Annotated in this window: 39 protein-coding genes and 4 tRNA genes; 9 read left to right on the top strand and 34 right to left on the bottom strand. The window is 47.2% G+C overall.

What is annotated here, in order from left to right; all coding sequences use genetic code 11:
* Both NK662_RS22240 and NK662_RS22235 read left to right on the top strand, forming a co-directional pair.
* Positions 1-223 (top strand): hypothetical protein (locus tag NK662_RS22240; protein WP_254761171.1); only part of this gene is annotated, 223 nt, incomplete at its 5' end.
* On the top strand, positions 220-2,196 hold the full coding sequence (locus NK662_RS22235) for a RecQ family ATP-dependent DNA helicase (RefSeq protein ID WP_254761170.1): 1,977 nt from the start codon (positions 220-222) through the stop codon (positions 2,194-2,196). The genes NK662_RS22240 and NK662_RS22235, both read left to right, overlap by 4 nt.
* Before the next feature lie 564 nt (positions 2,197-2,760).
* Here NK662_RS22235 and NK662_RS22230 read toward each other — a convergent pair.
* The 24 genes from NK662_RS22230 to NK662_RS22115 form a co-directional block, all read right to left on the bottom strand.
* Positions 2,761-3,243, bottom strand: coding sequence for a DinB family protein (locus NK662_RS22230; RefSeq protein ID WP_254761169.1), 483 nt, complete (start codon positions 3,241-3,243; stop codon positions 2,761-2,763).
* Positions 3,244-3,268: 25 nt separating this feature from the next.
* Positions 3,269-3,748 carry a 23S rRNA (pseudouridine(1915)-N(3))-methyltransferase RlmH gene (gene rlmH, locus NK662_RS22225; protein ID WP_254761168.1) on the bottom strand — a complete coding sequence of 160 codons (480 nt, stop codon included), beginning with the start codon at positions 3,746-3,748 and terminating at the stop codon, positions 3,269-3,271.
* A gap of 80 nt (positions 3,749-3,828) precedes the next feature.
* On the bottom strand, positions 3,829-3,993 hold the full coding sequence (locus tag NK662_RS22220) for a CxxH/CxxC protein (protein ID WP_254761167.1): 165 nt from the start codon (positions 3,991-3,993) through the stop codon (positions 3,829-3,831).
* 64 nt (positions 3,994-4,057) lie between these two features.
* Positions 4,058-5,251 (bottom strand): S1C family serine protease, encoded by a 1,194-nt coding sequence (locus tag NK662_RS22215; protein ID WP_254761166.1) that lies wholly within the window; start codon positions 5,249-5,251, stop codon positions 4,058-4,060.
* Positions 5,252-5,315: 64 nt separating this feature from the next.
* Positions 5,316-6,110, bottom strand: a complete 795-nt coding sequence (yycJ, locus tag NK662_RS22210) for an exodeoxyribonuclease YycJ (protein ID WP_254761165.1) — start codon at positions 6,108-6,110, stop codon at positions 5,316-5,318.
* Between the two features lie 14 nt (positions 6,111-6,124).
* Complete coding sequence (locus tag NK662_RS22205) at positions 6,125-6,922, bottom strand: two-component system regulatory protein YycI (RefSeq protein WP_254761164.1); 798 nt, start codon at positions 6,920-6,922, stop codon at positions 6,125-6,127.
* Entirely contained in the window at positions 6,903-8,243 is a 1,341-nt protein-coding gene (locus NK662_RS22200) for a YycH family regulatory protein (RefSeq protein ID WP_254761163.1), read from the bottom strand. Before NK662_RS22200 ends, NK662_RS22205 begins: the two co-directional genes overlap by 20 nt.
* Positions 8,240-10,072, bottom strand: a complete 1,833-nt coding sequence (walK, locus tag NK662_RS22195) for a cell wall metabolism sensor histidine kinase WalK (protein WP_254761162.1) — start codon at positions 10,070-10,072, stop codon at positions 8,240-8,242. Before walK ends, NK662_RS22200 begins: the two co-directional genes overlap by 4 nt.
* 3 nt (positions 10,073-10,075) lie before the next feature.
* On the bottom strand, positions 10,076-10,783 hold the full coding sequence (yycF, locus tag NK662_RS22190; RefSeq protein WP_254761161.1) for a response regulator YycF: 708 nt from the start codon (positions 10,781-10,783) through the stop codon (positions 10,076-10,078).
* Positions 10,784-10,977: 194 nt separating this feature from the next.
* Positions 10,978-11,050, bottom strand: a tRNA-Phe gene (locus tag NK662_RS22185).
* Between the two features lie 44 nt (positions 11,051-11,094).
* A tRNA-Asp gene (locus NK662_RS22180) sits at positions 11,095-11,170 on the bottom strand.
* Between the two features lie 22 nt (positions 11,171-11,192).
* Positions 11,193-11,264: transfer RNA gene (locus NK662_RS22175), tRNA-Glu, on the bottom strand.
* A gap of 13 nt (positions 11,265-11,277) precedes the next feature.
* A tRNA-Lys gene (locus NK662_RS22170) sits at positions 11,278-11,353 on the bottom strand.
* A 448-nt stretch (positions 11,354-11,801) separates the two neighbouring features.
* Positions 11,802-13,091 (bottom strand): adenylosuccinate synthase, encoded by a 1,290-nt coding sequence (locus tag NK662_RS22165; RefSeq protein ID WP_254761160.1) that lies wholly within the window; start codon positions 13,089-13,091, stop codon positions 11,802-11,804.
* Between the two features lie 202 nt (positions 13,092-13,293).
* On the bottom strand, positions 13,294-14,643 hold the full coding sequence (gene dnaB / locus NK662_RS22160; protein WP_254761159.1) for a replicative DNA helicase: 1,350 nt from the start codon (positions 14,641-14,643) through the stop codon (positions 13,294-13,296).
* A 29-nt stretch (positions 14,644-14,672) separates the two neighbouring features.
* The gene (rplI, locus tag NK662_RS22155; protein ID WP_254761158.1) at positions 14,673-15,116 is read right to left on the bottom strand and encodes a 50S ribosomal protein L9; all 444 of its coding nucleotides are present in this window, start codon (positions 15,114-15,116) and stop codon (positions 14,673-14,675) included.
* Positions 15,113-17,086: a DHH family phosphoesterase gene (locus tag NK662_RS22150; RefSeq protein WP_254761157.1), complete on the bottom strand. Its 1,974-nt coding sequence runs from the start codon at positions 17,084-17,086 to the stop codon at positions 15,113-15,115. The genes rplI and NK662_RS22150 overlap by 4 nt, the downstream gene beginning before the upstream one ends.
* Before the next feature lie 70 nt (positions 17,087-17,156).
* Positions 17,157-18,092: a YybS family protein gene (locus NK662_RS22145; protein WP_254761156.1), complete on the bottom strand. Its 936-nt coding sequence runs from the start codon at positions 18,090-18,092 to the stop codon at positions 17,157-17,159.
* Between the two features lie 126 nt (positions 18,093-18,218).
* Positions 18,219-18,455, bottom strand: a complete 237-nt coding sequence (gene rpsR, locus NK662_RS22140; RefSeq protein ID WP_254761155.1) for a 30S ribosomal protein S18 — start codon at positions 18,453-18,455, stop codon at positions 18,219-18,221.
* Positions 18,456-18,499: 44 nt separating this feature from the next.
* A complete protein-coding gene (ssb, locus tag NK662_RS22135) occupies positions 18,500-19,033 on the bottom strand; it encodes a single-stranded DNA-binding protein (RefSeq protein WP_254761154.1) in 534 nt (177 codons plus the stop codon).
* Between the two features lie 24 nt (positions 19,034-19,057).
* The gene (rpsF, locus tag NK662_RS22130) at positions 19,058-19,345 is read right to left on the bottom strand and encodes a 30S ribosomal protein S6 (protein ID WP_254761153.1); all 288 of its coding nucleotides are present in this window, start codon (positions 19,343-19,345) and stop codon (positions 19,058-19,060) included.
* A 637-nt stretch (positions 19,346-19,982) separates the two neighbouring features.
* A complete protein-coding gene (gene ychF, locus NK662_RS22125) occupies positions 19,983-21,083 on the bottom strand; it encodes a redox-regulated ATPase YchF (RefSeq protein ID WP_254761152.1) in 1,101 nt (366 codons plus the stop codon).
* A gap of 152 nt (positions 21,084-21,235) precedes the next feature.
* Entirely contained in the window at positions 21,236-21,442 is a 207-nt protein-coding gene (locus NK662_RS22120) for a DUF951 domain-containing protein (RefSeq protein WP_254761151.1), read from the bottom strand.
* A 14-nt stretch (positions 21,443-21,456) separates the two neighbouring features.
* Entirely contained in the window at positions 21,457-22,338 is an 882-nt protein-coding gene (locus NK662_RS22115; RefSeq protein WP_254761150.1) for a mechanosensitive ion channel family protein, read from the bottom strand.
* 169 nt (positions 22,339-22,507) lie between these two features.
* Here NK662_RS22115 and yyaC point away from each other — a divergent pair, with 169 nt between their 5' ends.
* Positions 22,508-23,110, top strand: a complete 603-nt coding sequence (gene yyaC / locus NK662_RS22110; protein WP_254761149.1) for a spore protease YyaC — start codon at positions 22,508-22,510, stop codon at positions 23,108-23,110.
* 14 nt (positions 23,111-23,124) lie between these two features.
* Here yyaC and NK662_RS22105 read toward each other — a convergent pair whose 3' ends face one another.
* The 10 genes from NK662_RS22105 to rpmH form a co-directional block, all read right to left on the bottom strand.
* Positions 23,125-23,973, bottom strand: coding sequence for a ParB/RepB/Spo0J family partition protein (locus NK662_RS22105; RefSeq protein WP_254761148.1), 849 nt, complete (start codon positions 23,971-23,973; stop codon positions 23,125-23,127).
* The gene (locus NK662_RS22100; RefSeq protein WP_254761147.1) at positions 23,966-24,727 is read right to left on the bottom strand and encodes a ParA family protein; all 762 of its coding nucleotides are present in this window, start codon (positions 24,725-24,727) and stop codon (positions 23,966-23,968) included. The genes NK662_RS22105 and NK662_RS22100 overlap by 8 nt, the downstream gene beginning before the upstream one ends.
* Before the next feature lie 202 nt (positions 24,728-24,929).
* Entirely contained in the window at positions 24,930-25,793 is an 864-nt protein-coding gene (noc, locus tag NK662_RS22095; protein ID WP_254761146.1) for a nucleoid occlusion protein, read from the bottom strand.
* Positions 25,794-25,857: 64 nt separating this feature from the next.
* Positions 25,858-26,580: a 16S rRNA (guanine(527)-N(7))-methyltransferase RsmG gene (gene rsmG / locus NK662_RS22090; RefSeq protein WP_254761145.1), complete on the bottom strand. Its 723-nt coding sequence runs from the start codon at positions 26,578-26,580 to the stop codon at positions 25,858-25,860.
* Positions 26,581-26,598: 18 nt separating this feature from the next.
* On the bottom strand, positions 26,599-28,488 hold the full coding sequence (gene mnmG, locus NK662_RS22085) for a tRNA uridine-5-carboxymethylaminomethyl(34) synthesis enzyme MnmG (RefSeq protein ID WP_254761144.1): 1,890 nt from the start codon (positions 28,486-28,488) through the stop codon (positions 26,599-26,601).
* Between the two features lie 15 nt (positions 28,489-28,503).
* A complete protein-coding gene (gene mnmE / locus NK662_RS22080; RefSeq protein ID WP_254761143.1) occupies positions 28,504-29,880 on the bottom strand; it encodes a tRNA uridine-5-carboxymethylaminomethyl(34) synthesis GTPase MnmE in 1,377 nt (458 codons plus the stop codon).
* A 264-nt stretch (positions 29,881-30,144) separates the two neighbouring features.
* Complete coding sequence (gene jag, locus NK662_RS22075) at positions 30,145-30,861, bottom strand: RNA-binding cell elongation regulator Jag/EloR (protein WP_254761142.1); 717 nt, start codon at positions 30,859-30,861, stop codon at positions 30,145-30,147.
* Positions 30,858-31,634 carry a YidC family membrane integrase SpoIIIJ gene (gene spoIIIJ, locus NK662_RS22070; RefSeq protein ID WP_254761141.1) on the bottom strand — a complete coding sequence of 259 codons (777 nt, stop codon included), beginning with the start codon at positions 31,632-31,634 and terminating at the stop codon, positions 30,858-30,860. Before spoIIIJ ends, jag begins: the two co-directional genes overlap by 4 nt.
* Before the next feature lie 39 nt (positions 31,635-31,673).
* Positions 31,674-32,027, bottom strand: a complete 354-nt coding sequence (rnpA, locus tag NK662_RS22065; RefSeq protein WP_254761140.1) for a ribonuclease P protein component — start codon at positions 32,025-32,027, stop codon at positions 31,674-31,676.
* A gap of 76 nt (positions 32,028-32,103) precedes the next feature.
* Positions 32,104-32,238, bottom strand: a complete 135-nt coding sequence (gene rpmH / locus NK662_RS22060; protein WP_254761139.1) for a 50S ribosomal protein L34 — start codon at positions 32,236-32,238, stop codon at positions 32,104-32,106.
* A 644-nt stretch (positions 32,239-32,882) separates the two neighbouring features.
* Between rpmH and dnaA the strand changes: the two genes are divergently transcribed.
* The 6 genes from dnaA (at position 32,883) to gyrA (ending at position 41,511) form a co-directional block, all read left to right on the top strand.
* Positions 32,883-34,229 (top strand): chromosomal replication initiator protein DnaA, encoded by a 1,347-nt coding sequence (dnaA, locus tag NK662_RS22055; RefSeq protein ID WP_254761138.1) that lies wholly within the window; start codon positions 32,883-32,885, stop codon positions 34,227-34,229.
* A gap of 175 nt (positions 34,230-34,404) precedes the next feature.
* Positions 34,405-35,550 (top strand): DNA polymerase III subunit beta, encoded by a 1,146-nt coding sequence (gene dnaN / locus NK662_RS22050; RefSeq protein ID WP_254761137.1) that lies wholly within the window; start codon positions 34,405-34,407, stop codon positions 35,548-35,550.
* A 112-nt stretch (positions 35,551-35,662) separates the two neighbouring features.
* The gene (yaaA, locus tag NK662_RS22045) at positions 35,663-35,878 is read left to right on the top strand and encodes a S4 domain-containing protein YaaA (protein ID WP_254761136.1); all 216 of its coding nucleotides are present in this window, start codon (positions 35,663-35,665) and stop codon (positions 35,876-35,878) included.
* 12 nt (positions 35,879-35,890) lie between these two features.
* On the top strand, positions 35,891-37,000 hold the full coding sequence (gene recF, locus NK662_RS22040) for a DNA replication/repair protein RecF (protein WP_254761135.1): 1,110 nt from the start codon (positions 35,891-35,893) through the stop codon (positions 36,998-37,000).
* A gap of 48 nt (positions 37,001-37,048) precedes the next feature.
* Positions 37,049-38,971, top strand: a complete 1,923-nt coding sequence (gene gyrB, locus NK662_RS22035) for a DNA topoisomerase (ATP-hydrolyzing) subunit B (RefSeq protein ID WP_254761172.1) — start codon at positions 37,049-37,051, stop codon at positions 38,969-38,971.
* A 77-nt stretch (positions 38,972-39,048) separates the two neighbouring features.
* Entirely contained in the window at positions 39,049-41,511 is a 2,463-nt protein-coding gene (gene gyrA, locus NK662_RS22030; protein ID WP_254761134.1) for a DNA gyrase subunit A, read from the top strand.
* Positions 41,512-41,757: the final 246 nt, after the last annotated feature.

Below are 41,757 nucleotides of genomic sequence, written 5' to 3'. Positions count from 1 at the left end.
ATTTTTAATAAAAAACGGAGCGGCAAGCCTCTGCACTTTTCGCTGCAATTCTCTGCACTTTCTGCTTGCAAAAAACAAGAAAGAGGCGGATAAGGTGGGCATTCAGATTTCAGAAAATTACCGTTATGTTTTAGTTGACAGCTTCCTGAGCTTTATTGCAAAATTCCATGCTGAAGATATCCAATCCATTTCTAGTAAATCGGAGGTAAAAGGCCAATTATGAGTGCTAATCCATTATTCAAACAACTCTTTCCCCAATTACATTTTAACCTAAAGGAATTTCAAGACTCTGTTATTCAGAAAGTCTTGGGTGGAGTCAACACCTTATGTATAATGCCTACGGGGGGCGGAAAATCGTTGATTTATTGGGTTGGAGGGCTTGGCCTCAAAGGTGTAACCATTGTCATTTCGCCACTAACCGCTCTGATTGATGAACAGGCATTGAGACTTGAGGAACACGGCTATACCGTCATGAGGCTGCATACCGGTGTAGATTCAAAGGAACAGATTACACAGCTAAAGCAATTTTATCATAAGGAATTCAATCCAGATTTTATCTTTGCCAGTCCGGAGAGAATTTCCACAGATGGCCTATTTGAGCACTGCATTAAACAGCGTAAGGATGACATTAAACTCATTGCTATCGACGAAATTCACTGTATTTCACAGTGGGGACATAGCTTCCGTCCCTTTTACCAGCATATCCCTACGTTCTTGAATCGGGTTTATGGCAAGGCATGGCCAACCGTTCTCGGCTTATCAGCTACATTAGACCAAGAAGAGATTACCGATATCTGCAACGCCTTTCATATTGAAAATAAATCGGTAATAAAGAGTGAATCACTAATTCGCTCTGAAATAGAATTAAAGAAGTTAAAATTCTCGAAGGAGAATGAGAAGGTAGAGAAACTTTGGCAACTACTCAGAATTCATAAGGAGGAGAAAGTACTGGTTTATGTTTACCGTGTTAATGGAAAAAACAGTACGGAAGAATTGGCTGTTGAAGCATGCCAAAGGGGCTATAGGGCAACCTATTTTCATAGTGGATTGTCATCAGAAGAAAAACAGGAAGTTATTAATCGCTTTAAAAATAATGAATTAAGTGTTGTGTTTGCAACTAATGCATTTGGCATGGGGATTGACATCCCGGATATTCGGGTGGTCATTCACTTTCTCATTCCTGAGTCGATTGCCCAATATTATCAAGAAGTAGGACGGGCTTCTCGTGATCAGTTAGCATCTAATGCTTATCTTTTGTACTCTGATAAAAATATTGACGTCAAAAGAAAGCATTTTATTGACAAGTCATTCCCATCAACAGAGGAATTGCAAAGGGCATTTGTCAAGATGACTAATCATAAAAAGGGATATCACACACTTCCCTACTTTGATGACAAGGAAATTCAAAAATGTCTTCCGTATTTTGTTAATACCGGTATGATTGACATTATCGCTAAAAGTATTATGCGGTTGGATGTTTTTTCAGAAATCTACAATGCTGAAATATCCTGGCTTCATGGGTTGACCACAACCAAAAACATTATTACCACAATGAAGAAAAGCGGAAAGCCAGTGGAAGAAATCAGCCATACCATTTTCGAAGCCATCGTCCATGACGAGGTGAGGCTCGAAAAATCCTTAGGAAAATGCTTAATCATTTACAGCCATATTGATAATTTGGATAAAGTAGCTCTTGATAGGCTGAAACAATGCTGTGAGATAAAACGGCAATATAAGCATGACCAACTAGACCATTTCTTACGTACAATTGAGTCCTGCGAGAGTTCGAAGGAACTGCATCAGGAAATTGGACGGCATCTCGGTGTGCCTAAATTTCTGTTGGACCGGATTTATATAACATGTAAAGGTGACCTGGTCCGATCCAAGTCAGAGGTGATTATTGCTAATCTACTGTACCAACATGATATTGAGTATGAATATGAGAAGAAATTGTATTATGGCCACCATCAGTGCCTGATACCGGACTTCACCCTGTACGTGAACGGGCAAGAATTTTATTGGGAGCACCTTGGCATGATTGGATTTAATGAATATGATGCCCGTTGGCTAGAAAAAAAATCCATTTATGAATTATATTTTCCGAATCAGCTCCTGATAACCTATGAGAATGCTACCTTGACAACATTGGTGAAGGACAGAATTAACTCACTATTTTCCCAAGCGCAGACTGATTGATTGAAGCTCCGCAAACTATTTACCATTCGTCTCACTATATATGTTTTTCCATTAGAGATAAGGCAACAACAAATAGTAATTATCATGAGAAAGAGAAAAGAATCTGATATTTTCTTTAATAGTTAAAAGGTGTCAGGCATCCATCAACATAGGGGTATCTCTCATTGCCTGACACCTTTAGTTCGATATTTTATATTCTCTGAAAATTATTGAATATGGGTATATGAGATGGTTACAATCGTTCATCACACAAGTCCCTACTGGAATTTTGAAGATAATTTCTCATTATTACCTCAACCCGGATATAGAGCATTAGATTTTCCACTTCCTTTAGAGAAGAGAAAAGAAATTTGGGGTTTTATGCTGTTAGATAACATCAATTAAACAATATGAACTCTTTTATTTGGAATTTATTAAAACAAAAAGAGCTTCACCTCACAAAAATGAGCTTTGAAATCTGTCAACAAAATACTTAATTCACTTATGATACGGTTCACCGCACCTATTTCACCCGCAGTTTTTCTACTAGGGAATAATATCTTGCCATACCCAGCACTGCCTCCCTCAATTGTCAGAGCCTTCAATCGCCCGTTGAATCGCAGAAATCACTCCCACATGCATACCTTCATGGTGTAAACTAAAAGTAAGAATTTCTCCGATTGTTTCCATCTTAAAACCAAGCCGAATAAAGGGCTTGATTGCTTTTTCCTGAAGGCAGTTGCCGAGAGCTTCCTTGATGTAAGCTGTTTGCCTTTTTAATTCATGGGATAGAGTTTGCAATGTTGGAGGTTCTATTTGCCATTCGCTTGGCTTCGTACGATTGCCAAATAAGGCAACAAACTCTGGAGAAAGCTGTTGCGGCAATCCTGCAAAGTTTGAAGCAAGCTGGTCTTGAACAATTAAAATATGGCCGATATTCCAACGGATCGTATTATTAAATCCCTTAGGCATGATATCAGCCTCATCTTCTCTAATAGATTCCACCTTTTGAAGAGTAATGGCCCGAACCACTTCCACTTGTCTAAGCACCATATCGTTCATCATCATACTTCTCCTCCTGTAACAGCTGCCTTTATTTGTGATAAGGCTCATTCCGGTTAATCCGAAACGCCCGATACACCTGCTCCAGCAGAATCAGCCGCATGAGCTGATGCGGGAAGGTCATCTTGGAGAAGGATAGTGTATCATTGGACCGCTTCATCACCGCATCACTCAAACCGAGCGAGCCGCCAATGACAAATGCCACCTTGCTTTTTCCATAGGTGGCCAGCCGGTCCATTTCCTTTGCCAGCTCCTCTGAAGAGCGCAGTTTCCCCTGGATGGCCAAGGCAATGACATGTGTATCATCACTGATCTTCTCCAGAATGCGCTTTCCTTCCTTCTCCTTCACCATTTCCATCTCTGCCTCGCTCAAATTTTCAGGAGCCTTCTCATCCGGCAGTTCCACAATCTCCATCTTGGCATACAAGGACAGCCGCTTCAGGTATTCGTCAATTCCTTGCTTTAAATATTTCTCTTTCAGCTTGCCAATTGAAATGATTGAGATATTCACATGTACTCTCCTCTTCATCCGATATTATCCACTAAGTTATCAACATATCCACAACCTTATCCACAACTGTGGAAAGTCTGTTATTGGTCTGAAACTACATAATTTGCGTTATTTTTGCAGAATTCACAGGTTTGTATCTGATCTGTTTGTTCATCCACACTGTGGATAACTGGCGCTGTTTGAAATTCGTCCACAATAATGTCCAATGCCAATTCCACGTGCTCTTGGCAGCAGCTGATATTCATGCTCGTTTCTCTCCTTATCTGCAGCAAAACAGAGGAAAACAGGAGAGAACCTCCCCTGTTTTCCTTAATAGTTCCCTGCACTCAATTTTACTGTTGCGGTTTTCTTATCGTTACTGCGGTAGAAGGTAAGCTTCATTTCTTCTCCGACCTTCTTGCTGTACAGCAGCGTCCGGAATTCAATAATGTCACGAACCGGCTTTCCATCAGCCTCAACAATTACATCATACTCCCGCAGTCCGGCACTCATTGCCGGTGACGGGCTCTTCACATCCAGGATACAAACGCCGTCGACAACATCCTGTGGGATTTCCAAGGTGCGGTCCAGATAATACCCTGGAATTTCATTCAAAGAGCGCAATTCCACTCCCAAGTATGGGCGCTGTACCTTGCCTGTCTTCTCCAGTTCATCAATCACTGGGAGGGCTCTTGAGATGGGAATGGCCAATCCAATGCCCTCCACCTCTTGGGCTGCGATTTTCATGGAGTTAATGCCAATCAGCTGTCCGGCAACATTGACAAGGGCTCCCCCGCTGTTTCCCGGATTGATGGCCGCATCTGTCTGCAGTACTTCAACCTGCCAATCATAATGGCCATCCTTATCCAAGTCAACTGGCACGATGCGCTCATTTGCGGAGATGATGCCCTGCGTGACTGTTCCGGAAAACTCCAGGCCGAGCGGGTTTCCGATGGCAATGGCCGGCTCTCCGCGGCGCACCTTTGTGGAGTCGCCGATTTCAATAACCTTCTTAACATCCTTGCTGCTGATCTGCAGCACAGCCAGATCTGTCACTACATCCCGTCCCAACAGCTTGGCTTCAGTCTTGCGGCCGTTGCTGAAGCTGACCTCCAAACGGGTTGCTCCTTCGACCACATGATTGTTTGTCACAATATAGGCCTTGTCTCCTGCCACCTTATAGATGACGCCGGAGCCTGTGCCGGCTTCCGCATCTGCCTCGGAGAAGCTGTCCTTTTGAATGTTGATTACACCCACTACTGCTTCTGACGCCTTATCCACAGCATCAACAAAGCCTGTCCGGACGTCCACATTCATGACCTGTGACGGCCCCTGTGAAACAGGCATCATCTGTGTTCCTCTTGCCTCAGATTGTCCTTCTCCACCCTGCGACCCCATTTTAGAGACAGTCGGCACGGCAAAAGCGAACAGGGCTGCACCTACGACAACACCGGCAATCCCTGTGTACGCAGCTGTCCTGTTTCGCTTTTTTTCCTTTGGATGCTGCTCGTCAGAGAACATCATAATCTGTCACCATTCCTTCCGAAAAACATACGTATACGCTTTTATTGTTTGCCAAAAAAGCAGATTATACGTATTGAATTTTCGTCGGATGCTTTGGGTCTGTGTCATGAACCTGGAAGGCCTGTCCCACAGCATGCCCCTTTTCCTCAAGCACCTGGGAGACGGCCAATCTGGCAAGCTCCTTCATATTGTTGTCCTGGCTCAAGTGGGCAAGGTAAATATGCTTTGTCTGGTCCGTGATGACATCATGCATGGCGAGTGCGGCATCCTCATTTGATACGTGGCCGACATCGCTGAGGATACGGCGCTTTACGCTCCAAGGATACCGCCCCATGCGCAGCATTTCCACATCATGATTGCTTTCGAAGATAAAGGCATCTGCTCCCTTGATGATGCCCTTCATCCGGTCGCTGACGTAGCCGGTGTCCGTAATCAGAGCCACCTTCTTATCGCCCTGGTGAAACACATAAAACATCGGCTCAGCTGCGTCGTGGGATACCCCGAAGGACTCTACCTCCAGGTCTCCAAATGTCTTTACCGTGCCTGTGGAGAATACGAACTTCTGATCAGTGGGAATTTCCCCGATCAACGGCTCCATCGCCCGCCATGTTTTTTCATTTGCATAAATAGGGAGTGCATACTTTCTGGCAAGCACTCCAAGTCCTTTAATATGGTCGCTGTGCTCATGGGTAACCAGGATGCCGCCCAGCTCCCGCGGATCCAACTGCACCTGCTGGAACAAGGCGTCTGTCGCCTTCCCGCTCAAGCCGGCATCCACCAGCAGCCTTTGCTTGTCTGTTCCGATGTAGAAGAGGTTGCCCGAGCTTCCACTGGAAAGAACACTGAAATGCAAGCTCATGTCTTCTCGCCCCTTCATGAATTATCCTTATCCATCTTAATAATCTGTCCTTCCACCGCATTGATAAAGTAGTCGTCTTTTCCATTCACGACAAAATGCCACGTTGGCGCGATCACCTGTATGCCGGCCGAATATGGCACCACCGTATAATAGCCCAGCTCCACCTTTGTCACGCGGTCTCCGGACTTCAGATTATTCTTCAAATACAGAGCTTCCAGGGCTTTGATGGCCGTAATGATATTTTGTGCCTTATCCTTGCCGCCAAGCTCTGTAATATCCGTCAGCATAGTCTGTGTGTAGGAGACAATCTCATCATGGTCATTCAGATTCATCTGGATTTGGGCATATTCGTTATGGAAAATGTTCTTCCCCTTATACTGCTGGAAGAAGTAAATTTTCCCTTCCTTTTGCTCAATCCGCCAATACTTATACTTAGGCCCATCAAGCACATAAGTCCGCAGGAATTCTTCAAAGAAATAGCCGCGGTCGCTCTTAGGGACGGAAATAGGCTCCTTCAGCTTTGCATACAGCATGGTGTTTGTGTTGGATAAGGAAGCTGTCTGGTCCCGCAGGCCCTTGAGATCCGCTTCCTTAAACACTCTGCTCTTGCCGCTTATATACGTCTCTTTGATTTGTTCCTTCGGCAAATCTACATAGGTGATCTTATCTGCTTCCAGTTGCTCCTCCACCGATGTCTCTGTCATCAGTTCCACCTGAGAATCATTGCGCTTTTGCAGAAACTGCACGAGCAGAAAGATATCAAGGATCAGAAATGTAATAATGAAGATGGTTTTAATTTTGTTCCAATCCACTGATCTCTCCTCCTGCATCACTTACAGTTACCTTTACATATCTGTCATTATACTTAATGTACCAAATGGGATTCAGCTTGACTGCCACCAGGTGTTCATTCTCCAGCCCAAGCTGCGGCTCCAGCTCATAGCCGACATTAATATCCTCAATGCCCTGCATATTCACCTTGTTGCTCTTTTCAATAAAAGCCTGGATGGCTTGTCCGGATGGCAGACTGACCTGATCCTCTTCCTTCTTTTCAAGGAAAAGCCGGAACAGCGGGCGTTCATATGCTTTTAATTCATTTGTCCCCCACGTCAGCTTCAAGGCTGCCATGCCATTTGCATTAAATACAGGGAGATCTCCTTCATACACCCGGAAAATGGCTTTTCCGCGCTTTGCCTGAATTTCATCCAGGCGGTACGTATCCGACCAGCCGCCATGGCTATTCACGAAATCAACGCTCTGCTGCACCAATGAGCTGCCGATTAAATACTGGCTGCCGGAAACAGTGGGGTTTTCATACCGGAGCATACGGTTTTCCTTAAAAATGCGCAAGAGCCGGGTGCCGTCTGTGTAGACATCCGATGATCCTGCATCATCCTTTTTCACATATCTCGGGTCCGTAAACAGCACATTTTTAAATTGCTCTTCTAAAAGGTTGCTCGTTACATACAGCTTGCGCGGCAGGGAAGTGCTTGCTTCCGGCAGAAAGACAGCCTTTGTTTCATTGAGCTTGTATAAAAAGTAGCTGGGCGCCTTTTCCTTGATAGCCGCTTGCTCCCGCTCCAAATCCTTAAGCGCGACACCCTTCATCACTGCCTCATATACTTTCCTTGCTTCATAGGAAACAAAATACACGTCCACGTTGTTATCCCGGCTCTCTGCTGTATCAATAACAATCCGGTCAAAGCTGTAATCTTCTATGTCCTTATCCTTGAAGTTCAGCACCTTCCGGATTGTATGGAGAGATATTTCTGCAGGAAAAACAAACTCCATTTTCCCTTTTCCATGCATGAAAGAAAGAAATTCATCCTTGGCAACAGAAGCGGAGCGGTCATGCAGATTTTGAAACTCCCCTTTTTCCAGCAACCGGTACAGAGAGGCATTCAGACTGTTGGAGTAGCTGACTTTATGGCTGTTTTCTGTATGGATGGCCACGCGTGAAGGATATACCACCTCATTCATTTCCTTCTTCGCCACAGCCGGGACATCCTGGATATATTTCGTGTTGGATTGGGCGTCAGAGTTCGGCTGATAGGTCCAAAGGCTGTAGGTAAGTGCCAGGCTCATCCCGACAAGGACCGTCAGAATTGCTGTTTTGAAGGTCTCTATATTCATTCCCATTCATCCTCTTGCTCTTTTTCCATGGGAAGAGTGAAGTAAATTGTCGTACCTTTTCCTTCTTCACTTTTCGCCCAAATCGCTCCGCCGTGCGCCTGCACCATTTCCTTCGCGATTGCCAGACCAAGCCCTGTGCCGCCCAACTGGCGGGAACGGGCCTTGTCCACCCGGTAGAAGCGGTCAAAAATCTTATCCACATTCTCCTTCGGGATTCCCACGCCCTGATCGCTGATGCTGATTTCCAATACATCATCACGGTCCCGCAAGCGGTACGTGATGGTGCCGCCTTCCGGGGAATACTTCATGGCATTGGAAATAATGTTATAGAGCACCTGCGTAATTTTATCCTCATCAATTTCCAGGAAGCGCACCTTTTTAGAGAAGGCCCGCTTGAAGGTGACATTCTGTTCCTTGGACATTTCAAAGCGGTCAATAATCCGGTTGAAGAACTCTGTGAAATCCACCCATTCCTTCATGAGGCGGTATTCTGTGCTGTCCATCTTGGAAAGCTTCAACAGGTCATTCACAAGCCGGATCATGCGCTCTGTTTCATCCTGCGCCACGGACAAGAAACGCGGCGCCAGCTCCTGGTCCTGCCAAGCGCCTTCGCCCAACGCTTCAATGTAGCTTCTCATCGTTGTCAGCGGCGTCCGCAGCTCGTGGGATACGTTCGCCACAAACTCCCGCCGTTCCCGGTCAATCCGTTCCTGCTCCGTTACATCATAGAGGACTGCGATTAAACCATTTGCCTTTCCTGTTTCCTTCTGAATAACAGAGAAGCTGGCACGTAAAATATATGGCTCCTCCCGTGTGCTGAAATCCAGCAGAACAGAATCCGGCTCCTCAAACAGGTTATCCAGCGTATATTCCTCCTGAATGCCGAGGACTTCAAGAATCGGCTGGTCCAGCGCTGTTTCACGTGAAACATTCAGCATCTTTTCCGCCGGGTCATTCAAAAGGATAATACGGCCCTTGCGATCAGTGGCAATCACGCCATCCGTCATATGGGACAGAACTGAAGTCAGCTTTCTCCGCTCGCTCTCTGTCGAAGCCCGTGCCTGCTGAAGCTTCTTGGACAGGTTATTAAAGGCCAATGCCAGCTGGCCGATTTCATCATAGCCATATACCTTTACCTTGCGGGAATAGTTTCCCTTTGCCATCTCAACAGCCTGCCGCCTCATATCAGAAATAGGGCGGGTGATTGTCTGGGCCAGCAAAATCCCCAATACAGCCGTGACGAGCAAGGCGATGACGGTTCCGGTTGCAAAGATTTGATTAATGACCTTCATTTGGTCATAGACATCCTTCATTGAGGCAACCGTATAGATAACACCGCTTACCCGGCCATCTGTCTGAATGGGGGAGGCCGTAATCTGCATCCGATCCCCTGAATTCTGCTGCAGCTCTGTGCTCCGTTCCTCCTTGCCGCTCAGAAGGGCACGCTTGACAATCAGCTCCGTCGTTTTCTTGCCGACAATGCTCTGATTGGCATCAGAGGTTGCAATAACCCGGCTGCTCGTTGCGTCAATAATCCGGACCTCCTGAATATCCCCCTTTAAATTTTGGGTGAAATCCTGCAGAAGCCCCCGTATATCTACCTCTGTTTTTGCATTCTTATCTTCTTCAGCCTTTTTCATCTCCTGCTTCAGGTTGTACTCCAGCAGCTTTGTCCGCTGCGTTAAGGACTGCTGGAAGTTATCGACAAGCTTGGACTCCAGCTCCTGCACGAAATACACCCCGATGATCTGCATGGCAAGCAGGATCAACAGCATATAGATAAGAACAAACTTCAGATGAATGGACTGAAAGAATCCAACTTTTTTCATTGTCTACTCCTGTTCTGGATCACGCAAATAATAGCCGACTCCCCGTCTTGTAACAATCAGAGTAGGGTGGCTTGGATTGTCTTCAATCTTCTCGCGCAGGCGGCGTACTGTCACATCCACTGTGCGTACATCGCCAAAGTAGTCATAGCCCCACACAGTCTGCAGCAGGTGTTCACGTGTCATAACCTGTCCCAGATGCTTGGCCAAATAATGCAGCAGTTCAAATTCTCTATGTGTAAGCTCAATGCTCTCATCACGCTTCGTCACACTATACGCATTCGGATTAATCAGAATAGGTCCAATTACAAGCTCTGTATTTTCTTCTTTATCCGCACTTCCTGTATTCTGATGGCGGCGCAGGTTTGCTTTTACACGCGCCAATAATTCTCTCGTGCTGAACGGCTTCGTGACATAATCGTCCGCCCCGAGCTCCAGCCCCAATACTTTGTCAATTTCAGAGTCTTTTGCTGTCAGCATAATAATGGGCATTTCAAAGCTCTTGCGCACTTCCCTGCACACCTCAAGGCCGTCCTTGCCCGGCAGCATGATGTCCAATAGAATCATATCGGGCACTTCAGCCTGCACCTTTTCAATGGCTTCTTCCCCGTCGTGGGCCAGTACAATTTCAAAGCCTTCCTTCTCCAAATTGAACTTCAGAATGTCTGCAATTGGTTTTTCATCATCTACAATGAGGATTTTCTTTCCCATCATCACAACACACTTCCCTTCACAATATATAGCAGCAGTTCTTTCCCTGCCTATGTATCTGTTACAGAAAAACCTCTAGCGTGCGGCTAGAGGCTTTTATCCACTTCTATTGTAAAAGAATTGTCTGCATTTGTAAAACCGCTTCCGGTTCGGCAAAATAAAAAAGATATTAAGATTCCTCTTAATATCTTGGGAAGTGGCTCGGGACGGAATCGAACCGCCGACACGAGGATTTTCAGTCCTCTGCTCTACCGACTGAGCTACCGAGCCAAAAAGGTATCTATGTAAAACCGCTTCTTTGCGGTGAAACAAAGTGGCGGTCCCGACCGGGATCGAACCGGCGATCTCCTGCGTGACAGGCAGGCATGTTAACCGCTACACCACGGGACCATGGGCAAACATATATATGAAGTGACCCGTACGGGATTCGAACCCGTGTTACCGCCGTGAAAGGGCGGTGTCTTAACCGCTTGACCAACGGGCCACAGTGAAAAGAATGGTGAGCCATGAAGGACTCGAACCTTCGACCCTCTGATTAAAAGTCAGATGCTCTACCGACTGAGCTAATGGCTCTTGCACGGAGACATTTTCCGCCTCAATAAGTAGCGGGCACAAACGACGTCCTCACCTCGGTATGATTACTCGAAGATGCGGCTCGGCGAGTACGCTGCAGCAATAGCTTCGAAGCGTATTCAATCGTGCTCTACCGACTGAGCTAATGGCTCTCATATTACCAGCTTCCGACAACATGATTTGCTTGAACAAACGACGTCCTTAAGTAGCTTCCTGGATGTTGTTCGGTGAGTATGCTTTCACGCATATCTAACTTTGTGCTGTGCCTCCACAGCGGACAACTCAAACTCACATTTTGTCGTTTTCTGACGACAAGATTCATAATATCATAGGGTTCTATACTACCGCAACCCCTAATTTTAATTTTTTTCAAAAGAAAAAAACCTGTACACACAGGTTTTCCTCTTCATACTATATCGGATTGCAGACGCCTCTGCAAGCTATTTCTTTATACGCCGTATACGTTGCGGATAATGTTCGTTTGGTTGCGGTCCGGGCCAACAGAGAAGACAGAGAGTGGAATGCCTGTCAGCTGAGATACGCGCTCCAGATAATGTCTTGCATTTTCCGGCAGCTCATCCAATGTCTTCACGCCAGTGATATCCTCTGTCCAGCCTGGGAACTCTTCATATACAGGCTCGCATTGGGACAGAACCTTCAGGCTTGCCGGGAATTCATTGATGATTTCACCTTGATATTTGTACGCAACACAAATTTTCAGAGTTGGAATTCCTGTCAGAACGTCGATGGAGTTCAGGGACAGGTCTGTGATTCCGCTGACGCGGCGTGCATGGCGCACCACTACGCTGTCAAACCAGCCAACGCGGCGCGGACGTCCTGTTGTTGTACCATACTCGCGGCCAACCTCACGAATCTGGTTTCCAATTTCATCATGCAGTTCTGTTGGGAACGGGCCGTCGCCTACACGAGTTGTATAAGCCTTACATACGCCGATGACGCGGTTGATCTTGGAAGGACCAACACCGGAGCCGATTGTCACACCGCCCGCAATCGGGTTGGAGGATGTAACGAACGGATACGTTCCTTGGTCGATATCGAGCATAACGCCCTGCGCGCCTTCAAACAGCACACGGCGGCCTTCATCCAACGCGTCGTTCAGGACAACAGATGTGTCGCAGATGTACTTTTTCAGCTGTTGGCCGTACTCATAGTACTCTTCAAAGATATCTTCGATGTTGAAGCCTTCTGCATCATACATCTTTTCAAACAGACGGTTCTTCTCGTTCAGGTTGCGCTCCAGCTTTGTATAGAATTCTTCACGATCCAACAGGTCCGCCATCCGAATGCCGATGCGGGCTGCCTTATCCATATACGCCGGGCCGATTCCCTTCTTCGTTGTGCCGATCTTATTATCGCCCTTGCGCTCTTCCTCCAGCTCATCCTGCTTCAGATGGTATGGCAGGATCACATGGGCGCGGTTGCTGATGCGCAGGTTTTCTGTGCTGACATTATGGCCATGCAGATATTCCAGCTCTGCAATAAGAGCCTTTGGGTCTACTACCATGCCGTTGCCGACAACACAAACCTTCTCTTTATAAAAAATACCGGATGGAATCAGGTGAAGTTTATAGCGTTCTCCGTTGAACACAATTGTATGGCCGGCATTATTTCCGCCCTGGTAGCGTGCAACTACCTCTGCATGCTGAGAAAGGAAATCTGTAATTTTGCCTTTTCCTTCATCGCCCCATTGTGTTCCTACAACTACTACTGAAGACATTCGATGCACCTCCAAGATTTTAAACGAACTAAAATAACAACAATATTGTATCAAACAGGTGCAAAAAGTCAACCTAAAAACGAACATTTAAACAAAAATAACAAGTCTTTGTTCGCATAAATCAAGTTTAACTTCCTGCGTCAACGTTTACATTTTAGTTTTCACAAAAAAAGAAGAACAAACCATAGAGATTTGTTCTTCCTTAGGAAGCATCATCGAACCTGCGCTCCAGGTTGACGAATTTATTATATTCCTTTACAAAAGCAAGCTCCACTGTCCCAACCGGGCCGTTACGCTGCTTGGCAATGATGATTTCAATGATATTCTTACTCTCTGATTCCTTATCATAGTAATCATCGCGATACAGGAAGGCCACAATATCGGCATCCTGCTCAATACTTCCCGATTCACGGATATCCGACATCATCGGACGCTTATCCTGACGTGATTCCACACCGCGGGACAGCTGGGACAGGGCGATAACCGGCACCTTCAGCTCACGCGCCAAGGCCTTCAAGGAACGGGAAATCTCAGAGACCTCCTGCTGGCGGTTCTCGCCGCCGCGGCCGCTTCCTTGGATGAGCTGCAAATAGTCAATCAGGATCATGCCAAGGCCATGCTCCTGCTTCAGACGCCGGCATTTGGCCCGAATCTCAGAAACACGGATACCCGGTGTATCGTCAATATAGATACCGGAGCTCGCCAATGTGCCCATGGCAATGGTGAGCTTAGACCAGTCATCTGTTGTCAGAGAGCCGGTACGCAGCCGTTGTGCATCAATATTTCCCTCTGCACAAAGCATACGCATAACCAGCTGGTCGGCACCCATTTCCAGGCTGAAGATTGCCACGTTCTCATCTGCCTTTGTCGCCACGTTCTGGGCGATATTCAGGGCAAAGGCTGTCTTACCCACAGAGGGACGCGCCGCTACAATAATCAGGTCATTCCGTTGAAAGCCGGCCGTCATCCGATCCAGCTCAGTGAAGCCTGTGGGTATCCCGGTAATATCTCCCTTTCGGTGATGCAGCAGCTCAATCTTATCGTAGGTTGTGACCAGGACATCCTTGATTTCCTGAAATCCCTTTGTGTTCTTTCGCTGGGAAACCTCGAGTATTTTCTTCTCAGCTTCATTCAGCAGCCCCTCAACATCGCCTTCCCGCTCATAGCCCTCTGTCACAATCAGCGTGGCAGTGCGGATCAAGCGGCGCAGAATGGATTTCTCCTCGATGATGCGGGCATAGTACTCTACGTTTGCGGCAGTCGGCACGGCATTTACCAAATCCGCCAAGTAGGCGACGCCGCCTATTTCTTCAAGAAGACCCTGATTCACCAGCTCTGCAGAAACGGTGACAATATCTATCGGTTCACCCTTATCAGAAAGCCTTAGAATCGCATCATAAATCCGTTGGTGGGCCACCCGGTAAAAATCCTCCGGCTGCAAAATTTCGGATGTGGTTGTCAAAGCCTCCGGTTCAATCAGAATGGCCCCCAAAACGGCCTGTTCAGCTTCAATATTCTGCGGAGGAGTGCGATCTGCAAAAGCCTCTGTCATCCGTACAGCCCCCCTCTCATTCGCTCAGCTCATTGCTCCGTTACATGCACCTTCAAGGTTGCAGTCACTTTTGGATGAAGCTTCACCGGCACATTTGTATGGCCAAGCGTGCGGATGGCTTCCATATCAAACTTACGCTTATCAACTTTAATATTGTGCTTCTTTTGCAGCTCATCAGCTACCTGCTTGCTTGTAATGGAACCAAACAGGCGGCCGCCTTCCCCGGATTTCGCCTTCAATTCAACGGTCAGCTGCTCCAGCGTTTCCTTCAGCTTTTCGCAGTTTTCCAGCTCAATTTGCGCGTCCTTGTCTTCCTTGCGCTTTTGGGCATCCAGCGTTTTCACATTTGCATTGCTCGCCTCAACAGCAAGCCCCTGCTTCAATAGGAAGTTATGCGCGTAGCCGTCTGCCACGTTCTTCACTTCACCCTTTTTTCCTTTTCCCTTTACATCCTTCAGAAAGATTACCTTCATGACTTTGTTCCTCCCTCTAAATACTCCTCAATTGCGGCCTGCAGCTGTGCCTCTGCCTCTGAGAGCGAAATATTCTGCATCTGTGTGGCGGCATTCGTTAAATGGCCGCCTCCGCCCAGAGTCTCCATGATAAGCTGCACATTGACTTCGCCAAGAGAACGGCCGCTGATCCCTATCATTTTATCATGCCGGTTTGCAATGACAAAGGATGCTGTCACACCTGTCATGGTCAAAAGTGTGTCAGCCGCCTGCGCAATCAGCACCTGCTCACAGAGCTGATTCTCCTCCGCCTTTGCAATGGCAATGCCATTTTTATAGATATAGGCATGCTGCAGCGTTTTCGCAATCTGCAGATAGTGTTGCATATCCTCCTTCAGCAGCTTCTGCACCAGCACGGTATCTGCTCCGTGTGAACGCAGATAGGAGGCCGCGTCAAACGTCCGGGCGCCGGTCCGGAAGGTGAAGCTCTTCGTATCTACAATCATCCCCGCCAATAAGGCTGTTGCCTCCAGCATGTTCATCTTCAGACGCTTCGGCTGATACTCCAGAAGCTCTGTAACAAGCTCTGCAGTGGAAGAGGCATACGGCTCCATGTACACCAGCAGCGGGTCATCAATGAATTCCTCTCCGCGCCGATGGTGGTCGATGACGACTACATTCTCAATCTTATTTAACAGCCCCGGCTCAATCACCATGGAAGGCTTATGTGTATCAACGATTACAAGAAGAGATTCTTCCGTTGCAAGCTCAAATGCCTGCTCCGGGCTGATAAAGCGGCTCCACAGGTTGGGATACTGCTTAATCTCCTGCATGAGGCGCTGCACGCCTTTATCCAAGTTATTCTCGTCCAGCACGATATATCCTTCACGCTGATTTAAATCGGCTACCTTTAAAATCCCAATGGCCGCGCCGATCGCATCCATATCAGGCAGCTTATGCCCCATAATCAGGACATTGCTGCTTTCGAGCACCAAATCCTTTAATGCATGGGAAATCACACGGGCACGCACCCTTGTTCTCTTTTCTACAGGGTTGGTCTTGCCGCCATAGAACTTTGCTTTGCCGCTCATTTGCTTAATGGCCACCTGGTCTCCGCCGCGCCCAAGCGCCAAATCCAAGCCCGACTGCGCCAAGGCGCCGAGCTCTGTCAGGGACAATGCGCCCGAGCCCACCCCAATGCTTAAGGTCAACGGGATATTGCGCTTAGATGTTTCCTCACGCACTTGGTCTAAAATATCAAATTTCACTCTTTCCAGCTGGGCGAGGATGCTCTCATTCAATACAGCAAAAAAACGCTCGGAAGAAGCCCTCTTTAAGTACATGCCATACTTCAGCGCCCACTCATTCAGCACCGCTGTGACAAGGCTGTTGATATTGGTCCGGAGCTGGTCATCCAGGCCCTGGGTCACCTCATCATAATTATCCAAATAAATAACTGCCAGAACGGTACGCTGATCCTCATACATTTTTTCAATCTGCGTCTGCTCCGTTACGTCAAAGAAATACACCAATTGCTCCTCGCGCCGGACAAATACACGAAATTTCCGTTTGTTCAACGTGACTACATCTGTATCCAGCTCCTGCTTCACAATCATGGGCAGCGTTTCGGACAGCTCATACAAGTGCCAGCCGGCCAAGGAATGATATCCAAAACAGGAGGCCAAATATGGATTTGCCCAATCAATTCCATAATCACGGTTATACAGCAGAATTCCAATTGGCATTTGATTTAAGGCTTCATCACTGACCTTCTTCACCCTGGTGATCATATCAGAGGTATACTGCTCCAAGTTCTTTCTGAACAAGAGTTCCAATTTAATTAAAAAGAACAGAATGAACCCGAAGGCAAGGAAGGCTGCAATCCCAATCACCCAATGATAATAGGCCAAGATCGCAATTAAGATAAGCGTGAAGAAGATTAAGGAATAGATTGGATAGAGAAACTTCTGTTTCTTATAGAACTCAGGCATATATTCAACCCCTGTTAACAAACTTGATCTATGCCATTTGCAGCAATGTGCACCAGCCTCTCAGAGCTCTTTACGCCCGTTTGAGCAATCTCCGCAACGAAAAGCCTAGGTCAATTATACCTAAGAAGCTGTATATAGAAAATAAAATTGGAATCAGGAAGCCCAATATACCTGCCACAATCGGAACCGCCTTTGGATATCCTCTGACATGGGCAAAATACGCAAGGAAGGCCAAGCCGTGCAAGGCCGTCAGAAACTGAAAGATGATGTTTGCATTCAACAATGCCATGTAAAGGAAGGACTTCTCGGCCGGCCTTACAAAGATGGATACAAGCAGGATCACAATATACAGAAGCAGCAAATGCCGCGGCAGCTGTATATCTCTAAAGGGAGGCCATGGCGGCACAGACAGGCGCAGCTTCTTTAGAATAGGCACCGTAACAGCCTGTGTCACAAATGCAAGCATGGCTGCCCCCATCACAAACATGGCGGGCAATAAATACTGCACGGTGTCCATTACTTTTCGGAACTGGTCAATGGACTGTGTGTTGGCCGAACCTGTGAGCTTCGCAAATTTCTCTGCCTGCTGCAAGGATTCCTCCATAGTCGTCCGCAGTTGCTGGAGCATGTCGAACTCCAGGAACTTAACGCTTACCACGTACAGCACGACAAAGTTCAACAGGATGACGACCGTACTGGCCAGGAAGGTTTCCACTTGCCCCTTGCCGCGCTGATACATCCAGCCAATCACAATGCCGGTTAATCCTGATAGGATGGTATTTATGATATTCAGAGGTGAACTTAAAATAAACGTGACACCTGAAGCAGCAACAAGCAGAACTGCCGTATACCTGATGTGATGCCTCATTGTAAAGATGATAAAAGGAAGGGGGAGCACAAAGGTCGTCAGCAGACCCAGCAGCGGGATATACATGCTGCTCAGCAGCAGCACTGCATAGATTGCCAGCAGGACAGCCCCTTCCGTCAAACGTCTCGCATTTCTCAATACATTTTCCCTCTCTTCATACCTGCTTCCTCTATTGTAACCGTTTTCCATTTATAACTAAACAAATTACCCGCATAAATAAAATGCACAGTAAAGGAAAGCCTTTACTGTGCATCAGTCACATGCTTATTCTGCAACATATGGCAGAAGTGCCATTTGACGAGCGCGCTTGATCGCGATAGTCAGCTTGCGCTGATAACGAGCGCTAGTTCCAGTCACACGACGTGGAAGAATCTTACCGCGTTCAGAAACGAAACGCTTCAAAAGATCTACGTCCTTGTAATCGATTTTAGAGATGCCGTTTGCAGTGAAGAAGCAAACTTTACGACGCTTCGCGCGTCCACCTTTACGTCCCATAGCCATTGAAATTCCCTCCATTCATTGGAAAAGTTTGTCCGTGCTGTATATTAAAACGGTAAATCGTCGTCCGAAATGTCAATCGGTTGACCTACGTTGGCAAACGGATCATCATTATTTCTCGTAAAGCCAGGATTGCCCTGGTTTTGACGAGCTGGCGCTCCGCCGCCGTAAGGATTTTGCGCCGGACCTTGATCATAGCCGCCAAAGCCCTGCGCCTGTGGCTGCTGATTGTAAGAGCCGCGCTGCTCTCCGCCGCCGCTGTTACGAGGCTCCAGGAACTGCACGCTCTCTGCGACAACCTCTGTCACATAGACACGCTTACCGTCTTGTCCCTCGTAATTACGAGTCTGCAGACGGCCATCAACGCCGGCCAGGCTTCCTTTTTTCAGGAAGTTCGCTACGTTCTCAGCTGGCTTTCTCCATACCACACAATTGATAAAGTCAGCTTCGCGCTCACCTTGTTGATTGGAAAATGCACGGTTCACAGCCAGTGTGAAAGTAGCTACCGCAACGCCGCTTGGCGTGAAGCGCAATTCTGGATCCTTCGTTAATCGTCCGACGAGTATCACGCGATTCATCAATCGAACCACTCTCCCTATCTATTCTTATTCTTCGTCTTTAATTACGATGTGACGAATGATATCTTCGTTGATCTTAGCCAGACGCTCGAACTCTTGCACTGCTGCAGGAGTAGCGTTTACGTCCAATAGCATGTAGATACCATCACGGAAATCGTTGATTTCATAAGCCAAGCGACGCTTGCCCCACTCTTTCACGTTTGTCAGTTCCGCACCTTGGTCAGCAAGAACGTTGTTAAAACGCTCTACAAGAGCCTTTTGAGCTTCTTCTTCCATGTTTGGGCGGATGATGTACATGATTTCGTACTTTCTCATCTCGGTTACACCTCCTTTTGGTCTAAGCGGCCCTTAACGGGCAAGGAGCAATTAACAGTAATCACTCACGAGTTTAAATTATATCATAGTAGGTTGGGGGAAGCAACTTAAGGAAGGAAAAACCTTAAAAGATTTAAAAATCTAAAAGGATTTAAAACCTTTTCTTTTTACATGGGCATAGGCTATATAACTTTGCGGAGAGCGGTCAAACCTTACGAAGTGTCCTCTCACAGGGATTTGACAGTGCTTCGGCTCAATGGAGTGGACGCACAGGGACTTTGTGACCAGTTCCAGACCATGGAGGAATTCTGCTTCCACTTAGGCTGTGTAACCTTGCAGAGAGCGGTCAAACCTTACGAAGTGTCCTCCCGCAGGGATTTGATAGTGCTTCAGTTCAATGGAGTGGGGCAGTTGGACTTTGTAGTCCCTCTTTATGAGGAAGCATATTCCAAACTCTTTGTTAATCCCAATATACAGGCCTTCTGGCAGATACACAATTTGAGAATGACGCGATTCTGTTTGTTAGCTTTCTCAATATGCCGAAGGTTCTTTCATGCTTCACAGGCTGGGGAATAAAAATGTACAGCTTCAAACAGTAAAGAAGCATCCTTCGCGGAAACGAGGATGCTTCTTGTTTTTACACGTTAAAGCGGAAATGTACAACATCTCCATCTTGCATGATATATTCTTTTCCTTCCAGACGAACCTTGCCGGCTTCGCGGGCTGCGTTCATGGAGCCGTAGTGCAGCAGGTCATCGTAGGAAACTGTTTCCGCACGGATGAAGCCGCGCTCGAAGTCTGTGTGGATGATGCCCGCACATTGCGGTGCCTTCATGCCGCGGCGGAAGGTCCACGCGCGAACCTCTTGTACGCCGGCTGTGAAGTACGTAGCCAGGCCAAGAAGGTGGTAAGCGGCACGAATCAGCTGATCCAGACCGGACTCCTGGATGCCCAGTTCTTCCAGGAATACTTTCTTTTCTTCTTCATCCAGCTCAGAAATTTCAGCTTCGATTTTCGCACAAACAATAATTACTTCAGCATTGTCAGCAGCCGCAAACTCGCGCACCTGCTGTACATAAGGATTTTCAGATGGATCTGCCACTTCATCCTCACTCACGTTTGCCACATACAGCATCGGCTTTGTTGTCATCAGATGCAGGCCCTTAACAATCTTCATTTCCTCTTCCGTGAACTCCACTGTGCGGCCGGCTTTTCCTTCTTCAAAAGCTTCCTTCAGACGCACCAGAATCCCATGCTCGGCTGCCGCTTCCTTATCCTTTTGCTTCGCAAGCTTTGCCACACGGTCAATACGCTTGTCCACGGATTCCAGGTCAGCCAGAATCAGCTCCAGGTTGATGGTTTCAATATCCGCAATCGGATCTACCTTGCCAGCTACGTGTGTAATATTCTCATCTTCAAAGCAGCGGACAACTTGGCAAATCGCATCCACCTGGCGAATATGGGACAAGAATTTGTTCCCCAGACCTTCACCCTTGCTCGCACCCTTTACGATGCCGGCAATGTCAGTGAACTCAAATACTGTCGGTACAGTTTTCTTCGGCTGCACCAGCTCAGTCAGCTTTTGCAGGCGCTCGTCCGGCACCTCTACAATTCCGACGTTCGGGTCAATCGTACAGAACGGATAGTTCGCGGACTCTGCACCTGCTTGTGTAATTGCATTAAACAATGTGGACTTGCCTACGTTCGGCAATCCGACGATACCAGCTGTTAATCCCATTTTTTTCACTCCTGTAAATTAAAAAGGCACCGGCCCCATCCTGCTCTCCTCACGTACAAGAGCAAGCAGGCCGGCACCATTCTTCTTAGAATCAAACCTTTTTTCATTATAGAGAGTACAGCAGGAAATGACAAGCCAGCCAAGGCTGCCCGTTAATCCTGCTGCTCATGCTTCACCAAAATTTTTCTGACCTTCCTGTCAAACTCACGCCGCGGGATGAGCACGGAATGGGCACAGCCTTCGCACTTCACCCGGATATCCATGCCCATCCGAATGATCTTCCAGCGGTTTGCTCCGCACGGATGCGGCTTCTTCATTTCAACCACGTCATTCAAGTCATACTGCTTATCTGCTGACATACATCTCTCTCCCCTCAATGTACCTTCTCTTTTTCCTGCCCTTGACGATTATATAAAACCATTCTTGGATAAGGAACCTCAATTCCATGCTCATCCAGCCGCAGCTTAATTTCCTTGCGCATCACCCTTGCCATGGCAAAATGCTGCATCGGCTGCACTTCTGCCGTAACTCGGAGTGTCACCTCTGAAGCGCCAAGCTGCTGCACACCCAACAACTGGGGCCGTTCGATTAAAGACTCATACTTTGCCGGCATTTCATCCAGAAGCTGTTCAATAATGCGCTCTGCCTCTTGGATATCACTCTCGTAGGAAATGTTGACATCCACAAACGCTACACTGTTACTTATGGAAAAATTCGTGACTTCCTTGATAATTCCATTCGGCACAATATGGACTTCCCCTGTCCAGCTCTTAATTTTTGTCGTCCGCAATCCAATTTCCTCTACAGTTCCTTCGAAATGGCCAATCCGAACATAATCACCAACCGAGAATTGATCCTCCAGCAAAATGAAAAATCCGGTGATGACATCACGGACCAGGTTTTGTGCTCCAAAACCAACCGCAAGGCCGATTACCCCGGCCCCAGCAATCAGGCCCTTTGTGTCAATCCCAAGAACGCCCAGAATCATGACAATTACAATGAAAAACACCACATATGTAAGTATGTTTTCCAATAACTTAGAAATAGTAGCAATTCGCCGCTCCGATAATTGAATGGGTGCCCGTGTACGGACACGGAAAGCATTCTGAACAATAACTCTTCCCACCCGGATGACAACACTTGCTGCTGCCAAAATGAAGATTATCTTCAAGATGCCCATTCCTATATTCTGCCAGATCTCCTCATTCAATAGGTACTTCGTAAATTTGTCATACGCATCGCCAAACCAATTCATACTGTCCCGCCTCTCAAGCTTTGATGTTCATCCTTATATTGTAGCAAATCACAAAAAATGCTCCGAAGAAAATGTGGTTACGATTTCTTTATTTTTTCATGACAAGGGCATGTATAAATTTTGGGAATTTTTTGTATACTGATAGTATTACATTAAAGGGTGGATGAATGTGAACTTAGGATCTTTTCGTTTGAAGTATCCATTGTTCAACAAAGAGCCGCATTATGTGTTTCATCATGAGGATGAAGCAAGCGACCGCTTAAGTTATTTATTGGATTCTCACTTACCGGAAAGTGCAAGCCGGGAGCTTGTTTTAATTTGTATTGGTACGGACCGCTCCACAGGTGATTCTCTTGGGCCCCTTGTCGGCTCCAAGCTGGAGGAGCAGGGACTTCGCAACTTTCATTTGTATGGAACATTGGATGAGCCTGTTCATGCTTTAAATCTGGAGCAGACCCTCACAGCCGTGAAGCAGAAGCATTTCAACCCCTTCGTCATTGCTGTGGACGCGTGCCTCGGAAAGACACAAAGCGTGGGATCGGTTTCAGTGGGAAAAGGCCCAAGCAAGCCGGGTGCTGCCATGAATAAACAGCTTCCTGCAGTGGGAAATATGCATATTCACGGCATTGTCAATGTTCATGGTTTCATGGAATTCTTTGTTTTACAAAACACACGCTTGAACCTGGTTATGAAAATGGCGCAAATGATTTCCACAGGAATTTTGGCAACTGACCATAAGCTTTCCGTTTTGAAAAAAATAAACCATCTCTAGAGATGGTTTATTTTTCATGCTTCACCTGAGAGAAGATCGAGAATACGCTGAAGATCATCCTTGTTGAAGAACTCAATTTCAATCTTTCCCTTTTTGCTGCCTTCCTTGATGCGGACAGATGTCCCAAACCGCTCCTGCAGCACATCCTCCTGCGCCTTGAAAAAGATGCTTTTTTCTTTTTGAGGAGGCTTTGTTTCACGTGGAACTTCCTCATTCAGCTGCTGAATCAGCTGCTCCAGCTGTCTGACATTCAGCTCTTCCTTCTGAATTTTTTCTACAACCGGCTTTAGCTTCTCTTTATCCTTAAGGGAGAGGAGCGTACGGCCGTGTCCCATAGAAAGGACCCCGTTGGAAACAAGCTCTTGCACAAAGGCCGGCAAGGATAACAGGCGGATATAGTTGGTGATATGCGGCCGGCTCTTGCCAAGACGCTTAGCCAGCTGCTCCTGTGTCACCTTGAGCGCATCCATCAGCATCTGATAAGCTGCCGCTTCTTCGATTGGCGTCAAATCCTCGCGCTGCAAATTCTCCAATAGGGCCAGCTCCATCATCTGCTGGTCGTTCAGCTCCCGGACAATTGCCGGAATCACATCCAGCTTCGCTTCCTTCGCCGCTCGAAACCTTCGTTCGCCAGCCACGATTTCATAGCCCTTAATGCTTTTGCGGACAATAATAGGCTGCAGGATGCCATGCTCCTGAATGGACAGCTTGAGTTCTTGAATGGCTTCCTTGTGAAAATGCTTTCTCGGCTGATAGGGATTGGGGCGAATTTGGCTGATCTTCAAATCCTTGATTGTTTCCTCTTCTCGAGCATCCAGGTCAGGAAAAAAAGCTTGAATTCCTTTTCCAAGGCCTTTAGCCACCTGCAATCACTTCCTTTGCCAAATCTAAGTACACTTCTGCCCCTCTTGACTTGGGATCATACAGAATAATCGGCTTCCCATGGCTCGGTGCTTCGCTCAAACGGACATTCCGCGGAATGACAGACCGGTATACCTTATCTCTAAAATACTTTTTCACTTCGTCAATAACCTGCAGCCCAAGATTTGTTCGGGCATCCAGCATCGTCAGAAGCACCCCTTGAATAGCAAGGTCCTTATTCAAATGCTTTTGTACAAGACGTACGGTATTCAGAAGCTGACTGAGCCCCTCCAGTGCGTAATATTCACATTGTACTGGTATAATGACGGAGTCCGAAGCTGTCAGTGCATTGAGCGTCAGCAACCCAAGTGATGGCGGACAATCAATAATAATGTAATCATAGTCAGCTTTAATTGGCTGTAGAGCCCGCTTGAGTCTGACTTCACGCGAAATAGTAGGCACCAGTTCGATTTCAGCACCCGCCAGTTGAATTGTGGCCGGCAGCACATACAGATTCTCTACTGCAGTTGGCTTTACAATTCCCCTGACATCCGCATCTTCCACCAGCACATTATATACACACTCATCCAGGTCTGACTTTTCTACTCCGACTCCTGTAGTGGCATTTCCTTGTGCATCAATATCAATTAAGAGGACCTTTTTTCCGAGGTAGGCTAAGCCGGCTCCGAGATTTACGGATGTAGTTGTTTTGCCGACACCGCCTTTTTGGTTTGCGATTGAAATGATTTTCCCCATGTTGTCACCTGCCTTTACTTTCTTATACGGTGAAAATATATCTCCCAATATATCCTCATTGTAACATGAAATATTTTTATCTCCGTATTAAAACTTCAAAATTTCTTCCTATTATCCTGCCTTATAGGTAAGAAATTTTATCCATAAATAAAAAAAGACCGCCAGAGGAGTCCGTACTTCTCTAAGCAGTCCTTTTATTTTGTTATTTTTTCTTGGGGATTTTAATTGTAATTTGATAGTATTCATCAAATTCTTCTTCTTCAGAAGCTACATGCAACCCACTGTCGGCAACCATCTGCAGGGATTGGCGGATTGTATTCATCGCAATACGCATATCCTTGCTGACAGCCTTTCGTCTTGGTTTTGGCTTTTGCTTTGGCACAGGCTGGTTTTGGTTCAGCATTCTCTCCACCAGCTCTTCCGTCTGCTTCACATTCAATTGCAGTTCAATAGCCTGCTGCAGAACCTCAATCTGCATAGCCGGCTCCTTCAATGGAATCAGCGCTCTTGCATGGCGCTCTGTTACCTGCCGGTCCAAAAGAGCTTGCCTGACTTCAGTCGGAAGCTTCAGCAGACGAAGCTTATTGGCCACAGTGGATTGCCCTTTACCAAGGCGCTGTGCCAATGCTTCCTGCGTTAGATTATGTAGATCTAACAGCTTTTGATAAGCAATGGCTTCCTCGATGGCAGTTAATTCTTCCCGCTGCAGATTCTCAATTAAAGCAACGGAAGCCGTTTCTGCATCTGTCATATTTTTCACGAGGGCAGGGATCGTGTCCCACCCAAGCTTACTGACTGCACGAAAGCGTCTTTCTCCTGCAATAATTTCGTACTTCCCCTCTTCATAAGCCCGAACCGCGATTGGCTGGATGACTCCATGTGTACGAATCGTCAAAGCAAGCTCATCAATCTTATCCTCATTAAATACGGTGCGCGGCTGATAACGATTCGGAATAATGCTGGCAATAGGGATTTGCTTTACTTCTTCCCGGAACTCATCAGCTGTATGGCTGTCCACTTCCTTCTCACTCACTAATCCAAACAGAGTTTTCAATGTACCTTTCATCGGTTTCCACCACCCCTGCCCCTATTGAATCTATAGAATGTTTCACGTGAAACATCTTTTATTTTTATAATTGTTCGATTGGCATCTTGCCTGGCATGCCTGGCTTGCGCGGATATTTCTTCGGTGTTTTTCTGCGCTTTTCAATACGCAGGATATTGCGCTCACTTTCTTCAAACGGCAGCTTGAAGGTAGCAGTCTCGATAAGCTCTCCGCCCAGCACCTTCACCGCATGAATGCCTGCCTGCAGCTCTTCCTGTGCAGCAGCACCCTTCATCGCAATGAAATATCCTCCTGATTTGACAAGAGGCAAGCAAAGCTCGCTTAACACGGACAAGCGGGCTACAGCTCTTGCAGTTACAATATCAAAGGATTCACGGATGCCTTCTTTTCTGCCGAAGGTTTCAGCCCGGTCATGATAAAATGCAACGTTCTCCAGGCCAAGCTCGGCAGCGAGATGATTCAAAAATGTAATCCGCTTTTGCAGGGAATCTACAATTGTCACCTTCAAATCCGGGAAGCAAATCTTGATCGGAATACTCGGGAATCCTGCCCCTGCCCCTACATCACACAGGGTGAGAGGCTGTGAAAAATCATGATAAAAGGCGGCTGTGATAGAATCAAAGAAATGCTTTAAATATACCTCTTCCTTCTCCGTAATGGCAGTGAGGTTCATTTTTTCATTCCATTCCACCAGCAGTTCATAATAGCGCTCAAATTGCTGCAGCTGGTGAGGAGAGAGGACGATCCCCTTCTCCTCCAGCATATTCTGAAATTGTTGCACATTCATAGAGAATATCTCCTAACATTATTGGTTCGATACTCTTGCGATTTTTCCTTGTTCTAAATACACAAGTAAGATGGAAACATCGGCCGGATTGACTCCTGAAATACGGGACGCCTGCCCTACCGAAAGCGGCCGCACACTTTTCAGCTTCTGACGCGCTTCTGTTGCCAGGCCGTGGATCGCATCATAATCAATATCTGCAGGGATGCGCTTGCTCTCCATTTTCTTCATCCGCTCTACCTGCTGCAGGGACTTCTCAATGTAGCCCTCGTACTTGATCTGAATTTCAACCTGCTCCGCAATTTCCTCGGAAATGGCTTCCTCATTCGGTGCAAGAATTCTAATATGCTCATAAGTCATTTCCGGTCTCTTCAGCAAATCGCTTGCCCGGATGCCGTCCTTCAGCTCGCTGCCGCCGGCATTGCGAATGAGCTCCTGCACCTCTGCATGGGGCTTAATAATGATTTGGAACAGCCGTTTCTTCTCCGCTTCAATCTGCTCCTTCTTCTTTGCGAAGCGTACATAACGCTCCTCCGGAATCATCCCGATTTCATAACCGAGGTCAGTCAGACGCAGATCGGCGTTGTCATGGCGAAGCAGAAGACGGTATTCAGCCCGGGACGTCAGCAGACGGTAAGGCTCATTCGTCCCCTTGGTCACCAGGTCATCAATAAGGACCCCGATATAAGCCTGGGAACGGTCCAGGACAACCTCCTGCTTCCCGAGGGCACGGCAGGCGGCATTGATGCCCGCCATGATGCCTTGGCCGGCTGCCTCCTCATAGCCTGAGGTTCCGTTGATTTGTCCTGCTGTATACAGGTTCTGGATTTTCTTCGTTTCCAGTGTCGGCCAAAGCTGCGTTGGCACGATTGCATCATATTCAATAGCGTAGCCGGTACGCATCATTCTTACATTCTCAAGACCCGGGATGCTCCGCAGAATCAGCTCCTGCACATCCTCAGGCAGACTTGTGGACAGTCCCTGCACATACACCTCCTGTGTATTGCGGCCCTCCGGCTCCAGGAAAATCTGATGTCTCGGCTTATCATGGAAGCGGACTACCTTATCCTCGATGGATGGGCAGTAACGCGGCCCGGTTCCTTTGATCATGCCGGAATACATGGCAGAGCGGTGCAGGTTCTCATCGATAATTTGATGTGTCTTTTCGCTTGTATAGGTCAGCCAGCATGGAATCTGGTCCAGAATGAATTTTGTTGTTTCAAAGGAGAAGGCATGCGGCTTCTCATCTCCTGGCTGAATCTCTGTCTTGCTGTAGTCAATGCTGTCGCTGTGGACACGGGGCGGTGTGCCGGTCTTGAAGCGCACCAGGTCCAAGCCCAACTCCTCCAAATGCTCGGACAGCTTGACAGCAGGCTGCTGATTGTTCGGTCCGCTGGAATACTTCAAGTCACCGATAATAATTTCACCGCGCAGGAAGGTGCCCGTTGTGATGACCACGGTCTTCGCTTCGTACTGGGCGCCTGTCTGGGTGATGACTCCCTTGCACTCCCCGTCTTCCACGATGAGGCGCTCCACCATGCCCTGACGGAGGGTCAGGTTCGGGGTGTCCTCAATGGTTTTCTTCATTTCATGCTGATAGGCGAACTTGTCCGCCTGCGCGCGCAAGGCCCGGACAGCGGGACCCTTCCCCGTATTCAGCATCCGCATTTGAATATGTGTTTTATCAATATTGCGTCCCATTTCGCCGCCCAGGGCATCGATTTCCCGCACAACAATCCCCTTGGCAGGGCCGCCGACAGATGGATTGCATGGCATGAAAGCCACCATATCCAGGTTAATGGTCAGCATTAATGTGTTCGCGCCCATACGGGCAGCCGCCAGCCCGGCTTCGCAGCCTGCGTGGCCGGCACCAATTACAATGACATCATAAGAACCGGCATTGAATCCCATTTTGGCTCCTCCTTCTTACTTCCCAAGGCAAAATTGGGAGAACAGCTGATCAATCAAGCTTTCATGCACTGTATCCCCTGTAATCTCGCCGAGAATTTCCCATGTTCTTGTTAAATCAATCTGTACCATATCGATTGGAACACCGCTATAAATGGCATCTATCGCATCGCTGATGGTCATATCAGCCTGCGCAAGCAGACCGATATGACGGGCATTGGACACATATGTCAGGTCACTCGCCTCGATGGATCCTTCAAAGAAAAGATCCGCAATCGCCCGTTCCAGCTCATCAATTCCCTCATCTTCAATCAGAGAGGTCGTGATGATTTTCGCATTGCCGGCCAACTCCCGGACGCGTTCCATCTGAATTTGCTCCGGGAGATCCGTCTTATTGACGATAACAATCATATCCCGTCCGGACACCGCTGCAAACAGCGCTTCATCCTCTTCTGTCAGCGGCTCGTTATAGTTTAATACAAGCAGAATCAAATCTGCCTTTTGCATCATCTCTCTGGAGCGCTCTACCCCAATCTTCTCAACCACATCCGCGGTTTCACGGATACCGGCTGTATCAATGAGGCGGAGCGGCACACCCCGGACGTTCACATACTCTTCAATGACATCCCTTGTTGTGCCGGCAATATCAGTAACAATTGCTTTCTTCTCCTGCACGAGACTGTTCAGCAGGGAGGACTTACCGACATTTGGTCTTCCCACGATAACAGTGGCAATCCCCTCCCGCAGAATTTTCCCCTGCTTGGAGGTTTCCAGCAGCTTCTTGATTTCATCCCGCACATGCACGGCCTTTTCAATTAAAACGCTGTGTGTCATTTCCTCTACATCATCATACTCCGGATAGTCGATGTTCACCTCAACATGCGCCAAGGTCTCCAGCAGCTCCTGGCGAAGACGCTGGATCAGTCTGGACAAGCGTCCTTCCATCTGGTTGATCGCCACATTCATGGCCCGGTCTGTTTTGGCGCGAATCAGATCCATAACAGCCTCAGCCTGTGACAGGTCAATCCGGCCGTTCAAGAACGCCCGCTTTGTGAATTCCCCCGGCTCCGCCAACCGCACACCCTGTGATACCACCAGCTGCAGCACCTTATTCACAGACACCAGTCCGCCGTGGCAATTAATTTCGACTACATCCTCGCGCGTGAAAGTACGCGGTGCCCGCAGAATGGACACCATGACTTCCTCTATGACACGGCCTGTATCAGGCTCAATAATATGACCATAATGAATGGTATGAGTCGGAACCTGGGTCAGATCCTTCCCGCGAAAAATCCGGCTCACCTTTTCAACCGCTTCATCGCCGCTGACACGCACAATTGCAATGGCACCTTCACCCATTGCCGTTGAAATGGCGGCAATTGTATCAAATTCCACTCCGGTTCACCTCACTTGGTTTGATTCTATATCAACATATAAATGAATTTGTTTGCTTCACTAAACTATTAGCATACCACAACCGCCCAGCCTGAAAAAGGTGGATAACTTATTTTATTATATCCCCAGTATAAACACCATAAACTTATTCACTGTGGATAACTCAATCGTTCCTTTTCACTTATTCACAGCCGGAATCCCACATTAGAAAAAGACATAAAAAAAGGTGGACTTAAGGAATTCTCCCCTTAAGTCCACCCATTCTTATCTCGGAAAAATTACCACGTGCCGATGCGGTTCGGCTCCTTCTGAGCCTGTCTTCACATAAGGATGATGAGACAGCGCCTGGTGAATCACCTTTCGCTCAAAGGAAGGCATTGGCTCCAGCACAACCTTCCTTCGGGTATTCGCCGCCTGCTTGGCCAGCCGATGCGCCAGGGACTCCAGTGTTCCCCTGCGCTTCTCCCGATAATTCTCTGCATCTACAGTCACATTGATGTAGCTTTTCGTATGCCGATTGGCCACAAGCTGTGCCAAGTACTGCAAGGAATTCAAGGTGCTTCCCCGTTTTCCGATCAGCAAGGCTACCTGCTCGCCTGCAAGGGTAAAGGTGATATCCCGCCCCTTTACATGCGTTTCTACCTGTGCAGCAACCCCCATCTCGCGGATGACAGCCTCCAGATATAATTTTGCCTCCTCAACCGGATCTGCCTTCATGGGCATCTCCGCTTGCGCCGCAGGCTCTTCCACTATTGCTTCAGCCTCACGCAGAGACTCTTGTTGTTCCTCTTTTTCTTCTTGTTGACCCTTCAGAGCAACCTTTACAACAGCAGGACGGGCACCGAACAAGCCCAGGAAGCCTTTCTTTCCCTGATCCAGGACTTGAATGTCCACCTGTTCCCGAACTGCCCCCAGCTGCTGCAACGCTGATTGTACCGCTTCATCGACAGTTTGTCCTTTAGCAGTAATTTCGCTGGTCACTTTGCTGCGCCCCCTGCCTTGGCCGCCTTAATGTCCGGACCTTTAATGAAGTAAGTCTGCCCAATGCTGAAGATATTTCCGACCACCCAGTACAGAGACAGGGCTGCCGGGAAGTTCACGGCAAATACTACAATCATAATCGGCATCAGCCAAAGCATCATTTTCATCTGCGCTGCCTGCGGGCCTTCCATTGCGCCGCCTGTCATGGACAGCTTTTGCTGAATAAAGGTTGTGATCCCCGCTACAACCGGCAGGATGTAATATGGATCATGTACGCCCAGGTCAAACCAAAGGAAGCTGTGCTGTTTGATCTCGGCAGTACGCATAATGGCATGGTAAAACGCAATCAGAATCGGCATTTGAATGAAGATCGGCAAGCAGCCTGCAAGCGGATTTACACCATGCTGCTGGTACAGCTGCATCATCTCCTGCTGCAGCTTCTGCTGTGTCGCCTGATCCTTGGAGCTGTATTTCTCACGCAGCTTTGCCATTTCCGGCTGCAGCCCCTGCATTGCCTTCGTGCTCTTTGTCTGCTTGACCATCAATGGCAGCAAGGCACAGCGGATAATAAGTGTAACAACAATGATGGCAAGTCCAAAATCGTTGCCAAACGTTCTTGCAACAGCAGTGATCAGCCAGGAAAGCGGATAGACGAAGTATTGATTCCATACCCCTGTGCTTTCTGCCGTAATGGGCTGGTTGACCTGATTACATCCGCTGATTACGGATACCAGCACAGTCAGCAGCACCAATAAGCCTAATTTCTTCTTCACGGCCCTTTTCCTCCTTTAATTATGTAACCAAAGCCTGCTTCAGCTCCGGTCTCTTCTTACCTTAATGCCAGACCGCTGTAATACATGAAGCAGGCTTTGCTTAATTTGCTCGTAATCCATTTCTGCACATGGCTTCCTAGCTATTATAACAAAATCTTTTCCAGAATCTATCTCATCTTTCAATTCCGTGAATACTTGGCGGATCATCCGCTTGATTCGGTTTCTTACCACCGCATTGCCGACCTTCTTGCTTACAGACAGCCCAATTCGAAAATGCGTTTGCTCCGGTTTATCGAGCTGATACAAGACAAACTGACGATTTGCCTGTGATTTCCCCCGCTGGAACACAGCTTGAAACTCATCATTCTTTTTTACACGGTTTTTTTTCTTCATATCCCTTAAACACTCCTGTGTCTCGCCAGTGGAAGCTTCGTACTGCTAGAAAAAAGACCACTGAACGATCAGTGGTCTACGCAGATAATACTTTTCTTCCCTTACGACGACGAGCGGCAAGAACTTTACGGCCGTTCTTTGTGCTCATGCGGCTGCGGAAACCATGTACTTTGCTGCGCTTACGTTTATTTGGTTGGTAAGTACGTTTCATTTTATGACACCTCCCTGAGGACTAACTGTTCAGACAGTCTTATAAATTATAGTTAATTAGTGTGGAAAATGTCAATGCTTCTTGAAATTTTCATTTTTATACCATCTTCCAGCCTGCTGATCTACATGTTGTACTACTGCAGCTCTTCCTTCTATAAGATAAGACATCCAATCCTATGCAACTGCCCCATCTCCATTTTACCCACAGGACTCTAGATCAAAACCGTCCTCTGTTGTGGATAATAAAAAGGTGCCGAAAAATATATCCACAGCAAGCCCCACTACTTTTACACATTATCTCGTGTTGTGGACAAGTTTATTCCACTACAGGTTGATTTTGTGGATAACCTTATAAAACTCATTGCTATTGCTATGTTTATTTGTTATTATATTTTTGTTTTCACCCTTGAATAACTCGTCCTGCAGAATGGGTTATCCACAAATTGTGCATAACCTGTGGACAGTTTGTTTTCACATGTTGATATGTACTTGTCCACAAGCTGCAGATTCTGTAGACAATTCGGTATTGCCATTATAGCACATTTAACTGGAAAGCAAATGTTTTGAATAAATATACATGCAGCGGATTTTGTCGGTTGTACAAAGGTTGAACAGCTGTATTTTGGCGAAAAAGGAGGGACTGCGTTGGAGAATATAGCCGATTTATGGAATAGAGCCTTAAAGGACCTTGAGAAGAAGGTAAGCAAGCCCAGCTTTGAGACATGGCTGAAGTCAACGAAAGCATATTCATTAAAGAAGCATGTACTTACGATTACTGCTCCTAACGAGTTTGCCCGCGACTGGCTGGAATCTCATTACTCAAATTTGATTTCGGAAACTGTATATCAAATTACAGGCGAGGAGCTGGATATCCGCTTTATTATTCCTCAAAGCCAGCAGGAGGAAGAGCTTGAATATACTCCCGCACAGAAGAAGAGAATGATGCATGATGAGCCAAATCACATCCCTCAAAGCATGTTGAATCCCAAGTATACATTCGACACCTTTGTAATCGGATCAGGAAACCGTTTTGCCCATGCAGCGTCACTGGCGGTGGCCGAAGCGCCCGCAAAGGCATATAACCCTCTTTTTATTTATGGAGGCGTCGGTCTGGGAAAGACACACCTTATGCATGCAATCGGACATTATGTAATTGAACATAACCCGAATGCGAAGGTTGTATACCTGTCTTCTGAAAAATTTACAAATGAATTCATTAACTCCATCCGGGACAACAAGGCTGTTGATTTCCGCAACAAGTACCGGAACGTGGACGTGCTTCTTATAGACGATATTCAATTTTTGGCGGGGAAAGAACAAACGCAAGAGGAATTCTTCCATACCTTCAATGCCCTTCATGAAGAAAGCAAGCAGATTGTCATCTCCAGTGACCGTCCGCCCAAGGAAATTCCGACTCTGGAGGACCGTTTGCGCTCCCGCTTTGAATGGGGCCTGATCACAGACATCACGCCGCCGGATCTGGAGACGCGAATTGCCATCTTGCGCAAGAAAGCGAAGGCTGAAGGTCTTGATATTCCAAATGAAGTCATGCTTTATATCGCGAACCAAATCGATTCGAACATCCGTGAGCTGGAGGGGGCACTCATCCGGGTTGTGGCCTATTCCTCTCTGATTAACAAGGATATCAATGCAGACCTGGCTGCAGAGGCGCTGCGGGACATCATTCCGAACTCCAAGCCCCGCATCATTTCTATTTATGATATCCAAAAGGCGGTCGGCCAAGTGTTCCAGATTAAGCTGGAGGACTTCAAGGCAAAAAAGCGGACCAAGTCCGTCGCATTTCCGCGGCAAATTGCCATGTACCTGTCGCGTGAGCTTACGGATTCCTCACTGCCGAAGATCGGGGAAGAATTCGGCGGACGGGACCACACAACAGTCATCCATGCCCACGAGAAGATTTCACAGCTATTGAAGACAGATACGCAGCTGCAGAAGCAGCTGGACGAAATTCATTCTGTTTTAAAAAGCTAACGGGATTATGTGAATAACTTCAGGGGATTTACACACAGCCTATCCACATGTTGATAGGCTGTTTTACCTTATGAAATCGGACTTATCCACATATTCACAGGCCCTACTACTATTACTACTATTTTTTTCTTATTAATAAATAAACAATTTTATTCCTAATCAGGAGGTTTCTTTTATGCACTTTCGCATCCAAAAGGATTATTTAGTCAGAGGCGTGCAAGATGTTATGAAGGCTGTTTCATCGCGGACTACGATTCCAATTTTGACAGGGATTAAGCTTGTAGCTGATGAAAGTGGCGTAACACTGACAGGCAGCGACTCGGATATTTCTATTGAATCGTTTATCCCGATTGAGGAGAATGGCAAGGAAATTGCAGAAGTATTACAGGCTGGCAGTGTAGTGCTGCAGGCAAAGTATTTCAGTGAAATTGTAAAGAAGCTGCCGAAGGAGCAGGTAGAACTTGAAGTGGGCAGCCATTTCATGACCAGAATCAAGTCCGGGAAATCCGAAGTAAACCTGAACGGCTTGGATCCGGAGGAATATCCGCATCTGCCTCAGCTGGAGGAGCATCATGTGTTCCACATTCCTGGCGACCTTCTTAAGCACATGATCCGTCAGACTGTCTTTGCGGTATCCACATCTGAGACAAGACCAATCTTGACAGGTGTAAACTGGAAGGTATATAACAGCGAACTGGTTTGCATTGCTACAGATAGCCACAGGCTGGCATTGCGCAAGGCCAGGGTGGAAGGCAGAAATATTCCGGAGGACTTTAGAGCGAATGTCGTGATTCCAGGCAAGAGCTTGACAGAACTCAGTAAGCTGCTGGATGAGTCAGAAGAGATGGTTGATATTGTCGTAACGGAGAACCAAGTGCTGTTCCGCACAAAGCATATTCTGTTCTTCTCGCGTTTGCTGGAGGGCAACTATCCGGACACATCCAGACTGATCCCGAATGAGAGCAAAACAGATATCTTCGTAAACACGAAGGAACTGCTGCAGGCCATTGACCGTGCGTCCCTTCTGGCCAGGGACGGCCGCAATAATGTGGTGAAATTCTCTACGTTGGACAGCGACATGATTGAAATTTCATCAAATTCTCCTGAAATCGGGAAAGTGGTGGAAGAAGTGCAATGCGAGCAGATCGAAGGCGAGGAATTGAAAATATCCTTCAGCGCCAAGTATATGATGGACGCATTGAAGGCGCTGGACAGCACGGAGATCAAAATCAGCTTTACGGGAGCCATGAGACCGTTCCTGATCCGCACAGGAAATGATGATACAATCGTGCAATTGATTTTGCCGGTTCGCACATACTAAAAGAAAAAGCTGTTGGCGTATGCTGGCAGCTTTTTCAGCTGTTTTCTTTTCGAATGGCGGATTATTTAGTACAATGAAAGAATGAACACTTTTAGAAAGTGAGCGACGTGCTATGAAAAAGGTTTTTATTTCGACAGAATACATCACATTGGGACAATTTTTAAAGGCTGCTGATATCATTCCGACAGGCGGTGCTGCAAAATGGTTTCTGCAAGAGAATGAAGTGTTTGTGAACGGTGAGGCAGAGAACCGCAGAGGGAAGAAGCTTGTCCCGGGAGACCAGGTAGAAATCCCTGGTGTTGGTTTATTCCAAGTGCTTGCACAGTAAGGGAGGTCCCCCTTGTATATTCAAGAATTATCGCTGCAGAATTACCGCAACTATGCGGCATTGCATTTAAAGTTTGAGGATAAGGTCAATGTAATTATCGGCGAGAACGCCCAAGGCAAGACTAATCTGATGGAATCGATTTATGTTCTGGCCATGGCCAAATCTCATCGTACAGCAAATGATCGGGAACTCATCCGCTGGGACGCAGAGTATGGTAAAATAAAAGGGAGCATTCAAAAAAGGCACGGGGCTCTTTCCATGGAATTATTGCTTTCCAAAAAGGGCAAAAAGGCAAAGCTGAACCATTTGGAGCAACAGAGGCTGAGCCAATACGTGGGAGAGATGAATGTTGTCATGTTTGCTCCGGAGGACCTGAATCTGGTGAAGGGAAGCCCTCAGGTAAGACGAAGGTTTCTTGATATGGAGCTTGGGCAGATTGCCCCCGTCTATCTGTATGAACTGAGCCAGTATCAAAAGATTTTGGTGCAACGCAACCATTTGTTGAAATCTATGCAGGGCAATAAAAAGGATGAAACGATGCTCGATGTGTTTACCATTCAGCTGATCGAGCATGGTGTAAAGATTCTGCAAAAGCGCTTTGAATTCCTGCAGCTGCTTCAGGAGTGGGCAGCTCCCATTCACTCAGGCATCAGCAGAGGGCTGGAGGATCTGAGAATCGTATATAAACCAAGTATAGATGTATCAGAATCCACGGATTTGTCGAAAATGAAAGAAGTATACTATGAAAATTTTCAATCTATTAAGCAGCGGGAGATTTTCCGCGGCACTACTTTACTTGGTCCTCATCGAGACGATCTGCAATTCTTCGTTAATGATAAAAACGTTCAAGTCTTTGGATCCCAAGGACAACAGCGAACAACCGCACTTTCCCTTAAACTAGCAGAAATTGAATTGATTCATGCAGAGGTGCAGGAATATCCAATTCTATTGTTGGATGATGTCTTGTCGGAGTTGGATGATTACCGGCAGTCCCACCTGTTGAATACCATCCAGGGAAAGGTGCAGACCTTTGTGACGACAACCAGTGTAGAGGGGATCGAACACGATACACTTAAGGAAGCAAGCACAATCCGGGTGACAAGCGGTACAGCGTCATATTAACAGACATGTCAGCCTGATTAAATGGAAAAGTAGGTGAAGTGAGTGACAATGGAGCAAAAGCAGTTGCAAGAGAACACATATGATGAAAGTCAGATTCAAGTCTTGGAGGGCCTTGAGGCAGTACGCAAACGGCCTGGTATGTATATCGGTTCTACAAATGCCAAGGGCCTGCACCATCTTGTATGGGAAATTGTCGACAACAGTATTGACGAAGCATTGGCCGGCTATTGTGATGAAGTGAAGGTTACGATCGAAGAAGACAACAGCATCACTGTTGCCGATAACGGGCGTGGTATTCCTGTCGGCATTCACGAAAAGATGGGACGTCCCGCTGTTGAAGTGATTATGACTGTTCTCCATGCAGGGGGCAAGTTCGGCGGCGGCGGATATAAGGTATCGGGCGGTCTCCATGGTGTTGGTGCATCCGTAGTAAACGCACTTTCCTCCGTGCTGGAGGTTTATGTATATAGAGAAGGCAAAATTCATTATCAGCAGTACAACCGCGGCGTGCCGGCTGAGGATATTAAAGTGATTGGGGATGCAGAACACACTGGAACCACCGTTCACTTTAAGCCGGACCATGAAATCTTCACGGAAACAAGGGAGTATGATTTCGATATATTGGCCAATCGTCTTCGTGAGCTGGCCTTCCTGAATCGCGGCATCCGTCTGGTTATTGAAGATAAGCGTGAGGGCGGCAAGACCAAGGAGTTTTATTATGAGGGCGGCATCAAGTCCTATGTGGAGCACCTAAACCGCACGAAGGAAGCGATCCATGAAGAGCCTGTATATGTGGAAGGCTCCAAGGAAGGCATCTATATTGAGATTGCTTTGCAATATAACGAAAGCTATACAAGCAATATTTACTCCTTCGCAAACAATATCCACACGTATGAGGGCGGTACACATGAAGTGGGCTTCAAGACAGCCCTGACTCGTGTAATCAATGAGTATGCAAGACGAAACAACATCATTAAAGATAATGACAGCAACTTGATTGGCGAGGACGTCCGGGAAGGCCTGACTGCCATCATTTCTATTAAGCATCCGGATCCGCAATTTGAGGGGCAGACAAAGACGAAGCTTGGAAACAGTGAAGCAAGAACGGTAACAGAGTCTATTTTTGCTGATACCTTTGATAAGTTCATGCTGGAGAACCCTTCAGTTGCCAGAAAGATTGTAGATAAAGGCTTAATGGCGGCACGTGCACGTGTTGCAGCCAAAAAGGCCCGTGAGCTGACGAGAAGAAAGAATGCCCTGGAAGTATCGAGCTTGCCGGGGAAGCTGGCGGATTGCTCCTCTAAGGATCCTTCCATCAGCGAAGTGTACATTGTAGAAGGAGACTCCGCAGGCGGATCTGCCAAGCAAGGCCGTGACCGTCATTTCCAGGCTATTCTGCCGTTGCGGGGGAAGATCATCAATGTTGAGAAGGCGCGTTTGGATAAAATTTTATCCAATAACGAAATTCGTGCCATCGTGACAGCAATCGGTACAGGAATCGGCGATGATTTTGATATCGAGAAGGCCCGGTACCATAAGGTTGTGATCATGACGGATGCGGACGTTGATGGCGCGCATATTCGTACCCTATTATTAACCTTCTTCTACCGCTACATGCGCCAAATTATCGAGCATGGCTTTGTATATATCGCACAGCCGCCTTTATATAAGGTCCAGCAGGGCAAGAAAATTGTCTATGCTTACAATGACCGTCAACTGGAGCAAACTCTTGCAGAGTTGCCGGCCCAGCCAAAGGCAAATATTCAGCGTTATAAGGGATTGGGTGAAATGAATCCGGAGCAGCTGTGGGAAACAACCATGAATCCGGAAGTCCGTTCTCTTCTTCAGGTCAGCCTGCAGGATGCCATTCAAGCGGATGAGACCTTTGAAATCCTGATGGGGGACAAAGTAGAGCCGCGCCGCAATTTCATTCAGGAAAATGCAAGATACGTGAAAAATCTTGATATTTAAGGATGGCAGGAATGAATATTCCTGTCATCTATGTATAGATGATAGGTGCTTTGAAATGTAAGAGGAGGTGCTGGTTGATGTCTGATAATCAACAACAAGCCCGCGTTCAAGAAATAAATATTAGCCAAGAGATGCGTTCCTCATTCCTGGATTATGCAATGAGTGTTATCGTGTCACGCGCTTTGCCGGATGTCCGTGATGGATTGAAGCCGGTGCATCGAAGAATTCTATACGCAATGAATGACTTGGGAATCGTTGCAGATAAGCCTCATAAGAAATCAGCCCGTATTGTCGGTGAAGTAATTGGTAAGTATCATCCCCACGGAGACTCGGCTGTATACGATACAATGGTGCGGATGGCACAGAATTTCAACCAGCGGTACATGCTGGTGGACGGCCATGGCAACTTCGGTTCTGTTGATGGTGATGCGGCAGCGGCAATGCGTTATACCGAGGCGAGAATGTCCAAGATTTCCATGGAGCTGCTGCGGGATATCACAAAGAACACGATTGATTATCAGGATAACTATGATGGCTCGGAGCGGGAGCCGATTGTCCTGCCAGCCAGATTTCCCAACCTGCTGGTGAACGGAGCTACAGGCATTGCGGTAGGCATGGCCACGAACATCCCGCCCCACCAGCTTGGAGAGGTAATTGACGGTGTGCTTGCACTGAGCGAGAACCCAGATATTACAATTTCAGAACTGATGGAATATATTCAGGGACCGGATTTTCCGACAGCCGGCCAAATCTTAGGCAAGAGCGGAATCCGCCGGGCATACGAAACGGGAAGAGGCAGTGTCCTCGTCCGCGCCAAGGTTGAAATCGAGGAGCGCGGCAATGGAAAGCAGTCCATTATCGTGACAGAGCTTCCCTATCAAGTGAATAAGGCAAAGCTGATTGAAAGAATTGCTGAGCTTGTGCGTGAGAAGAAGATTGAGGGCATTACGGATTTGCGCGACGAATCAGACCGAACTGGTATGCGCATCGTAATGGAGGTCCGCCGGGACGCCAACGCCAACGTGCTGTTGAATAACCTGTATAAGCAGACGGCCCTGCAGACAAGCTTTGGCATCAATATGCTTTCTTTGGTGAATGGCGAGCCTAAGGTATTGAATCTAAAGCAATGCCTCTATTATTATTTGGAGCACCAAAAGGTTGTCATCCGCCGCCGTACAGCTTATGAGCTGGAGAAGGCAGAAGCAAGAGCGCATATTTTGGAGGGCTTGCGCATCGCCTTGGATCACCTGGATGAGGTAATCCAGCTGATTCGCAGCTCAAGAACAACAGATGCTGCCCGAACTGGCTTAATGGAGCGTTTTGGCTTGAGTGAGAAGCAAGCGCAGGCGATTCTTGATATGCGTTTGCAGCGTTTGACAGGCTTGGAGCGCGAGAAAATAGAGGAAGAATACCGTGAATTGCAGGCACTAATTGCCGAATTGCGTGAAATTCTGGCCAATGAAGCAAAGGTATTGGAAATCATCCGGGCTGAGCTGCTGGAAATCAAAGAGCGCTTCAATGATGTGCGCAGAACAGAAATTATGCCGGGCGGCTTCGAATCCATTGAGGACGAGGACCTGATTCCAGAGCAGAATGTTGTCATCACGTTAACCCACAATGGCTATATTAAGCGTCTGCCGGCTTCTACGTATAAGAGCCAGCGCCGGGGCGGCCGCGGTGTACAGGGAATGGGGACAAATGACGATGATTTTGTGGAGCACTTGTTGACCACATCGACACATGATCACATCCTATTCTTCACAAACAAGGGGAAAGTATACCGTATCAAAGGGTATGAAATCCCTGAGTACAGCCGGACAGCCAAGGGACTGCCGATCATCAACCTGCTGGAAATCGAGAAGGGAGAATGGATTAATGCCATTATCCCGATTCGTGAGTTCACAGATGATGCGTTCTTGATTTTTGCTACGAAGCAAGGGATTACAAAGCGGACACCGCTTTCCTCCTTCGGCAATATCCGCAACAACGGACTGATTGCCCTGACATTGCGGGAGGAAGATGAACTGATTTCCGTCCGTCTAACGACCGGAGACCGTGATATTATTGTGGGCACCAGCAATGGCATGCTGATTCGCTTTAACGAGCAGGATGTCCGCTCCATGGGCAGAAGTGCGACAGGCGTGAAAGCAATCACCCTGGAAGGGGATGATACTGTCGTCGGCATGGAGATTGTAGAGGAAGGCATGGACGTTCTGATTGTCACAAAGAACGGGTACGGAAAACGTACACCTGTCGATGAATACCGCATTCAAACAAGAGGCGGAAAAGGCCTGAAGACATGCAATATCAATGATAAGAACGGCAAGCTCATTGCTGTGAAGTCTGTGAATGGTGAAGAAGATATTATGCTGATTACCGCAAACGGCATCCTCATCCGGACTCCTGTGGACCAGATTTCTCAGATGGGCCGTAATACGCAAGGTGTAAAGCTCATTAAGCTTGGCGAAGAAGCTGAGGTTGCAACAGTGGCGAAAGCGGAACGTGAAGTGGAGATCGAAGACGAACTGGACGAAGAATAATCAGGGCAACAGCTCCGATATATGAGTGGTGGATGGAGTACAGGAATTCTGTGCTCCATCCATTTTTGTTTGTGATATTTTTTTGTGAAAACGTATTGACGATGTCTTCAGTACATGATATATTAATGTACGTCGCTGATACGCGACATGAACCTTGAAAACTAAACAGAACACAAAACGTCAACATTTATTATTTGAAGCTAGACAAACACTTTTATGGAGAGTTTGATCCTGGCTCAGGATGAA

Origin of the sequence: Ectobacillus ponti, from assembly GCF_024294785.1 — a bacterium.
Classification (GTDB): Bacteria; Bacillota; Bacilli; order Bacillales; family Bacillaceae_G; genus Ectobacillus; species Ectobacillus ponti.
The sequence above is the reverse complement of the archived record's forward strand: the minus strand, read 5'-3'. Positions and strand labels throughout refer to the sequence as shown.

Bases quoted from the DNA above. Each gene is read 5' to 3' on its own strand.
- NK662_RS22235 (WP_254761170.1), top strand. From the start codon at position 220: ATGAGTGCTAATCCATTATTCAAACAACTCTTTCCCCAATTACATTTT.
- NK662_RS22230 (WP_254761169.1), bottom strand. From the start codon at position 3,243: ATGATGATGAACGATATGGTGCTTAGACAAGTGGAAGTGGTTCGGGCC.
- NK662_RS22220 (WP_254761167.1), bottom strand. From the start codon at position 3,993: ATGAATATCAGCTGCTGCCAAGAGCACGTGGAATTGGCATTGGACATT.
- NK662_RS22215 (WP_254761166.1), bottom strand. From the start codon at position 5,251: ATGATGTTCTCTGACGAGCAGCATCCAAAGGAAAAAAAGCGAAACAGG.
- yycJ (WP_254761165.1), bottom strand. From the start codon at position 6,110: ATGAGCTTGCATTTCAGTGTTCTTTCCAGTGGAAGCTCGGGCAACCTC.
- NK662_RS22200 (WP_254761163.1), bottom strand. From the start codon at position 8,243: ATGAATATAGAGACCTTCAAAACAGCAATTCTGACGGTCCTTGTCGGG.
- walK (WP_254761162.1), bottom strand. From the start codon at position 10,072: ATGAAAAAAGTTGGATTCTTTCAGTCCATTCATCTGAAGTTTGTTCTT.
- yycF (WP_254761161.1), bottom strand. From the start codon at position 10,783: ATGATGGGAAAGAAAATCCTCATTGTAGATGATGAAAAACCAATTGCA.
- NK662_RS22165 (WP_254761160.1), bottom strand. From the start codon at position 13,091: ATGTCTTCAGTAGTAGTTGTAGGAACACAATGGGGCGATGAAGGAAAA.
- dnaB (WP_254761159.1), bottom strand. From the start codon at position 14,643: ATGACAGAGGCTTTTGCAGATCGCACTCCTCCGCAGAATATTGAAGCT.
- rplI (WP_254761158.1), bottom strand. From the start codon at position 15,116: ATGAAGGTAATCTTTCTGAAGGATGTAAAGGGAAAAGGAAAAAAGGGT.
- NK662_RS22150 (WP_254761157.1), bottom strand. From the start codon at position 17,086: ATGCCTGAGTTCTATAAGAAACAGAAGTTTCTCTATCCAATCTATTCC.
- rpsR (WP_254761155.1), bottom strand. From the start codon at position 18,455: ATGGCTATGGGACGTAAAGGTGGACGCGCGAAGCGTCGTAAAGTTTGC.
- rpsF (WP_254761153.1), bottom strand. From the start codon at position 19,345: ATGAGAAAGTACGAAATCATGTACATCATCCGCCCAAACATGGAAGAA.
- ychF (WP_254761152.1), bottom strand. From the start codon at position 21,083: ATGGGATTAACAGCTGGTATCGTCGGATTGCCGAACGTAGGCAAGTCC.
- NK662_RS22120 (WP_254761151.1), bottom strand. From the start codon at position 21,442: ATGTCAGCAGATAAGCAGTATGACTTGAATGACGTGGTTGAAATGAAG.
- NK662_RS22115 (WP_254761150.1), bottom strand. From the start codon at position 22,338: ATGAATTGGTTTGGCGATGCGTATGACAAATTTACGAAGTACCTATTG.
- NK662_RS22100 (WP_254761147.1), bottom strand. From the start codon at position 24,727: ATGGGGAAAATCATTTCAATCGCAAACCAAAAAGGCGGTGTCGGCAAA.
- noc (WP_254761146.1), bottom strand. From the start codon at position 25,793: ATGAAAGGTACATTGAAAACTCTGTTTGGATTAGTGAGTGAGAAGGAA.
- rsmG (WP_254761145.1), bottom strand. From the start codon at position 26,580: ATGAATGTGCAACAATTTCAGAATATGCTGGAGGAGAAGGGGATCGTC.
- mnmG (WP_254761144.1), bottom strand. From the start codon at position 28,488: ATGGGATTCAATGCCGGTTCTTATGATGTCATTGTAATTGGTGCCGGC.
- rnpA (WP_254761140.1), bottom strand. From the start codon at position 32,027: ATGAAGAAAAAAAACCGTGTAAAAAAGAATGATGAGTTTCAAGCTGTG.
- rpmH (WP_254761139.1), bottom strand. From the start codon at position 32,238: ATGAAACGTACTTACCAACCAAATAAACGTAAGCGCAGCAAAGTACAT.
- dnaN (WP_254761137.1), top strand. From the start codon at position 34,405: ATGCACTTTCGCATCCAAAAGGATTATTTAGTCAGAGGCGTGCAAGAT.
- yaaA (WP_254761136.1), top strand. From the start codon at position 35,663: ATGAAAAAGGTTTTTATTTCGACAGAATACATCACATTGGGACAATTT.
- gyrB (WP_254761172.1), top strand. From the start codon at position 37,049: ATGGAGCAAAAGCAGTTGCAAGAGAACACATATGATGAAAGTCAGATT.
- gyrA (WP_254761134.1), top strand. From the start codon at position 39,049: ATGTCTGATAATCAACAACAAGCCCGCGTTCAAGAAATAAATATTAGC.